Origin of the sequence: Klebsiella sp. KPN54798 (assembly GCF_021184225.1) — a bacterium.
Lineage (GTDB): Bacteria > Pseudomonadota > Gammaproteobacteria > Enterobacterales > Enterobacteriaceae > Klebsiella > Klebsiella pneumoniae.
The window spans coordinates 3,251,587-3,306,896 of record NZ_CP089234.1 but is presented as its reverse complement, the minus strand read 5'-3'; the positions used below and the strand labels follow the sequence as shown (position 1 = coordinate 3,306,896).

General features: G+C 52.6%; 64 protein-coding genes and 1 pseudogene (2 of these 65 only partly in view). 44 read left to right on the top strand and 21 right to left on the bottom strand.

Annotated features, from left to right (window positions below; translation table 11 throughout):
- Both potB and potA read right to left on the bottom strand, forming a co-directional pair.
- Positions 1-574, bottom strand: the 5' portion of a protein-coding gene (gene potB, locus LPQ25_RS16055; protein WP_004150812.1) for a spermidine/putrescine ABC transporter permease PotB. It extends 284 nt beyond the left edge of the window; only the first 574 of its 858 coding nucleotides appear in the window; it begins with the start codon at positions 572-574; its stop codon lies beyond the left edge, outside the window.
- Positions 558-1,688 carry a spermidine/putrescine ABC transporter ATP-binding protein PotA gene (gene potA, locus LPQ25_RS16050; protein WP_114505237.1) on the bottom strand — a complete coding sequence of 377 codons (1,131 nt, stop codon included), beginning with the start codon at positions 1,686-1,688 and terminating at the stop codon, positions 558-560. Before potA ends, potB begins: the two co-directional genes overlap by 17 nt.
- A gap of 258 nt (positions 1,689-1,946) precedes the next feature.
- Here potA and pepT point away from each other — a divergent pair, with 258 nt between their 5' ends.
- Together pepT and LPQ25_RS16040 are read left to right on the top strand one after the other, a co-directional pair.
- Positions 1,947-3,179 carry a peptidase T gene (pepT, locus tag LPQ25_RS16045; protein WP_004150810.1) on the top strand — a complete coding sequence of 411 codons (1,233 nt, stop codon included), beginning with the start codon at positions 1,947-1,949 and terminating at the stop codon, positions 3,177-3,179.
- Positions 3,180-3,461: 282 nt separating this feature from the next.
- The gene (locus tag LPQ25_RS16040; protein WP_004190938.1) at positions 3,462-3,953 is read left to right on the top strand and encodes an REP-associated tyrosine transposase; all 492 of its coding nucleotides are present in this window, start codon (positions 3,462-3,464) and stop codon (positions 3,951-3,953) included.
- Positions 3,954-4,090: 137 nt separating this feature from the next.
- On the opposite strand, the gene LPQ25_RS16035 is transcribed toward LPQ25_RS16040, so the two are convergent.
- From LPQ25_RS16035 to phoP, 3 genes are all read right to left on the bottom strand, one after another.
- Positions 4,091-5,212 (bottom strand): ribosomal protein uL16 3-hydroxylase, encoded by a 1,122-nt coding sequence (locus LPQ25_RS16035; RefSeq protein WP_004176560.1) that lies wholly within the window; start codon positions 5,210-5,212, stop codon positions 4,091-4,093.
- An 85-nt stretch (positions 5,213-5,297) separates the two neighbouring features.
- Positions 5,298-6,764: a two-component system sensor histidine kinase PhoQ gene (gene phoQ / locus LPQ25_RS16030; RefSeq protein ID WP_015874641.1), complete on the bottom strand. Its 1,467-nt coding sequence runs from the start codon at positions 6,762-6,764 to the stop codon at positions 5,298-5,300.
- A complete protein-coding gene (gene phoP, locus LPQ25_RS16025; protein ID WP_004150807.1) occupies positions 6,764-7,435 on the bottom strand; it encodes a two-component system response regulator PhoP in 672 nt (223 codons plus the stop codon). The genes phoQ and phoP overlap by 1 nt, the downstream gene beginning before the upstream one ends.
- A gap of 282 nt (positions 7,436-7,717) precedes the next feature.
- Here phoP and LPQ25_RS16020 point away from each other — a divergent pair, with 282 nt between their 5' ends.
- Both LPQ25_RS16020 and LPQ25_RS16015 read left to right on the top strand, forming a co-directional pair.
- The gene (locus tag LPQ25_RS16020; protein WP_004179353.1) at positions 7,718-8,524 is read left to right on the top strand and encodes an AraC family transcriptional regulator; all 807 of its coding nucleotides are present in this window, start codon (positions 7,718-7,720) and stop codon (positions 8,522-8,524) included.
- An 83-nt stretch (positions 8,525-8,607) separates the two neighbouring features.
- A complete protein-coding gene (locus LPQ25_RS16015) occupies positions 8,608-8,970 on the top strand; it encodes a cupin domain-containing protein (protein ID WP_004213084.1) in 363 nt (120 codons plus the stop codon).
- A gap of 54 nt (positions 8,971-9,024) precedes the next feature.
- Here LPQ25_RS16015 and purB read toward each other — a convergent pair whose 3' ends face one another.
- Genes purB through rluE form a run of 5 tightly spaced genes read right to left on the bottom strand, consistent with a single transcriptional unit; the run spans position 9,025 to position 13,383 of the window.
- Positions 9,025-10,395, bottom strand: a complete 1,371-nt coding sequence (purB, locus tag LPQ25_RS16010; protein ID WP_004176557.1) for an adenylosuccinate lyase — start codon at positions 10,393-10,395, stop codon at positions 9,025-9,027.
- 3 nt (positions 10,396-10,398) lie between these two features.
- Complete coding sequence (gene hflD, locus LPQ25_RS16005; protein ID WP_004140557.1) at positions 10,399-11,040, bottom strand: high frequency lysogenization protein HflD; 642 nt, start codon at positions 11,038-11,040, stop codon at positions 10,399-10,401.
- Positions 11,041-11,094: 54 nt separating this feature from the next.
- On the bottom strand, positions 11,095-12,201 hold the full coding sequence (gene mnmA, locus LPQ25_RS16000) for a tRNA 2-thiouridine(34) synthase MnmA (protein ID WP_234599475.1): 1,107 nt from the start codon (positions 12,199-12,201) through the stop codon (positions 11,095-11,097).
- A gap of 56 nt (positions 12,202-12,257) precedes the next feature.
- Positions 12,258-12,716: an NUDIX hydrolase gene (locus LPQ25_RS15995; RefSeq protein ID WP_004150802.1), complete on the bottom strand. Its 459-nt coding sequence runs from the start codon at positions 12,714-12,716 to the stop codon at positions 12,258-12,260.
- Positions 12,717-12,732: 16 nt separating this feature from the next.
- Positions 12,733-13,383, bottom strand: a complete 651-nt coding sequence (rluE, locus tag LPQ25_RS15990) for a 23S rRNA pseudouridine(2457) synthase RluE (protein WP_004150801.1) — start codon at positions 13,381-13,383, stop codon at positions 12,733-12,735.
- A 240-nt stretch (positions 13,384-13,623) separates the two neighbouring features.
- Between rluE and icd the strand changes: the two genes are divergently transcribed.
- Positions 13,624-14,874, top strand: coding sequence for an NADP-dependent isocitrate dehydrogenase (gene icd, locus LPQ25_RS15985; protein ID WP_004150800.1), 1,251 nt, complete (start codon positions 13,624-13,626; stop codon positions 14,872-14,874).
- A 116-nt stretch (positions 14,875-14,990) separates the two neighbouring features.
- On the opposite strand, the gene LPQ25_RS15980 is transcribed toward icd, so the two are convergent.
- The 7 genes from LPQ25_RS15980 to LPQ25_RS15955 all read right to left on the bottom strand — a co-directional run bounded on the left by LPQ25_RS15980 (position 14,991) and on the right by LPQ25_RS15955 (position 20,490).
- Positions 14,991-16,118, bottom strand: coding sequence for a site-specific integrase (locus tag LPQ25_RS15980; RefSeq protein ID WP_014228877.1), 1,128 nt, complete (start codon positions 16,116-16,118; stop codon positions 14,991-14,993).
- The gene (locus tag LPQ25_RS15975) at positions 16,099-16,344 is read right to left on the bottom strand and encodes an excisionase (RefSeq protein WP_012542206.1); all 246 of its coding nucleotides are present in this window, start codon (positions 16,342-16,344) and stop codon (positions 16,099-16,101) included. Before LPQ25_RS15975 ends, LPQ25_RS15980 begins: the two co-directional genes overlap by 20 nt.
- Positions 16,345-16,396: 52 nt before the next feature.
- Positions 16,397-18,535 (bottom strand): 3'-5' exonuclease, encoded by a 2,139-nt coding sequence (locus LPQ25_RS15970; protein ID WP_234599474.1) that lies wholly within the window; start codon positions 18,533-18,535, stop codon positions 16,397-16,399.
- Between the two features lie 141 nt (positions 18,536-18,676).
- On the bottom strand, positions 18,677-19,021 hold the full coding sequence (locus tag LPQ25_RS15965) for an Rrf2 family transcriptional regulator (protein WP_021462580.1): 345 nt from the start codon (positions 19,019-19,021) through the stop codon (positions 18,677-18,679).
- A gap of 42 nt (positions 19,022-19,063) precedes the next feature.
- Complete coding sequence (locus tag LPQ25_RS15960) at positions 19,064-19,258, bottom strand: DUF1482 family protein (protein WP_021462581.1); 195 nt, start codon at positions 19,256-19,258, stop codon at positions 19,064-19,066.
- A gap of 420 nt (positions 19,259-19,678) precedes the next feature.
- On the bottom strand, positions 19,679-19,801 hold the full coding sequence (locus tag LPQ25_RS27230) for a hypothetical protein (RefSeq protein WP_014228882.1): 123 nt from the start codon (positions 19,799-19,801) through the stop codon (positions 19,679-19,681).
- A 299-nt stretch (positions 19,802-20,100) separates the two neighbouring features.
- A complete protein-coding gene (locus LPQ25_RS15955; protein WP_012542200.1) occupies positions 20,101-20,490 on the bottom strand; it encodes a helix-turn-helix domain-containing protein in 390 nt (129 codons plus the stop codon).
- 101 nt (positions 20,491-20,591) lie between these two features.
- Between LPQ25_RS15955 and LPQ25_RS15950 the strand changes: the two genes are divergently transcribed.
- From LPQ25_RS15950 to LPQ25_RS15925, 6 genes are all read left to right on the top strand, one after another.
- Positions 20,592-20,807, top strand: coding sequence for a transcriptional regulator (locus tag LPQ25_RS15950; protein ID WP_012542199.1), 216 nt, complete (start codon positions 20,592-20,594; stop codon positions 20,805-20,807).
- 2 nt (positions 20,808-20,809) lie between these two features.
- Positions 20,810-21,364, top strand: a complete 555-nt coding sequence (locus LPQ25_RS15945; RefSeq protein ID WP_014907826.1) for a toxin YdaT family protein — start codon at positions 20,810-20,812, stop codon at positions 21,362-21,364.
- Between the two features lie 51 nt (positions 21,365-21,415).
- Positions 21,416-22,399 carry a DnaT-like ssDNA-binding domain-containing protein gene (locus LPQ25_RS15940; protein WP_021462582.1) on the top strand — a complete coding sequence of 328 codons (984 nt, stop codon included), beginning with the start codon at positions 21,416-21,418 and terminating at the stop codon, positions 22,397-22,399.
- Positions 22,311-22,856 (top strand): replication protein P, encoded by a 546-nt coding sequence (locus LPQ25_RS15935; RefSeq protein WP_223274238.1) that lies wholly within the window; start codon positions 22,311-22,313, stop codon positions 22,854-22,856. The genes LPQ25_RS15940 and LPQ25_RS15935 overlap by 89 nt, the downstream gene beginning before the upstream one ends.
- A gap of 13 nt (positions 22,857-22,869) precedes the next feature.
- The gene (locus tag LPQ25_RS15930) at positions 22,870-23,310 is read left to right on the top strand and encodes a PerC family transcriptional regulator (protein WP_021462584.1); all 441 of its coding nucleotides are present in this window, start codon (positions 22,870-22,872) and stop codon (positions 23,308-23,310) included.
- Positions 23,311-23,622: 312 nt separating this feature from the next.
- On the top strand, positions 23,623-25,386 hold the full coding sequence (locus LPQ25_RS15925; protein ID WP_014907823.1) for a sensor domain-containing phosphodiesterase: 1,764 nt from the start codon (positions 23,623-23,625) through the stop codon (positions 25,384-25,386).
- Positions 25,387-25,729: 343 nt separating this feature from the next.
- Here the strand turns inward: LPQ25_RS15925 and LPQ25_RS15920 are convergent, their stop codons facing one another.
- Positions 25,730-27,091 carry a YncE family protein gene (locus LPQ25_RS15920; protein WP_048333319.1) on the bottom strand — a complete coding sequence of 454 codons (1,362 nt, stop codon included), beginning with the start codon at positions 27,089-27,091 and terminating at the stop codon, positions 25,730-25,732.
- Between the two features lie 654 nt (positions 27,092-27,745).
- On the opposite strand from LPQ25_RS15920, the gene LPQ25_RS15915 reads away from it, so the two are divergent.
- The 5 genes from LPQ25_RS15915 (at position 27,746) to LPQ25_RS15890 (ending at position 30,302) form a co-directional block, all read left to right on the top strand.
- Positions 27,746-27,979: a DinI family protein gene (locus tag LPQ25_RS15915; protein WP_012542186.1), complete on the top strand. Its 234-nt coding sequence runs from the start codon at positions 27,746-27,748 to the stop codon at positions 27,977-27,979.
- Between the two features lie 11 nt (positions 27,980-27,990).
- Complete coding sequence (locus LPQ25_RS15910; protein ID WP_077260856.1) at positions 27,991-28,281, top strand: hypothetical protein; 291 nt, start codon at positions 27,991-27,993, stop codon at positions 28,279-28,281.
- A 40-nt stretch (positions 28,282-28,321) separates the two neighbouring features.
- Positions 28,322-28,714 (top strand): LexA family protein, encoded by a 393-nt coding sequence (locus LPQ25_RS15905; RefSeq protein WP_051017642.1) that lies wholly within the window; start codon positions 28,322-28,324, stop codon positions 28,712-28,714.
- Positions 28,715-28,913: 199 nt separating this feature from the next.
- Positions 28,914-29,945, top strand: coding sequence for a DUF968 domain-containing protein (locus LPQ25_RS15895; protein ID WP_014907821.1), 1,032 nt, complete (start codon positions 28,914-28,916; stop codon positions 29,943-29,945).
- Positions 29,946-29,957: 12 nt separating this feature from the next.
- Complete coding sequence (locus tag LPQ25_RS15890; protein WP_014228895.1) at positions 29,958-30,302, top strand: antiterminator Q family protein; 345 nt, start codon at positions 29,958-29,960, stop codon at positions 30,300-30,302.
- Positions 30,303-30,330: 28 nt separating this feature from the next.
- Here LPQ25_RS15890 and LPQ25_RS15885 read toward each other — a convergent pair whose 3' ends face one another.
- Both LPQ25_RS15885 and LPQ25_RS15880 read right to left on the bottom strand, forming a co-directional pair.
- On the bottom strand, positions 30,331-31,200 hold the full coding sequence (locus tag LPQ25_RS15885; protein WP_234599473.1) for a Kiwa anti-phage protein KwaB-like domain-containing protein: 870 nt from the start codon (positions 31,198-31,200) through the stop codon (positions 30,331-30,333).
- Positions 31,201-31,204: 4 nt separating this feature from the next.
- Entirely contained in the window at positions 31,205-31,723 is a 519-nt protein-coding gene (locus LPQ25_RS15880) for a hypothetical protein (protein ID WP_048333320.1), read from the bottom strand.
- A 933-nt stretch (positions 31,724-32,656) separates the two neighbouring features.
- Between LPQ25_RS15880 and LPQ25_RS15875 the strand changes: the two genes are divergently transcribed.
- From LPQ25_RS15875 to LPQ25_RS15860, 4 genes are all read left to right on the top strand, one after another.
- Positions 32,657-32,872, top strand: coding sequence for a class II holin family protein (locus LPQ25_RS15875; RefSeq protein ID WP_021462597.1), 216 nt, complete (start codon positions 32,657-32,659; stop codon positions 32,870-32,872).
- The gene (locus LPQ25_RS15870; RefSeq protein ID WP_023159886.1) at positions 32,872-33,369 is read left to right on the top strand and encodes a lysozyme; all 498 of its coding nucleotides are present in this window, start codon (positions 32,872-32,874) and stop codon (positions 33,367-33,369) included. The genes LPQ25_RS15875 and LPQ25_RS15870 overlap by 1 nt, the downstream gene beginning before the upstream one ends.
- The gene (locus LPQ25_RS15865) at positions 33,366-33,716 is read left to right on the top strand and encodes a hypothetical protein (protein ID WP_041168977.1); all 351 of its coding nucleotides are present in this window, start codon (positions 33,366-33,368) and stop codon (positions 33,714-33,716) included. Before LPQ25_RS15870 ends, LPQ25_RS15865 begins: the two co-directional genes overlap by 4 nt.
- A gap of 948 nt (positions 33,717-34,664) precedes the next feature.
- On the top strand, positions 34,665-35,102 hold the full coding sequence (locus LPQ25_RS15860; RefSeq protein WP_065888617.1) for a hypothetical protein: 438 nt from the start codon (positions 34,665-34,667) through the stop codon (positions 35,100-35,102).
- A 38-nt stretch (positions 35,103-35,140) separates the two neighbouring features.
- Here LPQ25_RS15860 and LPQ25_RS15855 read toward each other — a convergent pair whose 3' ends face one another.
- Positions 35,141-35,365 (bottom strand): hypothetical protein, encoded by a 225-nt coding sequence (locus LPQ25_RS15855; RefSeq protein WP_032749552.1) that lies wholly within the window; start codon positions 35,363-35,365, stop codon positions 35,141-35,143.
- Between the two features lie 178 nt (positions 35,366-35,543).
- Here LPQ25_RS15855 and LPQ25_RS15850 point away from each other — a divergent pair, with 178 nt between their 5' ends.
- From LPQ25_RS15850 to gpJ, 24 genes and pseudogenes are all read left to right on the top strand, one after another.
- On the top strand, positions 35,544-35,708 hold the full coding sequence (locus LPQ25_RS15850) for a hypothetical protein (protein ID WP_162838183.1): 165 nt from the start codon (positions 35,544-35,546) through the stop codon (positions 35,706-35,708).
- Positions 35,692-36,054: an HNH endonuclease gene (locus LPQ25_RS15845; protein WP_041168976.1), complete on the top strand. Its 363-nt coding sequence runs from the start codon at positions 35,692-35,694 to the stop codon at positions 36,052-36,054. The genes LPQ25_RS15850 and LPQ25_RS15845 overlap by 17 nt, the downstream gene beginning before the upstream one ends.
- Positions 36,006-36,329 (top strand): hypothetical protein, encoded by a 324-nt coding sequence (locus LPQ25_RS15840; RefSeq protein ID WP_014907819.1) that lies wholly within the window; start codon positions 36,006-36,008, stop codon positions 36,327-36,329. The genes LPQ25_RS15845 and LPQ25_RS15840 overlap by 49 nt, the downstream gene beginning before the upstream one ends.
- Positions 36,326-36,757: a hypothetical protein gene (locus tag LPQ25_RS15835; protein WP_014907818.1), complete on the top strand. Its 432-nt coding sequence runs from the start codon at positions 36,326-36,328 to the stop codon at positions 36,755-36,757. Before LPQ25_RS15840 ends, LPQ25_RS15835 begins: the two co-directional genes overlap by 4 nt.
- A gap of 246 nt (positions 36,758-37,003) precedes the next feature.
- Positions 37,004-37,436, top strand: a pseudogene (locus tag LPQ25_RS15830) (phage terminase small subunit P27 family).
- The gene (locus LPQ25_RS15825; protein ID WP_012542167.1) at positions 37,436-39,157 is read left to right on the top strand and encodes a terminase large subunit; all 1,722 of its coding nucleotides are present in this window, start codon (positions 37,436-37,438) and stop codon (positions 39,155-39,157) included. Before LPQ25_RS15830 ends, LPQ25_RS15825 begins: the two are co-directional and overlap by 1 nt.
- Complete coding sequence (locus LPQ25_RS15820; RefSeq protein WP_032418045.1) at positions 39,151-39,330, top strand: hypothetical protein; 180 nt, start codon at positions 39,151-39,153, stop codon at positions 39,328-39,330. Before LPQ25_RS15825 ends, LPQ25_RS15820 begins: the two co-directional genes overlap by 7 nt.
- On the top strand, positions 39,330-40,589 hold the full coding sequence (locus LPQ25_RS15815; protein WP_012542166.1) for a phage portal protein: 1,260 nt from the start codon (positions 39,330-39,332) through the stop codon (positions 40,587-40,589). Before LPQ25_RS15820 ends, LPQ25_RS15815 begins: the two co-directional genes overlap by 1 nt.
- Before the next feature lie 36 nt (positions 40,590-40,625).
- Positions 40,626-41,546 (top strand): S49 family peptidase, encoded by a 921-nt coding sequence (locus LPQ25_RS15810; protein ID WP_014907815.1) that lies wholly within the window; start codon positions 40,626-40,628, stop codon positions 41,544-41,546.
- A 77-nt stretch (positions 41,547-41,623) separates the two neighbouring features.
- Positions 41,624-42,910 (top strand): phage major capsid protein, encoded by a 1,287-nt coding sequence (locus tag LPQ25_RS15805; protein ID WP_014228907.1) that lies wholly within the window; start codon positions 41,624-41,626, stop codon positions 42,908-42,910.
- Between the two features lie 58 nt (positions 42,911-42,968).
- The gene (locus tag LPQ25_RS15800) at positions 42,969-43,229 is read left to right on the top strand and encodes a hypothetical protein (protein ID WP_014907814.1); all 261 of its coding nucleotides are present in this window, start codon (positions 42,969-42,971) and stop codon (positions 43,227-43,229) included.
- A complete protein-coding gene (locus tag LPQ25_RS15795; RefSeq protein WP_041168975.1) occupies positions 43,210-43,527 on the top strand; it encodes a head-tail connector protein in 318 nt (105 codons plus the stop codon). Before LPQ25_RS15800 ends, LPQ25_RS15795 begins: the two co-directional genes overlap by 20 nt.
- Positions 43,524-43,862: a phage head completion protein gene (locus LPQ25_RS15790; protein WP_014228910.1), complete on the top strand. Its 339-nt coding sequence runs from the start codon at positions 43,524-43,526 to the stop codon at positions 43,860-43,862. The genes LPQ25_RS15795 and LPQ25_RS15790 overlap by 4 nt, the downstream gene beginning before the upstream one ends.
- The gene (locus LPQ25_RS15785) at positions 43,843-44,232 is read left to right on the top strand and encodes a hypothetical protein (RefSeq protein WP_014907812.1); all 390 of its coding nucleotides are present in this window, start codon (positions 43,843-43,845) and stop codon (positions 44,230-44,232) included. Before LPQ25_RS15790 ends, LPQ25_RS15785 begins: the two co-directional genes overlap by 20 nt.
- A gap of 5 nt (positions 44,233-44,237) precedes the next feature.
- Positions 44,238-44,630, top strand: a complete 393-nt coding sequence (locus LPQ25_RS15780; RefSeq protein WP_014907811.1) for an HK97-gp10 family putative phage morphogenesis protein — start codon at positions 44,238-44,240, stop codon at positions 44,628-44,630.
- A gap of 31 nt (positions 44,631-44,661) precedes the next feature.
- Complete coding sequence (locus tag LPQ25_RS15775) at positions 44,662-45,123, top strand: major tail shaft subunit (protein WP_014228913.1); 462 nt, start codon at positions 44,662-44,664, stop codon at positions 45,121-45,123.
- Positions 45,124-45,180: 57 nt separating this feature from the next.
- Complete coding sequence (locus LPQ25_RS15770) at positions 45,181-45,546, top strand: phage tail protein (protein WP_014228914.1); 366 nt, start codon at positions 45,181-45,183, stop codon at positions 45,544-45,546.
- A gap of 232 nt (positions 45,547-45,778) precedes the next feature.
- Positions 45,779-49,114 (top strand): phage tail tape measure protein, encoded by a 3,336-nt coding sequence (locus tag LPQ25_RS15765; RefSeq protein ID WP_041169041.1) that lies wholly within the window; start codon positions 45,779-45,781, stop codon positions 49,112-49,114.
- Positions 49,114-49,452, top strand: a complete 339-nt coding sequence (locus tag LPQ25_RS15760) for a phage tail protein (RefSeq protein WP_014228916.1) — start codon at positions 49,114-49,116, stop codon at positions 49,450-49,452. The genes LPQ25_RS15765 and LPQ25_RS15760 overlap by 1 nt, the downstream gene beginning before the upstream one ends.
- Positions 49,449-50,204: a phage minor tail protein L gene (locus LPQ25_RS15755; protein WP_014907809.1), complete on the top strand. Its 756-nt coding sequence runs from the start codon at positions 49,449-49,451 to the stop codon at positions 50,202-50,204. Before LPQ25_RS15760 ends, LPQ25_RS15755 begins: the two co-directional genes overlap by 4 nt.
- A gap of 1 nt (position 50,205) precedes the next feature.
- Positions 50,206-50,916 (top strand): C40 family peptidase, encoded by a 711-nt coding sequence (locus tag LPQ25_RS15750; protein ID WP_014228918.1) that lies wholly within the window; start codon positions 50,206-50,208, stop codon positions 50,914-50,916.
- A 31-nt stretch (positions 50,917-50,947) separates the two neighbouring features.
- A complete protein-coding gene (locus LPQ25_RS15745) occupies positions 50,948-51,298 on the top strand; it encodes a hypothetical protein (RefSeq protein ID WP_021462612.1) in 351 nt (116 codons plus the stop codon).
- Positions 51,299-51,313: 15 nt separating this feature from the next.
- A complete protein-coding gene (locus LPQ25_RS15740; protein ID WP_014228919.1) occupies positions 51,314-51,925 on the top strand; it encodes a tail assembly protein in 612 nt (203 codons plus the stop codon).
- 62 nt (positions 51,926-51,987) lie between these two features.
- Positions 51,988-55,310, top strand: the start of a protein-coding gene (gpJ, locus tag LPQ25_RS15735; protein ID WP_060184316.1) for a TipJ family phage tail tip protein. Its footprint extends 9,382 nt past the window's final position; only the first 3,323 of its 12,705 coding nucleotides appear in the window; it begins with the start codon at positions 51,988-51,990; its stop codon lies beyond the right edge, outside the window.

Sequence of the window (55,310 nt, the reverse complement as noted above, 5' to 3'; positions counted from 1 at the left end):
GCTTGCTGGCGCCGAGATCTTTCGCTGCTTCCAGCAGCGGGCGATCCAGTTTCTCAATGCTGGAGTAGAGCGGCATCACCATAAACGGCAGCAGGATGTACACCAGGCCGATGATCACCGCCGAGGGGGTGAACATAATGCGTATCGGGGTGTCGATCACCCCCAGCCACAGCAGAAACTCGTTCAGGTAACCTTTAGTGCTGAGGAAAATCTTCAGCCCGTAGATGCGGATCAACGAGTTGGTCCAAAAAGGGACGATCAGCAGGAACAGCAGCAGGGGCCGTACCTTCTGCGGCAGCCGGGCGAGGAACCACGCAAACGGATAGCCCAGCGCCAGGCAGGCGAGGGTCGCCAGCAGCGCCATGTTTAGCGAATGCAGCAGAACGTCATAATAGAGCGGATCCAGTAGCCGCGAATAGTTATCCAGCGTGAAGACCAGTTTGACGAAGTTGGCATCGTCGCGGGTCAAAAAGCTGGTGGCGATGATCATCAGGTTGGGCAGGAAGACAAACAGCACCAGCCAACCGACGATAGTGGCGATCACCACATTCTGGAATTTACTGGTGTTCTTCATCGGCCAGCACCACCTCCCAGCTTTCCACCCAATTGATAGACATTTTCTGGTCAAGAGAGTGGTCGAAATCCGGGTCGTCTTCGTTAAAGAACTCGCTGACCATCACCATTTTGCCGTTCTCCAGTTCCACCACCGACTCCAGAGTCATGCCTTTATAGTTGCGCTCGCGGACATAGCCGATCAGGCCGTCGGCGTCGCTGTTATGGTGGATCTCGTCGACGCGCAGATCTTCCGGGCGCAGCAGGACATGCAGACGCTGGCCGGCCTCCACGGCAAAATTGACGGTGATGTTGCATTCTCGTCCTTCAACGCGGGCGCGCACGCGCTGTTCGTCGAGACGTTCAATTACCGTGGCGTCAAAGATATTGATCTCGCCGATAAAGCTGGCGACAAACAGGTTCTTCGGCTCTTCGTAGATCTCTCGCGGGGTGCCGTCCTGTTCGATTTTGCCATCACGCATCACCACGATGCGATCGGACATGGTCAGAGCCTCTTCCTGATCGTGGGTGACGAAGACGAAGGTGATCCCGAGCTTACGCTGCAGCGCTTTCAGTTCGTTCTGCATCTGCTTGCGCAGCTTGTAATCCAGTGCCGAAAGAGACTCATCGAGCAGCAGCAGACGCGGTTTGTTGACCACCGCGCGGGCGATGGCCACGCGCTGCTGCTGGCCGCCGGAGAGCTGGTGCGGTTTGCGCTGGGCAAACGCCTCCAACTGCACCATCTTTAAGGCATCCATCACCCGTGGGGTGATTTCCGCCGCCGGTGTTTTCTGCATCCGCAGGCCAAAGGCGACGTTCTCGAACACCGTCATATGCGGAAACAGGGCGTAGCTTTGGAATACGGTATTGACGTGGCGGTTTTCCGCCGGAACATGAGTGATATCGTGATCTTCGAGATGGATCCGTCCGCTGTCGACGTTTTCCAGGCCGGCAATAAGGCGCAGAACGGTGGTTTTACCGCAGCCAGAGGGGCCAAGCAGAGTGAGAAACTCACCATTGTTGATGGTCAGGTTAAGGTTGTCGATGACCGTTTTACCATCAAAGCTCTTGCGAATTCCCGCCAGATGCACCAGCGGCGAACGCGGTTGTATATTCAATTTTTGACTCTGTCCCATGTAGACGCAACGGCAAATTTCCGGCCGCTGCGGGGTTTGTGATTAACCACCTTTGGGGTTGCACGTTTTTAATAAGGGCCAGCATTCTACGGCAAACGAGGGTAATCGCCAATCCTTGATACGCCCGCATAGTCTACCTTTACACCATAACGTCGGTTCCGTTATTAAATTTCGCTTTACGGGCTAAAAATGACCTGACGCAATATTTGTCTTTTCTGGCTTATGAATAATGTTGTCACAAAAGAAGAGGGTGGCTACATGGATAAATTGCTTGAGCGTTTTTTGCAGTACGTTTCTTTGGACACGCAGTCAAAGCCTGGCGTTCGTCAGGTCCCCAGCACGGAAGGGCAGTGGAAGCTGTTACGCCTGTTGCAGGCGCAGCTGGAAGAAATGGGACTGGTCAAGGTAACGCTGAGTGAAAAAGGGACGGTAATGGGAACTTTGCCCGCTAACGTTGAGGGCGATATCCCGGCCATCGGTTTTATCTCCCACGTCGACACCTCCCCGGATTTCAGTGGTAAAAACGTTAATCCGCAGATTGTTGAAAACTATCGCGGCGGCGATATCGCGCTGGGTATCGGCGATGAGGTGCTCTCCCCGGTGATGTTCCCGGTTCTGCATCAGCTTTTGGGACAGACGCTGATCACCACCGACGGGAAAACGCTGCTCGGGGCGGACGACAAAGCCGGCATTGCCGAAATTATGACCGCGCTGGCGACCCTGCAGGCGAAAAATATTCCTCATGGCGATATCCGCGTGGCCTTCACCCCTGATGAAGAGGTGGGTAAAGGGGCGAAGCATTTCGACGTCGAAGCCTTTGACGCCCGCTGGGCCTATACCGTCGACGGCGGCGGGGTCGGCGAACTGGAGTTTGAAAACTTCAACGCCGCCTCGGTGACGATAAAAATTGTCGGTAATAACGTGCACCCCGGCACCGCGAAAGGGGTGATGGTCAACGCGCTGTCGCTGGCCGCGCGCATTCATGCCGAAGTACCGGCCGATGAAGCGCCGGAGACCACTGAAGGCTATGAAGGTTTTTATCACCTCACCAGCATGAAAGGCAGCGTCGATCGGGCCGAGATGCATTACATCATCCGCGATTTTGACCGTAAGCACTTCGAGGCGCGCAAGCGCAAGATGATGGAGATCGCCAAAAAGGTCGGCAAGGGACTGCACCCGGACTGTTATATTGAGCTGGTGATCGAGGACAGTTATTACAATATGCATGAGCAGGTGATCGCCCATCCGCACGTGGTCGATATTGCCCGCCAGGCGATGGTGGACTGCGATATTGAACCGCAGATGAAACCGATCCGCGGCGGCACCGACGGCGCGCAGCTCTCATTTATGGGACTGCCGTGCCCAAACCTGTTTACCGGTGGCTACAACTATCACGGCAAACATGAGTTTGTCACCCTGGAAGGAATGGAGAAAGCGGTGCAGGTGATCGTGCGTATCGCCGAGCTGACGGCGGCACGCAAAGGGCATTAATCTTCTCAGGCGGCCCGGTAAGGCCGCGTGTCGGACAAGATGCCGGATGGCGGCTTCGCCTTATCCGGCCTACGGTCCAGCCGGTGAGCGCGGAACCCGTAGGCCCGGCAAGCGCAGCGCCGCCGGGCGTTCAACATTAGAGCGGGTCCTGTCTTTATGCCGGATGGCGGCTTCGCCTTATCCGGCCAACGGTTCAGCCGGTGACCACAGAACCCGTAGGCCCGGCAAGCGCAGCGCCGCCGGGCAAAAGCGATAAGGCTAATACTGAGGAGGGAACCTCACATGTCTGATTATCGTCGCAGTTATATCCCTGGCGGCTGCTGGTTCTTCACCGTTAATCTGCAAAATCGGCGCAGCGATCTCCTGACGCGGCATATTGTTCATCTGCGTGCCGCTACAGCGTCTGTTAAAAGCAAAAAACCTTTTCTGATTAACGCCTGGGTGGTTTTACCAGAGCATATGCACTGCATCTGGACCCTACCTGAGGGGGATACCGATTATTCCGGTCGCTGGCGGGACATTAAAAAAATGTTTACCCGAGCGCTGGCGCAGCGCCATATCTGGCAGCCGCGATTCTGGGAACATGCCATCCGTAATGAAGAAGATTACCGGCGGCATATGGATTACGTTTATATCAATCCCGTTAAGCACGGTCATGTCCGTCGGGTGCAGGATTGGCCGTATTCGACCTTTCATCGCGATGTGCGCCGGGGATGGTATCCGTCGGATTGGGCGGGTGAGGTAAGCGAATTTGATGCAGGCGAGAGGCGATAATGCTCGGGTAAGACATTGCCGCCATCGAAACCACAAAGTGCCGGATGGCGGCTTCGCCTTATCCGACCTACGGTCCAGCCGATGAGCGCGGAACCCGTAGGCCCGGCAAGCGCAGCGCCGCCGGGCAGGATGATGGCTCAGTCGCCAAAGAACCAATAGCCGCTGTTGACCAGCGCTGCCAGCATGGCGAGGAAAGAAGGATCTTCCAGCGCATCGCCAAAATGGTCGGCGCGCAGCGTCAGATGGGTGGCTAAGGCGTCCAGCGCCGGACGGTGCGGGGAGTTGATCTTCTCGCCGTTAACGAATACCTCGCCGTCAATGCGCAGCACCCGCAGGCCGCCCAGGCGTTCCAGGGTATCGCCCTGCTGCAGGGCATCGTAAATCTCATCTGGCTGATACGGCGGCTCCGGCGGCGCGACGTCGAGCTCATGACGCGACTGGGTGATAAACTCGCCGAACCACTGCTTAAAGTGCTCCGGTTGGTTAATCAGACCCAGCATCATCTCGCGCAGGCGGTCGAGTTCGGTCGGTAAAATATCCGCCGGATGGTCGCGGGACGGCACGTCCGGATCGGCGTAGCGCTGGCTGCCCAGTTCGCGCTGGAGGACATAGTCGGCAAAGCCGCTAAACAGCTCGCGGGCATTCGGCGCGCGATAGCCGACCGAATAGTTAAGCGAGTTTTCCAGCGAATAACCCTCATGCGGGAATCCCGGCGGAATATAGAGAATATCGCCAGGCTCCATCTCTTCATCGATGATCGCCTCGAAGGGGTCAACCTGCAGCAGGTCCGGATGCGGGCAGTGCTGTTTCATCGGCACCTTTTCCCCAACGCGCCAGCGCCGACGGCCGGTGCCCTGAATGATAAACACATCATACTGATCCAGATGCGGGCCGACGCCGCCTCCCGGCACCGAGAAGGAGATCATCAGGTCGTCGATACGCCAGTCCGGCAGGGCACGGAACGGATGCATCAGCGCTGCGGACGGTTCATGCCAGTGGTTAACCGCCTGCACCAGCAGGGACCAGTTGTTTTCGCTCAGGTGATCGTAGCTTTCGAAAGGACCGTGACTGACCTGCCATTTTCCATCCTGATGGCTGACAAGGCGGCTATCGACCTCGCTCTCCATGGCCAGTCCTGCCAGTTCGTCCGGGCTTAGGGGGTCGATAAAATTGGCGAAGCCGCGCTTCAATACCACCGGCCGTTTTTGCCAGTAGCGTTCGATAAAGTCGGGCCAGTTAAGCGTTAATTGATAATCCATATTGATATTCCACTGCAGGTGTCTGACAGGGATTATAACGGATGCGGCGCCCTGGCGATGCAGGCGCCGTGAAAAATCTCAACGATTAACTCTGTTTATCTTCCATCTGCTGGCGGCCAAACACCACCTCCATGCAGGCGCCGCCGAGCAGGCTTTCCCCGGCGATGATCTCTCCATCATATTGTTCGACAATTTCACGCGCAACGGAGAGCCCTACCCCCTGGCCGGGACGCAGGGTATCAGCCCGCTGGCCGCGGTCGAAAACGGCCCGGCGCTGGCTCTGCGGGATCCCCGGCCCATCGTCTTCCACCAGGATGTGCAGATGGCTGTCGGTGGTCTGGCGCACGGAAACTTCCACGAACTCCAGACAATACTTACAGGCGTTATCAAGAACGTTACCCATCACTTCCATAAAATCGTTCTGCTCGCCGACAAAAGTGATCTCCGGCGAGATGTCGAGCGAGATATTGACCCCTTTGCGCTGATAGACCTTGTTGAGAGCGGAAGTCAGGCTGTCAAGCAGGGGGGCGATCGGGTGTAATTCCCGGCTCAAGAGGGTGCCGCCGCTGCGCATGCTGGCGCGATGCAGGTAATAACCAATCTGCTGCGAGATGCGGCTTATCTGCTCCAGCATCACCGGCTCCGCCTCGTCGACGCTGATCTTCTCGCCGCGCAGCGAGCGCAGTGTACTCTGCATCACCGCCAGCGGCGTTTTCAGACTGTGAGTGAGATCGGTGAGGGTAGTGCGGTATTTGTCATAGCGTTCGCGCTCGCTGCGAACCAGGCGGTTGAGGTTGCTGACCAGCCGGGTCAGCTCGCGAGTGGTGTTGGGATTGAGCTTTTCGCGGTGATGTTCCTCCAGTTCGCGCACCTCTTTGGCCAGCGACTCAATGGGCCGCAGGCTCCACCAGGCGGCGACCCACAGCAGGGGGATCACCAGCAGCAGGTTGGCGGCCAGCACATAGACAAACCAGCTCCACACCATATAGCTGCGCTTGAGCTCCACCGGAATGGTGTCGACCACCACAATGCTGAGCTGAGGCATTTTGCTGGTGGCCGGGTAGAGGTTGATCGCCACCGAGTGGGTCATCTCAGAGTCGTCGTCCTGTTCGCGGATAGCGTCCAGCTGTTCCTGAATCTCATGGTTATTGCGCAACAGCATACTGCTGCTGTCGACATCGGCTTCAATCTCATGGAAGCCATTGCGTTTCAGCCATTCCGGTTGAATGCGTTTCGCCAGCCATGGAACATCACGCTGCGCCCACAGCAGTTTGCCCTGCTCATCGTAGATAAGGGTCACCGTCGGGCTTTCCATATTCAGGTTTTCCGGGATGTCGACGTCAATAGCGCCGTTTTCCCATCTCGCCAGCATATAAAAGAGATTGCTCTCGCCGCGCAGCAGGCGAAAGGTGGTTTTATCGAAGCTAACGCTATAGCCCACCAGGGCCACCATGCCGTAGGCCAGGGAGAGCACCAGCACCACCCCGGCGGTCGCCAGCAGGAAGCGAACCCGTAATGACAGCGGGAAGATATGCCGCAACAGTCCCTTCATCAGCGCAGTTCGAACAGATAGCCCTGGCCGCGCACCGTGGTGATGACGTCCTGTGGGTATTCAGCCTGAATTTTCTTGCGCAGCCGACCCATCAGCACGTCGATGGTGTGGCTTTCTCGCAGTTCGGCATCCGGGTAAAGCTGGAGCATCAGCGAATCTTTGCTGACCACTTTGCCGCGGTTACGGATCAGGGTTTCCATAATGGTGTATTCAAAGGCGGTCAGCTTGATCGGCTGGTCATTCACCGACAGCTCGCGCCGGGAGAGGTCGACCTGGAACGGCGGCAGGGAGATCACCTGCGAGGCCAGGCCGCTGTTACGGCGCAGCAGCGCCTGCATGCGGGCGGCAACCTCTTCAATATGGAAAGGCTTGGTGACGTAATCATCCGCCCCGGCGCTCAGCACTTCCACTTTATCCTGCCATCCTTCGCGGGCGGTCAGCACCAGCACCGGCAGCGACACGTCGTGGCTGCGCCAGCGGCGGATCAGTGATAAACCGTCTTCATCCGGCAGGCCGAGATCGACGATGGCGATATCCGGGAGATGTTCGCCCAGATAGTAGTCCGCTTCCCTGGCATCTTCCGCCGCATCGACCTGATGGCCCAGCTCCTGCAGCTGAACTTTGAGGTGGTGACGCAGCAGGGCATTATCCTCAACCACGAGTACGCGCATGGCTGTTCTCCCTAGCATTTTCGATAGTAGTCTGACGCTCATTATATACGCAAAATATAAACGGCTGTTAAATAAAGCTTTTTATAAAAAGGGCCCCTGGTGCCCCGGGCTGGCCAGCATTCGGCGGCGCCCTTTGCGCATACTGCATGGAACTCCTTCATTCTATGCGTAATTTCAGTAAACGCCCAGCGGCAGGATGCGAACGGCGAGCGGGTTGGTGATGTTAATTTTTTGTGTAATAGTGCTGGAATCACCCCTCAAGAACGTCGCAGGTTATCCATTATGTCTCAGCAGCAGAGCGCGGACTGGGTCAGGCTGGCGCAATCGCCCAGCCGGACGGAACGCATCGAAGCCTTCTTCGGCGGCCACGGCTATGAGCCGCACCGGCATGATACCTACGCCATCGGCCAGACGATCGCCGGCGTGCAGAGCTTTCACTATCGCGGCGGACTCCAGCACAGCCTGCCCGGCGGAACGATGGTGCTTCATCCGGACGAAATACACGATGGCGAGGCGGGCACCGAGGCGGGGTTTCACTACCGCATGGTTTATATCGAACCGGCGCTGATCCAGAAGATACTCGGCGGCAGGCCACTACCGTTTATCCCCGACGGCTTGTCGGCGGATCCACGGCTACGTCGCGCCGCGCAGCCGCTGTTGAAAGCGGTCACGGATACCTTCGAGCCGCTGGAGGAAGAGGATGCTCTGTACGACCTGGCGCAGACCCTGGCCGTTGTCGGCGGCCAACGTTCCCGTCGCCAGGCGTTTGATTATCAGGCGGCGGAGAGGGCCCGGGAGTATATTCATGCCTGTTTTATGCAGGATATGACCCTCGACACCCTGTCGCAGGTCAGCGGCCGGGACCGCTGGAGCCTGAGCCGGGATTTCAGAACGCTGTACGGCACCAGCCCGTGGCGTTACGTCATGATGCGTCGGCTCGATTTTTGCCGCCAGCGGATGCGCGCCGGGGAACGTCTGGTGGATATTGCCGCCGACGCGGGCTTTGCCGACCAGAGCCACATGACGCGCCAGTTTATCAGCCGCTTTGGCCTCTCTCCGGGGCGCTGGCTGCGGGCTATCCGCGGATAAGGCGGCGCAGGTTGCACAATCGTTCAAGCGTCAACGCGGCGAGGCGAACTATGCTGACTGCCTTTATCATAAGGAGACAGCCCATGTTTCAACTCGTTAATCTTGCTCATAAATTTTCCCTGTTCAGCGAACAATGGCAGCCCAAAGTGGTGGCTGAAATGAACGACTATCAGTTCAAGGTCGTGCGCATCGCCGGCGACTTTATCTGGCACAGCCACCCGGAAACCGATGAGACATTGATGGTGGTGGAGGGGGTATTGCGCGTGGACTTCCGCGACGGGCATGTGCTGGTGAAGGCCGGGGAGATGATCGTCGTGCCGCGCGGGGTGGAACATAAGACCTCGGCGGAGACGGAAGCGAAGCTGATGCTGATTGAGCCGCGCGGGGTGTTGAATACCGGCCACGAGGGCGGCGAGCGGACGGCGGTGAACGACGTTTGGATCTGATCGCTTTCCGGCGATAAAACGCCCCTCTTTCCGGCGGAAAGAGGGGCAGGGCGATTACTTCAGCTCGTCAACCATGGTGGTTGCCCGACCGATATAGTTGGCCGGGGTCATCGCTTTGAGACGCACTTTTTCCTCTTCCGGCAGGGCGAGGCTGTCAATAAACTGCTTCATCCCTTCCGCGTCCACGCGTTTGCCGCGGGTCAGCTCTTTCAGCTTCTCGTACGGTTTTTCGATACCGTAACGACGCATCACGGTCTGGATCGGCTCAGCCAGTACTTCCCAGTTGTGATCCAGTTCGTCCAGCAGGCGATCCTGGTTCAGCTCCAGCTTGCTGATCCCTTTGAGGGTGGACTGATAGGCGATCAGCGCATAGCCGATGCCCACGCCGAGGTTACGCAGAACGGTGGAGTCGGTCAGGTCGCGCTGCCAGCGGGAAACCGGCAGTTTGCTGGCCAGGTGCTGCATGACCGCATTGGCCAGGCCGAGATTGCCTTCGGAGTTTTCGAAGTCAATCGGGTTCACCTTGTGCGGCATGGTGGAGGAGCCGATTTCCCCGGCGATGGTCTTCTGTTTGAAGTGGTTGAGCGCGATGTAGCCCCACACGTCGCGATCGAAGTCGATCAGAATGGTGTTGAAGCGCGCGATGCAGTCAAACAGCTCAGCGATATAGTCATGCGGCTCGATCTGCGTGGTGTACGGGTTCCACTGAATACCCAGCGAGGTAACGAACTCTTCGCTGAACTGATGCCAGTCGACTTCCGGGTAGGCGGCGATGTGGGCGTTGTAGTTACCCACCGCGCCGTTGATTTTACCGAGGATTTCCACCTGGTTCAGTTGACGATACTGGCGCTCCATACGGTAGGCGACGTTCGCCATCTCTTTACCCATGGTGGACGGCGTTGCCGGCTGGCCGTGGGTACGGGAGAGCAGCGGCACATCGCGATACTGGGTCGCCAGATCTTTTACCGCGTCAATCAGTTTGCGCCAGTAAGGCAGAACCACTTCGTCGCGGGCGGTTTTCAGCATCAGCGCGTGGGAGAGGTTATTGATGTCTTCAGACGTACAGGCGAAGTGAATAAACTCTGATACCGCGTGCAGCTCGGCGACGTCAGCGACTTTCTCTTTCAGGAAATACTCTACCGCTTTCACGTCGTGGTTAGTGGTGCGCTCGATGGTTTTGATGCGCTCCGCGTCTTCAACGCTGAAATCGGCGACGATTTTATCAAGGAAACCGTTTGCGTCGGCAGCAAAAGCAGGAACTTCCTTGATCGCTGCGTGGGCGGCCAGTTTTTGCAGCCAACGTACTTCCACCTGAACGCGGAATTTCAGCAAACCGAATTCGCTGAAGATACCGCGCAGCGCGCTGACTTTATCGCCGTAGCGGCCGTCTACAGGGGAAACGGCGGTCAGTGAGGATAATTCCATAGATCACAACTCCGGGGTTAAATGAGCAAGAATTTGCTTTGCCTGGTTAACCAGACGATTACGGGAAAACATAAGCTGCAGACGTCCGCCGCCCACCTGATGCCAGAGCACCGCGGCGCGAATACCCGCCAGCAGCGCTGAGCGTACTTTCGCCTGCACCTGCGGGCTTTGCAGCACGGCAGGGGAGCCGGTCACCTGAATACGCGGCCCCAGCGGGCTTATCACATCGACATAGATGCCCGCCATGGCGCTGAGCAGCGTTTCGGACTGCAGGTCAAAGTGTTCCAGCTGACGGTGCAGGCCGGCGATGCGGTTGCCGAGCGTGTCCATCGCCCCTTTACTGGCGGCGAGCTTGCGCTCCAGCACCATCAGGCTCAGGGTATAGCGGGTGAGTTCCGCATTGAGGCCCTGACGGCTGCTGGTATTGAGCACCCCGAGCAGCGTTTCAAGACCGAGGCGAAGATTGGCTTCACTGCCACCGAACACCGCCAGCGTCGACTCAGGATCGAGGTCGATGATGCTGTTCAGCGACACATGCAGGGCATCGCTGTCGCAATGTCCCTGATGCGCCAGTTGCTGAACCAGTCGCGCCGCCTGGCAAACGCCAGCCAGCGCCAGGGTGATGTCATAGTAATTCTTCGCCACACATACTCCTTGTCAGCCGCCAGGGCGGTTCGTCCCGGCGGAAATAACGCGCGTTCAGGACTGCAGAGGCAGTCGTTGTTCAATAATTCCGCCGCCGAGGCACACTTCCCCTAAATAGAACACTGCGGACTGGCCCGGGGTCACCGCCGCGACCGGCTCATCGAAGCGGACTTCGATACGGTCTTCATCCAGCGCGGTAACGGTGCAGGGGATATCGGTCTGGCGATAGCGGGTTTTCACCGTGCAGCACAGGGTGCCCTGCAGCGGTTCACGGTTTACCCAGTGCAGCTGTTGGGCAATCAGACCGACGGACATCAGGCGCGGGTGGTCATGGCCCTGGGCGACGATAAGAATATTATTCTCAACGTCTTTATCGACCACGTACCATGGATCTTCGCTACCCTCTTTGGTGCCGCCGATACCCAGCCCTTTACGCTGGCCCAGGGTGTGGTACATCAGCCCCTGATGGGTACCGATCTCCTCGCCGTCGACGGTGAGAATTTTGCCCGGCTGCGCCGGCAGATAGCGGCCAAGGAAATCGCGGAATTTACGCTCGCCGATAAAGCAGATGCCGGTGGAATCTTTTTTCTTCGCGGTGATCAGATCCAGCTCTTCGGCGATCTTACGCACCTGCGGTTTTTCCAGTTCACCCACCGGGAACAGGCTCTGGGCAATCTGTTCGTGGCTAAGGGTGTAGAGGAAGTAGCTCTGATCTTTATTGCCGTCGAGTCCGCGCAGCAGCTGGCTTTTACCGTCGACATCGGCGCGGCGCACATAGTGCCCGGTGGCGATGTAGTCGGCGCCGAGGTCTTCGGCAGCAAACTCGAGGAAGGCTTTAAATTTGATCTCTTTATTGCACAGAATATCCGGGTTCGGCGTGCGGCCGGCTTTGTACTCTTCCAGGAAGAGCTCAAAGACGTTATCCCAATATTCGGCGGCAAAGTTAACGGTGTGCAGTTCAATGCCCAGCTTATCGCAGACCGCTTGCGCATCGGCAAGGTCGGCGGCGGCGGTGCAGTATTCCTCGCCGTCGTCTTCCTCCCAGTTCTTCATGAACAGGCCTTCCACCTTATACCCTTGCTGCAGCAGCAGGTACGCGGAGACCGAGGAGTCGACGCCGCCGGACATGCCGACGATCACTTTTTTCTGGCTTTCTGACATGGAAATACTCGCTACATTGAACTTCGAGGCGGCGTATTCTAGCACGCGCTCACCGTTCATTCACCCCCTGTGAACGGCCAGTTAAATGCGCCAATCAGCGACAGCGGCTGCCGCGGGTCCTGCAGGTAGCAGCGAATGCTTTCGGCAACCAGCGGCGAGCGCAGGTTCGGCGCGTTAAGAATTTCCTCAGCACTGAGCCACAGGCAGCGATCGATATCGCTGTCGTGCGGTTCAGTGGCGCACAGATCGCTAAGTTCGATGGCGAACAGGAAGCGCAGAAACGGGGTGTTATCGGGAGCCAGCCACTGATGCATGCGGATGAAATGCTGCGGCGTGGCGCGAATGCCGGTCTCTTCCCACAGTTCACGTTCGGCGGCCTGCAGCAGCGTTTCATTGGCCTCGAGATGGCCCGCCGGCTGGTTCCACAGCGCTTTGCCGTTAATGGTTTCTTCGACGATGAGAAATTTATCCTGGGCGTGAACCACGCAGGCAACGGTGACATGAGGTTTAAACATCGCTTTTCCTTTTCAGTTATTCGGCTTTGCGCCAGTCGCCGTTGGCCAGTCCGTCGAGGGTATAGCCGCCCATGGCGTAGCGGATCAGCCGCAGGGTGGGGAAGCCGACGTGGGCGGTCATCCGGCGCACCTGGCGGTTGCGTCCCTCGTAGAGCGTGATTTTCAACCAGCGGGTGGGAATCGATTTGCGCTCACGAATCGGCGGGTTGCGCGGCCACAGCCAGACGGGTTCCTCGACAAGTTCTACGCCGGCAGGCAGGGTGGGGCCGTCGTTAAGGGTGACGCCGTCGCGCAAGGCGGTCAGCGCCTCGGGCGTGGGTTCGCCTTCCACCTGAACATAGTAGATCTTGCCGGTGCGCTTACCCGGCTGGGTCAGCTTCGCCTGCAGCGCGCCGTCGTTGGTCAGCACCAGCAGGCCTTCGCTGTCGCGATCGAGCCGACCTGCGGCGTAGACGCCCGCCACCGGAATAAAATCTTTTAGCGTGCTGCGCCCGGCTTCATCGGTAAATTGCGGCAACACATCATAGGGTTTATTGAACAAGATCACAGTTTTTGGCTGGCGTTCTTTACGTTGTCTGGTGACTTGTTGTGTGCTGAATCGCTCAACGCGATGTTTTCTAAATGAAGTTTTCTGCATGGTATTTTCAGGCTTTATCAATTGCCGCATTATAGCCTAATTACGAATGCCTTTCATGGACGCAAACATTCAGGTAGTATTGACATGCTCATTACAAATTATTAACAAAAAATTGCTCAAACCGATTCGCACTACAGGCAGGAAGGCGACACGGACGCGATAGCTCCGGTTAGCGGGAAGACCCGGTACGCCGAAGCTGGCCGACTCAGCCAACACCAGGCTCGCGTGAAGAGGGAAGAGCAGAACCAGAAGCGCTCGAAGGAGAGGTTAATGGAAAGCAAAGTAGTAGTTCCGGCGGAAGGTCAAAAAATCACCCTGCAAAACGGCAAACTGAACGTCCCTCACAATCCGATTATCCCGTTCATTGAAGGTGACGGTATCGGCGTTGACGTTACCCCAGCGATGCTGAAAGTGGTTGATGCCGCCGTTGAGAAAGCCTATAAGGGCGAGCGTAAAATTTCCTGGATGGAAGTTTACACCGGTGAGAAATCAACCCACGTCTATGGCCAGGACGTCTGGCTGCCAGCTGAAACCCTCGATCTGATTCGTGACTACCGCGTTGCTATCAAAGGTCCTCTGACCACCCCAGTCGGCGGCGGCATTCGTTCTCTGAACGTGGCGCTGCGCCAGGAGCTGGATCTTTACGTCTGCCTGCGTCCGGTACGTTACTACCAGGGCACCCCGAGCCCGGTTAAACACCCGGAACTGACCGACATGGTTATCTTCCGTGAAAACTCAGAAGATATCTATGCGGGTATCGAGTGGAAAGCCGACTCTGCGGAAGCAGACAAAGTGATCAAATTCCTGCGCGATGAGATGGGTGTGAAGAAAATTCGCTTCCCGGAACATTGCGGTATCGGCATCAAGCCGTGCTCTGAAGAAGGCACCAAACGCCTGGTTCGCGCCGCGATTGAATACGCGATCACTAACGATCGTGATTCCGTCACTCTGGTGCACAAAGGCAACATCATGAAGTTCACCGAAGGCGCCTTCAAAGACTGGGGCTACCAGCTGGCTCGCGAAGAGTTCGGCGGCGAGCTGATCGACGGCGGCCCGTGGGTGAAAATCAAGAACCCGAACACCGGCAAAGAGATCGTGGTGAAAGACGTGATCGCCGATGCGTTCCTGCAGCAGATCCTGCTGCGTCCGGCGGAATACGACGTTATCGCCTGTATGAACCTGAACGGCGACTACATCTCTGACGCCCTGGCGGCGCAGGTTGGCGGTATCGGTATCGCCCCGGGCGCCAACATCGGCGACGAGTGCGCGCTGTTCGAAGCGACTCACGGTACTGCGCCGAAGTATGCCGGCCAGGACAAAGTGAACCCGGGCTCCATCATCCTGTCCGCAGAGATGATGCTGCGCCACATGCAGTGGTTCGAAGCCGCAGACCTGATCGTCAAAGGCATGGAAGGTGCTATCGCCGCCAAGACCGTGACCTATGACTTTGAACGTCTGATGGAAGGCGCTAAACTGCTGAAATGTTCAGAGTTTGGCGACGCGATTATCGCGAACATGTAATCTGGCCCCAGATTATGTCAGAACGGGAACCTGGTGGTTCCCGTTTTTATTATTAGTTTTCGAACGGTTATCAAAATTTTATCAAAACAAGTTATCAAAACCCCTCCCGAAAAACCTCATAAGGCCACCGTTGTCCACCCCTTCCCACGATCATCATGGTACCTATCCGTTTGTTGTTGAGTTTTATGTCCAAGTAAATCTTTCGTGTTTATACCTTGGGCTTTATATAACCGCTCGGAAAGCGATCTTTGTTCATGGAAAGTTGCCGGTGTACCTTGTCCCCAGTCAATATCTGCACTGTCTCTTGCCTTGCTGAAATTCATGGTCAGTGTTCTGGGTTTCACCTGTGCTCCTCGCTCAGCCTGTGAGGTGGTTCTAAAGAAATGAACCAAATAAGGGCTTACTGCATAATCCCGGCAACGACTGATTACATCTCGGAGGCTCCAGTTGATTGCGTTGCAACGCAGAGCTAATGGTATAGCGATTTTGCTTCCGGTTTTCTCTTGCTCAACGTGTAGATGATCGTCCCAGATGTCCGAGAATTTCATACGGGATATATCACCTAGTCGCTGTCCTGTTACTATGGCTAAAAGCATGGCGTTCCCCATGTATTTGTGATTTTCATCGGCTATATCAAAAATCTTTTGCCATTCCTCAAGAGTGAGGCGCTGGCGAGTGATCTTTCTACGAGGTTGTTTAGTTGCTAGTGCAGGGTTATAACCAGGAGGTACTTCTCCCGCATGCTGAGCTTCTTTAAAAACATCTATTAGGACAGAGCGAATGACCTGAGCCATTCTGGGTTGTCCCTCTGCTAAATATTCATCAAGAATTTGCGCAACATCTCGAACATTGACAGCGGATATTAATTTCATTCCTACCCGTTCCTTAAGCAGAGATACTGGTTTTGCTTTTTGTTTGATAGTGTTTTCTTTAATATCTCCGGACTTCAATCTTTCCTGCTGAATCTTCCAGTAACGTTCAAGCCAGGTGTTAGTTGATATTGATTTTCCTGAGCTGGTGGAAATTCTGTCAGTGATTGCCATTATCTGGCGGGTTTGTTGTTCCGCCAGTCTTTTATTTGCTTCAATAGCTATTGCCGTGGCCTCTGCTTCGTCTGTTCCTAGACTATGAAACTTACCAGTTATCGGGTGCTTATAACGCCAATATACTTTATTAACCTTTCTGCTGAAGAGCGGGTATAAATTTGGAATAGATATATTATTTTTACGTGGTCTGGCAGCCATCGTTCAAAATCCTCTGCAAAAGAACAGGGTCGCTTTTCTTTACTACAGGAGTGGTCAATGTACCGACCAACTCAGCATCCTCCCTGACGCGCCAGAATCGACCTTCTTTTTTGGCTGGGGGAGAAAACATATTCTGTTTAGCATAATTCCTGAGAGTGGAAACACTTGGAGGATTGCTTCTGTATTTCTCGTTTGCCCACTCTTCAAGGGTTAACATCTGGAGCATATGTTTTACCTCATCATGGCCCATTGCTGGGCCAGTATCTGAAAATACAAAATCAGTTTTGCATCAATTTTTGCAGCACCTGATTGCCGGCAATTATTCGCTGCCAGATCGCTGATACATAGCGGGCCTGATGAATAGCATCAGCGAGGGCATTGTGACGAGACCCTTCAAACGGGATCGTTGTTTTGGGGTCGAAGCTAATGGCTTGGCCGAGCTCTACCATTGTTCGTACGTCCCGATCGTTCCAGTATTCCCACGGATAATCTTCAGCAATGCAATCGTAAGAAGAACGCAGAATAGAGTTGTCGAATGACGCACCGTTACCCCATACCTGCGCCTTTTTGCTCCCACCAGCGACATTATCAGAAACAAATTCTCTGAACTGGAGTAATGCATCCTGCAACGGGATAGCATCATCATTTACGATCGCAGAGCGTGCTTCGGAGGACTGCTTAAGCCACCAGATAACAGTAGATGGATCGATTACGGCGCCCCAGTTCACGGAGGATTCAAGGCATACGACTTTATAGAAACTTTCTCCAATAGAGCCGGTTGCCGGGTCAAAAACAACCGCACCAATAGCGACGATAGGGGCGTTATGTTTTTTACCCATGGTTTCCAGATCAACCATAACGTGAACATAATCAATTGGCTGATCTTCCTCCTTATTATGATGACCGGATTCAATATCTACAGAATCCGTTTGATGAACAACTTCATCTGTTTTTTCTTTTTGGTTAACCTTGCCCGTAACGTCAACAAGACCTTCAATGGAAAATACTCCGTCCCCAATTTTTGAAACTTCAGGCTGCCTGGTCTTGGTAAGGTCTTCGGTTACCCACTTCGGATCCGTAGGGTCGCTAACCCCTTCAACATATTCGCCGCGCTCGGCGGCCAGAACCTGATTAGCGTCCGGACGTTGCTTTTGAGCCTCTTTTACCAGTTCGGCACCAACTGCTTTAATGTCGGAGGAGAGTGTTTCCAGTTTTGCGCTGCTATCCTCTCCGGCGATTACTTGGTTTGTTGCATCCAGTGTGACTGCAGCAGATGGAATATGTCCCGCCTTGGTAAGCGTCTCAGCGCTCGGGGTATCATGCTTATGTCCAGTCAGATTCGCGTTGATGTAGCCACGCAACCGATCTGGAAAAGGAGTTATTCCACTGGATGCTTCCCTGATCAGTGCAAAAATCGCTGCACGGGAATAATCAAGGATGCCTGGTGTGCTCCGTAATGCTGCAGACCATTCTTTAAATGGACTTTCTTTCTTCTGTACTATTTCCTTCGCGCGGCGGTGGACTGATGCCGGAAAATTATAGATGTCAAAATCCATAGGCATCGTTGCAAGAGCGATCTCTATATCCAGAGTATCCAGCGAATGCTGATAATCCGGATTGCGGTCAGTTTTGTTACCGCCGCCAGCATTGGCGCCGGCATCGGTTTTGTTTATTGAGGTGATATAGTTTCCAGCAGCCCATTCCTTTGTAAGGATCCCGCGGTCAATGTGCGACGTTTCAAGCCACAATTTGGCGAACTGAATTTGCTTGCCGAGCTCATGGCGTTTCCCCACAGGAAATACGCTCTTAAATGCACTGGTAAATTTCCACAGGCCAGGCATATCATATTTTTTAAGCTCCGGAATATTTTCTGCCGTCAGCAGCAGATTCTGCACACCGTGATTATCCGTATCCATTTCCATCGCTGAAAGGCGGTTACGATGAGGAATGCTAATGTGATACACGTGACGCTCGTCGGCCATATACTGGGCAAGCAGCTGCGTGCGGAATGACATTTCCGCCAGGTTGAAGAGTGCTTCTTCATTGTTCGAATAGTCCTCTTCATCGCTATTTGCAGGAGAGATATCGTTTTCTGGTTTACTGGAGGGCTGTGGTTCAGCAGCCGCTGGCGCAACGATTTTTTGCCATGTCAGCCCGTCTTCACCACCAAGCTCGTAGCGATCGGACCAGGTGTCATCCAGTACACCTTCTTCCGGTAAGTCATCAACGATGAGCCAGTTGGTGCGGATCGGCAGCTGATGGCTGGCGCCGCGGCCAACGTTAATTTCAGCGTCTTCCAGGATGTCCAGGATTTTGCGCTCGGCGCGAGAATCGGATTTAGCAGAGAACCAGCAGAAGAGACTTTTCGCTTCGTTTGCTTTTGCCTTCGCTTTAATGAGATACGGGTAGTTGTTCATTGCGTTTGGGCTCCTTTGGATTGTAAGATACCCGGCAGCTGATGGCAGCCGCCCTGGTGGTGGTCATTGGTCAAAACTCGATTCCGGAAAGCTTTGGTCGGCTGACCGGGTACTTAACCCGCCTTGCGCGGGTTTTGTGCTTTATGGGGCTGGCGAATCGGCCCGCAGCAGCTGTGATACGCGAACGTCGTCAAGCGCTCGCAGGATAGGCTCAAAAGTTTTATGGGCTGGCAGTTTAGATACCGCAGTGATCACTTCTGTAACGGTGATGTCATCGCCGCGGGGGCTATAACCACCACCTGGGCCACGCTGTGAAATTACCAGGTTACCCGCCCGCAGCTTTTTGAAGATCTGCTCAAGGTATGAAGTAGACAGCTTTGACTCTTTACTGATGGCCGTCAGTGAAACGGGCGAGCCGTCATAGAGCTTATTCAAAGTGGCGGCGGCCTGGACAGATGCCAGAACGCGTTTCATTCCAAATTCCATAATCACTTCTCCGGCCGTAACGGCCATTGGTCAAAACTCGATTCAAAAACTCGCTGCAGGCTGTTGGTCGTCAGCCATGTTTTGTGCATTTCGGTAGGGGAGGCACTGGCCCTGTACTTTTTGTTCATCGGCGTTGCTGTTGCAACTGGCCTCTGATGGATAAACACCGATCAGAACATCAGAGCATTCACCAGTGAGAGCACAAACGCTGATGACAAGGGCAAACAGGGTATTCATGCCTCAGCCTCAGGGTTTCCTTTCTGCGCCAGCAAGTAACACAGCTGGCGTAGTCTCACCTCGAACCAGTTCAGGCGGGTCGCCTGGTTCCCGGTAGGTACTCGGGCAAAATCCTTCATAGTTATCTCCAGTTAACTCAGTATTAGGATGTGGTTTTGCAATGCGGCGCCGGGTGCCTCCCGGTGACGGCAGCCAGTTAACAACTACCGACGACAACTTTTTCCCCACAACGTGTGAATAACCGCCATGTTTACTTTTTTAACTGTGTCGCGTGCGCATAGCCGCATTCACCGCATTGCAAACCCTGATTTTTTATTTTCACTACTTCGACGCGCTTCGTCGGTGGTGTCGTGACGCTGATCTTCACGATTGAGCTTTTTCACCCTGCAATTCACCACCACGAAGCGCGCAGGATTTCCATTACATTTCAGAAGAGGCGCAGTCTGCCGGCTTACCTGAAAGCGCCGCGGTAAACTCGCTGAAACTCAGCGCCTCCTCACCTTCAGAGAGGCTTTCAAAATAGTCTTCATATGCTTTATCCATACTCATTTCTTTCCCTTAAGGCCGGGCAGCCGAACGTTGAACCTGCTGCGATTGATATTGCTGTCATCTCATCCGGTGTTTCGTATGCCGCCGGCAGCTACTTCGTGGGCTTCCTGCCTCGATGACTTGCTGCGATGGAATGATTAAAGCATTGGTTTATGTTTGATGTCAACATTGGATTTATACAGATGCAAACTTTTGCTTTAATCGAGACAGGGGAGCTGTTGGAGTGATTGAGGCTGCGCGGCAGGCAAAAAAAAACCGGCATTTGCCGGTTTCATGGGGTGAGATCAGAGATGTTAGTTAGTGTCGCTAGCCTTAAATCGACCACGGAGATATTTCTCAACATAATCATCGATTTCTTTTAGGCGGACTTCAAACGTATCAATCATTCTCTCTTGTTCAGCCTCAGGTAACTGCCTAAACAGACGTAACATTTTGCTCTCATTTGGCTTGAGGCCTGAATCTTCAGATACTTTCTCTCCAAGCAACCAAGTTACAGACACATTGGCAGCTTCCGCGAGGGCAATTGCGGACTTTTTACTGATTACTCCTTTCTTAAACCACCCATTCACCGCTTGAGGTGTAACTCCAGCAATGCGAGCCATATCCGCCTTGCTGATCCCTCTTTGAGTAATTTCTTCCAAACGAGCAATCAGTTGGTTGTTGAGTTCTTCAGTGTTTTTCATAAGCCCATTGTAAAGGTTTAGTTTATAGTCACAATAAATTAAAAATTTGCATTGAATATAAACCTATGCTTTATTATGCCTAACTTAACGAGGAGATAGATATGACAGCCCTTGATAACGCAATTCGAGTAGCTGGCTCAGCCAATAAATTAGCATCAACGCTTGGAGTAAGCGGCATGGCAGTAAGTCAGTGGAAAACAAAAGGTATTGTGCCTTCATCGCGAGTTTTACAGGTTTTTAATGCAACGGGCGTTACGCCTCATGAATTACGTCCTGATCTATATCCGAATCCGACGGATGGAATACCTAAGGAGTGACCATGCAAACCACCTCTTTTGAAAATCATACTCCGGTGATGAGTATGCAACTGAAAACGGAAAATCAGTATTTGCCCCGTCGGCGTGACGGCAAGAAATGCCGAGCCATTTTGGCCGCCGTTCAGGAATGGGAGTCCTCATTACCTGGGCGTGCGCAAGACCACGTCGCGCAGCTGGTGGCCGAACAGTGGGAGAAACAAAACGGGCGCGGTATCAGCGTCAATAAACAAAATCTGTATCGCTACCTGAAAAACGAGGGCGGTTCAGAGAAGTACACCAGTTATGTCATCCAGCTTTCGGCGGCGATCGCTGATGCAATGCCGATAGAGATCGCGCGCAAACATGGCCTAAAACATGGCTTAACTGAAACTGAGCTGGTGGCCAATGCAATCAAAGAATGCAGCGAAGCGCACCAGGCCAAGTTACTTGGCGCACCTCTGCAGAAACTAGAGCGTGAAATACGGGAAGCTGCAATTGCACTTTTTAACATGCTCCCTGCAGATGCGGCGGGACCACTACTGGCGAGCATCAGCGCCGTAGCGCCGCAATTTTTTTAATCGAGTTTTGACAATGACCACCAGCACCAGCTGGTTAATAAGAGGTTTCAGATGGCCCGCATCAGAACAGTTAAACCTGAATTCTGGACAGATGAGAAGGTGGTGGAATGTTCAATTCCAGCGCGTCTCCTGTTTATCGGGTTGTTCAACTTCGCCAACGATATGGGATGCCTTGAGCGTTCGCCAAAACGGTTGAAGATGCAAATCTTCCCTGCGGACGCGCTCGATTGCGAACCACTAATACAGGAACTGATTACTCATGGATTACTCACTGAGTATTCAGTGAATGATGTCTGCTATTTGCAGATTAAAGGTTTCCTTAAGCATCAAAAAATAAACAGGCCTTCGGCCTCAAAAATACCTCTTCCGCCAGAATTCACTGAGTCTAAGGCAGGAAAGGAAGAAAAGAGAGTCCCTAATCAAGGAGGGCTCAGTGAGGACTCAGTGAATCCTCATGGAGGACTCACTGACGGAAAAGGAAGGGAAGGGAAAGGAAAAGGATCAAACCCCACTCTCTATGCGCAGGAGAGAAATTTTCCCCAGCAACCTCAGTATCTGCCTGGAGTGGATATTCCGATCGGGAAATTCGCCATGCACGACCTTTGGCTGCCGTCACAGGACTGGCCGCGACTGGCTGCTACCTGGGGTATAGCGCTTCCCGAACCGGCATACCTGCCGACAGAGCTGGCAGAGTTCACCGCGTACTGGAAATCCGAGGGGAAAGTGTTCACTCAGATTCAGTGGGAGCAGAAATTTGCCCGCAGCGTGATAAGTGCCAGAGCCAAATCTAAACCACAACCAGCAACCGGAGGAAAAGACCATGCAGGAATTCAACCAGTTAACACCGCATCCCGGGCAGTTCAGGAAATTCAGGCAGCCAGAGAACGCTGGGAAAAGCAAAACGGACTTGCTGGCGGCGGATACGGCATGGCGGCTTTGGACAGTCATGGGGGAAATATTTTCGAACCGGTGGACCCAGAAGAACGGGGCGGCGCCCTCGGATATGTGGATTGCCCAGATTGGATCGATGAGTGAAGCCCAGATTACTCTGGTCTGCAGTCAGTGCATGGAGCGCTGCGCCGCGGGTAACACATGGCCACCGGATCTGGCTGAATTCGTTGCTCTGGTATCTGCCAGCGGTGCTAACCCGTTCAATCTGACATCCGAATCTGTAATGGCGGAATACAAGCGCTGGAGGAATGAGTCTTACCGATACTCGGGCAGCGACAAATACTCATGGAAACAGGATGTTCTCTATCACATTTGCATTGAGATGCGCAGAACCGGAGTTGAGAGGAACCTGACGGAGGGAGAGCTGAAAAAACTGGCAGAAAACTTACTTACGAAATGGACCAAACACCTGGCTAACGGGTTTTCGATTCCGCCAATTCGTCAGCAGTTGGCAGCACCGAGACATCCAGCGGGACCGACGCCAGCACAGATTCTGATGGAAGAGTACAAACGCCGCAAGGCGGCAGGTTTAACCAAGTAAACGAGTTTTGACCATGGCCAAACAATCAAAAACCAAAGTAACCAAAGCACAGATGGTGCTTGCCATCGTTAGCCGGACGCCAGAATGCGTCCTGCAGGATGTCTGCGATGCGCTCGACTTGCAAGCCAGTACAGCAGGTAACTTGCTGCGGCAACTCCATGCCGCGGGAAAACTCCATCGTACCCATAACGGTTGCCAGTATGTCTACCGGGTTGTTGCAGGCGTTGAGGTTCCCGATGTTGCCCTGCCGCAGACTGCAACACCATTATCTGAAGAGGATGTGAAAAAAGTCCAAAACGCACTGTCCCTGGCGAAGACGCTGGAAGACAAAAAGCTGTGGCGCCGGGCTGCGACTGTTTACACATCGATGCTTGGGATGACTACAACAGCAAACGAACTCTGGTTGCTTGCCAAAATGCGTAACCGCTGCCTGCGCAATGCGACGAGGTGCTGATTATGCCTAAAATGGAATCAACAGCATCTGGTACGGGATGTTAAAGTTAAGTTCAAATATTCCGGGATGAGGCAAAGCTGAGATGTCCGCTGAGTGCCAGGAGCGGACATTACTGACACAAACACAACCAGCAAATGGATTACTGGGCAGCCGGGGGCGACATTTCCGGGAGACAATCAACTGGAAACATTTTAATGTGAAAGTTTATGCAGGTCACAGCGTATGTATTACCATATGCCATTGGAAGAATGATGCATGCTACCTTTGAGTGTGGAATAACCAGAAGCCTATTGCGCCGGAGGATGTCTTGCCATGTTGACCGATCTCAGCAGAGATGAAAGTAAAAGACTTGCGGCAATCGACTTGTTGAAAAATCCTGACAAGGGCCGGGATGATGCGTTAAAAAAATATACTCATCTAATATGCCAATTGCTGAACATGCCGATGGGCTTTGTTTCTGTTCTCGATGAAGAAAAGCAATACATCAAATCAGCCCAAAATGTTGCCGTCACGGAAATCAGCCTGAGCGAGGCATTTTGCGTACAGACCCAGGAACAGAGTAAGACATTCATTTGTCATGACACTCATCAGCACCCTACCTTTCGTGACTATCACGCGGTGAAAGAGGCTCCATTCATTCGCTTTTATGCAGGCTGCCCACTTAAAACCCAGGATGGAGTACCCATAGGTACCTTGTGTATCCTCGATACTCAGCCCAGGGAACTTTCAGACGAGCAGCTCGATCTTTTTGAAAAGATTGCAGGACTTATATCGGATTTTCTGGCCTCGTGGCACTCCGTCGGCTACCTCGATATAGTCACGCTATTACCAAACCGGCAGCGACTGCTGAAGGATATAGAGGTTTCAACTGAAGGCGCATTCAGGCTCGTCATTATTGATTGTATTGATATGCCATTAGCCTACGAAATGGCTCGCTCCCTCGGTATGACAGCCGTAGAAAATCTACTTCGTAATATGGTCGCAGAGCTGCAGATCCGCCTGCCTTTAGAAGGGCCGCTCTACGCCGTGGCAGTTGGACGATTTGCCTTTTTTACCCATAAGGAAAAAATTCGGACATTAGAAGATATCTCTCAAAGCCTTCAGGGGATCCAGGCCAGGTTTACCCCTGAAGTTCCCCTTGATCTGGATATTCACATGGGTGACTCCGGGCTTTGCGATAAATCCCTGACATCGAATGAAATACTGCGCCGTGCAGTCAGCGCATTGCATGAAGGGATAAGTCAGGGGCGCCGGTTTACAGTTTATGATGACGCACTGGATAGCCGTAAGAAGACTGATTTCAGCCTTCTTACTGAAGTTAGGCAAGCGCTACATGAAAACCAGGGCTTATATCTGGTTTATCAGCCGAAAATCTCACTGGTGACAGGGCGTGTGACGGGAGCCGAAGCTTTGCTTAGATGGCAACATCCTAAAAACGGCGAAGTGTTGCCGGGTGTGTTTATTCCTCTGGTCGAAAAGACCAGCCTGATGCGTGAACTCACAGCATGGGTTATCGATCACACGATTGTGCAACTGAGTGCCTGGCAAAGCCGTGGAGTTTCTTTACCTGTGTCGATTAATCTGGCTGCCAGTGATTTTTCAAGACCAGATTTCTGCGATGAGCTGGAACAGAAAATGCTGGACGCACGTCTGGATCCCGCCCTGCTGGGGGTGGAGTGTCTGGAAACCGAGAAGATGCTGGAAAGCCCCGCTGCACTTATCGGCCTGGACATGCTCAAACAACGCGGATTTAAAATATCTCTGGATGATTTTGGTTCCGGATACAGCAACATTAATTACCTGCGACAAATCCCGATGGACATCATCAAGCTTGACCGCTCTATTGTGAGTAAGGTTGCTGGCGACAATGCCAGCCGCATCATTGTTCGCAACGTTATCACACTCCTCAAGCAGCTCGACTATATCGTTCTGGCCGAAGGAGTCGAGGACGCCAGGACCGTTGATATTTTAAGAAGGCTGGGCTGCGATGAAGTTCAGGGCTATTTTTTTGCCAAACCGATGACCCCTGATGCTTTTGAAACCTGGTATCACGGCAGAGACGAAGCCTTAAAGTGAACGAGTATTAAGTAAATACGTATGGTCGCCTGCCCGTAATATACAAATAAGAAGGGAACTGGTCATCCTGACCTGCTCTCCATTGATTATCAGAGGCCGATGCTCGTCCTGCATCCGGGTAATCATGACATATTCTCGCTTCCGCTTCTCGCTCAAAGCAGCCTCTTAGAGACTTGCGTGCGGAAAGATTCGGGTTGCATTTAGGGATCGCAATGGACATCAATCAGCATCGAAGATGAATACGTGAATACTGGGCAGGTATGCCGGATACCCCCTCCCGCTCCACGGGCGGAAGGGGGTAAATAATAATGTCAGGCCGGTCTGCCCGCGAATAAAGAAGTCGCTATTTTTTTTGGGTGATTTTCGTCACTGAACCTGTTTGAGTTTTGTCCCCGACAGCGCCATACATCGAGACCACATAAACGGCGCCATCAGGCGCGGCAGTCAGGTGGTTTGGTGTTTCATCCATCGGAATATTAGCGACCAGTTTACCGTCCTTGTTCAGAACAGCAACGGTTCCACCTGCACGCGTGGCGGCGAAAACCTGAGACGTCACTGGATCCCAGACGACAGATACGCCTCCGGCACCAATATAAGTATCTGCGAGAACCTTACCGTCCGCATCAAGAACCACGACATTGTTCGTTTCCTGGGAAGCAACGTAAAGACGGCCAGTCGCCGGATCGCGAGTGATGTCTGTTGCCCCCTGCGCCTCAGGCACTTTCACCGTCGTGCTCTTACCCGTTTTGAGATCAATCCAACCTACCCATGGCGTATCACGGCTGACGCCGAAAAGTTTCCCTCCTGCACTGTCAAGGGCAAGATCGGTATTGTTAAACATGTTTTTGCCATGTTCCACTACGAACTCAAGTTGACCGATGTGTTCAAGTGATTTTGTGTCATATACCTCGATAAATCCGGTCAGCGCTGCACTGACATAGGCACGATTGTGGGCTTCATCAATAATCACATCGCGTGGATGTACAACAGACCCTTCGGGAAAGACTTTCACCACAGAAAGGGTCTTTGCGTCATAGACGGTCACCGTCTCGGCAAGCGTGTTCGTCGTCCATACATGGTTATGGGCATTATCAACACCGACTCCGAATACTCCAATCTGCTCTCCCTTTTTGTCTTTAGGCAGCGTCGCCTCCGCTTCGACAGCCAGCGTTCCTGCGTTCAGTCTCATCAGCCGGCTACCATCCTTCGGGCCGCGTGCAGAAGTCACGAAGAGCTTCCCATCGGCCGACACTGCCGACTGGTAAGCCCGCTCACCGACGGGAATTGTTTGCAGCCTGAAAGCCTCAGTGTTTTTCGGGGGAACAACCTTGGACAATTTCAACATAACCTGCGAAACGCTCGCGGGATTTTGCGTGATAACAGTGAGTGGATGAAGGCCTGTAGCAGCGTCGGCCGGAACATTTAGTGGAATAGTGAGATTTCCCTTCTCATCGGCAGCCAATGGCTTCGGCGTAAGGACTTCAGCACCATTCAGCATGGTGACAGTCGCACCTGTTGGCAGGTTCTTAATCGTGATCACCGTGTGATCTCCGGGCTTAACAGGAACTTCCCGAGATCCGGCACGAATACTACCTGGAAAGGTCGTGGTGGCTGCTGCCCATTGACTATCGGCGTATGCCGTTACGACGGTTGATATTGTAATAGTGGAGGCCAACAGCACTGAACGGACTGAAATTGTTCTCATCTTATCTCCATAAACTGTATTGATGCTGCATCTCAATGCAGCCACAGATTATTCCTCACGTACTGAGTATTACCTTCTGCTATGAGAAATATGTCTTGTTATGAGCATACTCAATATATCACGTTGATGTAAATGATTATCATTACTATTTTAGTGGTATATGAATGCCAGGAGTTTGATGTTCAGCGAGCTGAGTTTAGGGGGATCGCATTGTGCCAAGTGCGGACGCTCAGGAATATAGTTTCAGCCACTTTAAAAGCGAGGTAAGCGACTCGACAGGTCCAGCATGACTACCAGGTGAGCGGGTTTCATCCCATGGCATTGCATCATCAGTGCAGAAGTCTCCTGCACATTCCATTTCAAGACGTTCGTCAATTAAACCAACATTACAGAAGCATGTGACCGGGTGTTGCCACTTGTGTACTGACCATCTTAATAAATTCGAGTGTACGCCAGAGGTAGCAACGTTTCTTATCAACGGTGTTGATCACCACAAAAATGACTGTATCCCTGTGATAGCGGATTTCGTCCTTTGTGGAGAAAAGATCAATCTAAACATGAGCATGGGTTAGCGAAAAGTGGCATTAAACGCTTGAACATTTCACCTAACAAGTATACTGTTTATTTATACAGTATTTGCATGAGGAGCTAGTTATGAAAGTGGAAATCACAATTGATCGCCAAAAAAAATTGCCGGATGGCGCTGTGCCTGCTCTGGAGAAGGAGCTACTGCGGCGATTGGATCAAAACTTTAATAACTGCAGTCTTGTGATTCGTCGGGCCAGCTCCGATGGGTTGACCGTGCTTGGTGGAATGGACGGAGATAAAAAACGTGTAGAGGAAATCCTGCAGGACACCTGGGAAAGTGCTGATGACTGGTTCTGTTAAGTTGAGGTCCAGTGGCTTACCTGGTTTATTTTGAGGATTTTGCTGTGGGTAAAAAACAAGAAATGCCGAACACCGGCTATGCAATTATCAGATGCGACGATGGTGTGATCGTTGCCCGTCTGACATCCTTTCCTGTATGTGAGCGCGCTTTGATGTACCGGCGCGGCGATACTGTTTCGTTTATGCCTCTGCAGCCGGATGAGATCGTGGGGACTCTCTCTCTCTTTTCACAGATGATTGAAAAGGCTAGGTCTGGAGTTGGTTACCAGGTTCCGCCTGGTTCTGTTACAATCCCGTCATAGGCCTGAACAACCTATACCTGCTGCGTCGCGGAGAGAAACCATGACGCAAACCCCCGAAGTATCAAAATCCCATCAGACTGGTGCTCCTTCAGCGAGCGCCGGTTTGCTTTCGTCTTCAAAACTAACTTTTCGACAGCAGGAAGTTTTCGATCTGCTGGTGGCCTACATCAATCAGCATGGCTACCCACCTACGCTATCTGAGCTGGCCGATATGCTCGGCGTTAGCTCGTCTAATGCTGTCCTGTTGCATCTGCGTGCGTTAGAGAGAAAAAATTTCATAAAACTCTCTCGCCGTGTCTCCAGAGGAATTTCCATCGTCGGGCGAAAGGAGCCTATGCTCGCCGTGCAGCTGCTGCAGGAAATGATCGCTGAAGAACCCGGGGCGCGTGAAAGAGCGATTGAGTTTTTGCGACTGTTCGGTGATCAGCCATGAAGAAAAGTTGGTTTTTACACGAGCAGCTTTCAGAGGCTGAGGCTACAGAGCTGGTGGAGCGATACCGTAAAAAGAACTGTGTGGTTGAGAAGAGCTTATCCAGAGACTTTGCATCGTGGGAGATCCGCGTGTTGTTGCCGGAATCGAAGAAGCCGCCACGGATTGACAGGACCTACATACAGAAGATGTGGAGGGACTGATGCGAGCTTTGCTTAATGTGGATATTGCACGCCATCTTGGAATTGTGCTGCTTAAGCCGGGTAGTGAATTAATGCCGTTATTCGGTGCCGGCCGAGTTCTTGTTGAAATGCCGCCGGCAAGCATGAAAAAGATACCCAGTGGACGTCTTCCTGATGCCCGGCAGCCGTTGCGGGATGATATGGGGATCAGACCTTTTTTCATGAAGAAGGCAGTTATCACTGCAGCTGGTGGGGTTAGTGCCCTCGAGTCATGGTTGCGTAGGCAGGTTAAAAACTGTCAGTGGACACATTCCGATTACCATCACCATGAGCTCGTCCCGTTTCGCCATGCGACGGGTGTAATAATCGCATGCTGGCACTGTGATAATGAGCTGAAAAACCAAACGGAACAAACCCTCGATCAACTGGTAGGTGTTAACAACGCTGACTGGGTAATCGACACTGCCCGCATCGCGCTTGGTCTGGACGCTCAGCGCTCATTGTCACTGGCGGAGCTATGCTGGTGGGCGGTAGGCGCCGGTATTGGCGATGAAATTACAGAAGAAATGGCGCGCCGATCCCTGCGTATTAAAGACGATGGCATTAAATCGGTTTACAGGGAGAGTGAGATTATTCCGTCGGTACCGGCCACCAGTATTCTTTCTCCCCGTCTCGAAAAAACAATCAAGCCAACGGCAATAATAACGCCGGGCAAGCCTCTGGTTCCTGTGAACGTCGCTCCTGTTGCTCCGGCGACACTATTCGCGAGACCTAAGCGGAGCCGATGGTTATCAGCTGACTTTATCTCATGGGTTAAAAAACAGCCGTGTATGTGCTGCGGGCAGCCTGCAGATGATGCACACCATCTTATTGGCTGGGGGCAGGGCGGCGTAGGCACCAAGGCCCACGATGTTTTTACGATCCCATTATGCCGCAAGCACCACCGTGCTTTGCACCATGACCCTGCCGCTTTTGAGCGTGAATACGGCACCCAGCCGGTATTGATTATTAAATTGCTGGACCGGGCATACGCGCTCGGCGTTCTTTCCTGAGGAGCTTTAAAAATGAGAGATATGTACGAAATATTGGACCGTTGGGGAGCTTGGGCGGCTTCTGACAATAGTGGTGTTGACTGGCAACCCATTGCTGCTGGGTTTAAAGGTTTGCTACCTCATGGAAAGAAAACACGCCAGCAATGCGATGATGATGAAGGTATCATGATTGACGGTTGTGTAGCGCGATTGCGGAAATATAAGCCAGAAGAGTATGAGTTAATTATTGCTCATTTTATTATCGGAATCTCCTTACGTAGCATCGCTAAGAAACGTAAATGCTCTGATGGTACCATCAGGAAAGAATTGCATAAGGCCATGGGGTTCATTGATGGTATCATTTCTATGATACTATAGTTTAAATGGCCGCATCGGCGGCCATTTTTTATGCTTTACGTTTTGAATTTGATCGAAACCTTTGCTTAGTTATTTCAGAGTTGAAATAGTCTTCATCCAAGAAGTTAAGTAACTCTTTTATTTCTTTTTTATTTGTTGGTATTTCTATTTTCTCGGAGCTTCCTGAGCCGGTCGTTTTTATAGGGAAGTTCAAAGTTAGCGCTGCGTTTTTTATTTCGGTTACAGTATGATTTACCAATATTTTAGATTTGTTTATTAATGTGACTTTTTTTCTTATGACGTTATCTGCAAGGGCTGGAAGATCAAACCCCACTGGTATATTAAAAACTGGTTGGTTTACAAAGTCAGAAATCTCTTGCTTTGTTGCTTCAGCAAAATAAGAACTCATGTCAAATATGCTTCTCAGGTTGTTGAAGTTCCTGAACTTTATTTTATCTCCTTCAAGGATTGCAACTAATTTATCGTCTAGATTGAAACCCAAAAGATCTGACATCGTAAATGAATTTTTACTGAGCCATAAGTATCTTGACTCGTTAAGTATCTGTTTTTTTGAAAAGGTTTGGATTGCTATTTTGTCTTTCACTTGAGGATACGCAGGAGCCATAAAAAAAGCTGTTATATCATTAAGCCCAACATTTTTTGTCCACAAAGGCATTGCGGTGCTACGCTGAACTGCATCAAGAAGTATTTTTCCTTCATCAAAGTTATCTATATAACTACATTCATTATAGCTAGGGGTATATCCGGCTTCGAAAACAAGTTCCGTATTGTGATGACTTTCAAAAAGAGATAATTGGTCATCAAATATTTTTTTGATTTTGATGTCTGTTTGTCTGTCGGTATCAATACGATACACTTTCACAGCAGAGTTTTTATTCATCATTGCAAAAAGGCTCATATTATTACCTTGTTACATGCATAAATGTGTAGTCTGTAAGTTGAATAACTTCAAAATCTCTGTTTTTTAAATTTGTAATAACTTCTTTGGATATCAACACAAATCCAACGCCAGTATCGTCTTCTGCTTCATAAAATTTAAATCCTAAAGCGGAGATAAGAGGGTTGAAATTATAGTTCTCAGAGAAACATATATAAACGATAAGAGATATATAGAAAAATACTGCATATTGCCATTTATCGGCGATTGAATCTGTCCCTAATAAAGGGAATAGATAACTCAAGAAATAATTGGTAACCTCTTTATTTGCAGGAGATATGGTCTCAACATTCTTATAAAGAGAAGGGAGGTTTTTATTTGCATAGTGTAGGAAAAAAATAACTGATATAAAACTAGCAAGACAGATCCCTAACGACCACCAAATAAGCCATGGCTTGTTTTTCATATATCCTATAAATATCAGCGTGATACCTACAGGAGCTATCGAACTTGCTGTTAAAAGAAACCTTGCAATTTTGTTCATTGAACACTCCCATGATACTGTTTTTTTGTACAGTATAAATCATGTGGATGTCTAATACATCATCCTTGTGAAAAAACACTATACACAAATGAGTAACGCGTACGCAAAAACTATCGTAATCTGTTAAGAGTGGTCACTTAGACACACAGCTTAAACATCAAACCTCGCCAAATGGCGGGGTTTTTGCTTTTCAGGCCTAGGCTAGAACCTACTGATTAGGCTGATTAGCTGGAGCCTGAGACCTATCCCTTATCTTTCCGCGTCCTTACTTACCTGGAAGTAGATACAATGAAAACGTTCAACAACTGGTTTGAGATACTGAGTTGAAGAGTTAGTAGTATGGAGACCCCCCTCTGTGCACCTTGCTGGGTTCTACTGTTAAGGCTTGGCGTTTATCAAACACAGGCAGTTATACATCTGACATTGACGCTTCGAATGTTTGGATCATAAATTATTGATGTGGTGAATCCCCCTATGCGGAGGGGCGACCAGTCAGTTACAGAAACCTGTAAATGCAGCGCGGGTCATGCCGACTGGGGCATGCTCACCGGGAGGCACCCGGCACCACACTGCCACTAAACATATTTAAGATTTATGGCAGGTTTACTTTTGCGGTTGCCCTTCTATGTTTATAGAACGTAACGGCAAAAGTGAATGCTTCCTGGTAAATCGGTAGCTCGGACTATTAGGAGTGCCTTCGTTTCGTTACTACCTAGAATGCCTACTTTCTGCCCGCCTTCAGGCGGGCTTTTTTACGCCATCAATAGTGCGCTTCAGAAAGAAAAGGTAAACATCATTTGAAGGCTGCGCTTTGCGTGGCCTTTCTTATTTCAGGCTCACGGGAATCATCATCGATACGGCTCGTTGTTAAATCAGCCCGATGGGCCTGACCCCCTACACGCACAAAGCACCCCGTTAACCCGGAGGTGGAGTATGTATCGAATGGACAAGCTAACAACAGGTATTGCCTACGGAACTTCCGCAGGTAACGCGGGGTTCTGGATGTTGCAATTGCTCGACAAAGTATCCCCATCCCAGTGGGCCGCTATCGGTGTTCTGGGAAGTCTGGTATTCGGCTTGCTGACATACCTGACGAATCTGTTTTTCAAAATTAAAGAAGACCGGCGAAAAGCTGCTCGAGGTGAATAATGTCTCCGACACTACGTAAAAGCGTTCTTGCGGCGGTCGGCGGCGGGGCCTTGGCGATTGCCTCTGCACTCATCACTGGCCCGACGGGTAATGATGGGCTTGAGGGAGTGCGATACGACCCTTATCAGGATGTGGTAGGTGTCTGGACGGTTTGTTACGGCCACACAGGGAAAGATATCATGCTCGGCAAAACCTATACCGAGGCAGAGTGTCGGGCCCTACTAAATAAAGACCTGAACACCGTCGCCTGGCAGATCAACCCTTACATCAAAAAACCGATCCCAGAAACAATGCGTGGGGCTCTGTACTCATTCGCCTATAACGTCGGAGCCAGGAACTTCCAGAACTCTACTCTGCTTCACAAAATCAACCAGGGGGACCAGAAAGGTGCGTGTGATCAGCTGCGCCGCTGGACCTATGCCAAAGGTAAGCAGTGGAAAGGACTTATTACCCGGAGGGAAATTGAGCGTGAAGTGTGTTTATGGGAGCAAAGATGAGTCGCTTAACCGCCGTTATCATCGCAATAGCAATCCTGCTAATGTCCTGTGCCATTTCATGGCGTATGGGATGGAGTTCCCACGCTGATCACATCAATGCTCAGGCTGCGAAGAAGAGAGAGAAGGCCGAGAATGCCATTAAGCCTGTAGAGGAAAAGGCCGCTACTGCTAACGAAGCGGGTAAGGTCATCTACAAAACAATAACCCGCGACGTGGTGAAATATGTTCAGTCTCCGAATCGTACTGTGTGTAGGTTTGATGCTGCTGCTGTGCAGTTGCGTCAGCGCGCCATCGATGCTGCCAACTCCATCCCCGGATTTGATGAGCCCGCCGTGCAAAGCAAGTGACGCAGGAAATGACAGCGATGAAGATTTACAGTCTGATATAGAAACCGCTCAGTGCCTGCGCCAGCTCCGTTTGGATAAGTATCGCTGGCAGGCGTACTATCGGGCGGTGAGTAAGTAACAGGCATAGCACATGAAATAAGTGGCCTTAAGTGAACAAAAAATCTGAAAACAAGACATTCAAGCTTTCAGCATCGAAATGTTTGTATCTAATTCAGGGGGTGTCATGCACTATAGGATCTCAAACCACTCTTAACTAAGTAGCCACTCATGACAGTAAACTTACTACCACAACTACCATGCGGTTATCGTTACGGCATTGAGCGCTCGATCCGGCCCCAGACTGGTGCGGAATTTTTTCCGCCACAAGGGTGTGTTATCAAATCTGTTAACTTTGGGGATGGTGTGGTTATTTGTGTGCCCATCCAATGGTACATTAAACAATTAGATTTATGGGTCACTGTCTAAGGAACCATCGAATAATATGTTAGTTACCAGCCTCGTTAGGGCGAACTGATAATTGCTCTCAAAAGACCAGCATAGAAGCCTGTTGCTCTGGTTGAATGTTCCGGCAAGTTGAAAATGATTGGATCAATGAGCTCTTTCGATATTTAAATGCTATCGATAACTTAAATGAAGCTATCATCACGTTATCACTGCCAGCCAACACCGAAACGGCAGTGGTCAGTTAAAAAGCAGAAAAGCCTCTCTTGGGTGGCTCCTGAGAGATTTTAGTTTTCTAACTGGTACTAACCAAAGGTCGCATATCTATGCGGCCTTTTTTTTAGCCGGTTTCATGACTTGAGGACATCCTGGACGAGAATATGTGACAAAACCAATCAGGGGAAACAGGAATGCCCTGTGAGCGGATTTACGAATCGGTGCGAAAGTCTATCCCCTCTAAGGGATAAAAAACGATATCCCTTTTAAGAGATAATGAGGAGAAGCAACTTGAAAACGTTGAAAGTCACTATTACAAACCTTCAACAGATTAATGATGGCATTGTCTGTGGGGTCAAAGTCAGATTTAAAGTCATTCAGTCTGGTTGCGTGCTGGTCGAGAAGGTTATATCAGGCAAGGCTACCGCTCCGTTTACCTTATCTTATGATGTCAATGCGAATGATGAATCTCTGGTGGTGGAACATGATCGCCCAGACCTGCAGGAGCTTGTAGTCTCAGCGGCAATTTCCTCTGCAGAGTGTTATAAACCGGATAATACCCTGACCTCTGTCAGTGCTTGGAGCATTCAAACGCAGGGTAAGATATACGCTTCAGGTATGCAGCCAAACATTGATGAGGTATTCAAACGGTTAGATGCTGCTGAGGCACTACTACACTTTATGGACTGTAAGATTGCGGAACTACAATTAAGATATCGAAATAAATAATAGATCGGCAGACAGCCTGTAACCGTCTGCCATAGCTATTAAGGTCGGTTATGGATATGTTGGATTTGCTTTAGCATCTCCAAGTTTTTCTGGTTGTATTCATCATCAATCTGCGAAAGTTGATGTATTACGACACCCTTCATATCCTGATCAAGGCAAACAAACATAGTTGCCAGAAGACCTTTGAGAGCTCTTATTTCTTTTGCTGCAGACTCCAGAGTTGAGCAATCCACCTCGATGTTATATTTAATTTCTTCTTCCATTTTAAAGTTCCTTAAGCAGAGCTAATCAGCCATTCCTCTGCAAGTACAATATTTAACTGTGTCCCACCACAGATAGGCTGAGCCGCAACCTTACACTCTGAGCTTTCACAGTAACACCCTGATATTTAACCAGTAGCCTCGCATCTGCGGGGCTTTTTTATTCGCAAAAGGTAACGCGATGAAGAACTTAAAAATTGCATACGTAGACGAGAAGCTGGTGGCGATTGAGTGTGACGGATTGTCATGCTCATCGCTGCCCGTTTCAGAGTTTCCCATCGACAGTGCCGCTTTAACTCTTCTCCCTCAACTCATGCTCGAGGATGTTTATGCCGCCACGAGCTAAACGACCATGCCGGCACAGAGGATGCACGGCTGTGACCAATGATGTCGGAGGATACTGTGAGATGCATAGGCAGCAACACGCTGGTGATGGCTGGCGTAACTATCAGCCCGGAAAAACTCGGCAGGAACGTGGTTATGGTCGAACGTGGGAAATTAAACGGGCCCGTATCATGAAGAGGGATAAATACCTTTGTCAGAACTGCAGGCGAGACGGTATTGCCACGAAAGCCTCAAGTGTCGACCACATCATTCCTAAAGCTCATGGCGGTACCGATGATGACTTTAATCTGGAGTCATTGTGCTGGACCTGCCACAGCAAGAAAACAGCAACAGAGAGAACCCGATGAAGAGTTTCAAAATTGAATACGTTGATGGTGTTTTGACCGTTCTGGAGACGGATGGTCAGTCACGAATGAATGAAGCCGTACATGGCATCCATTTTGAGCATGTCCAGGGCGGCCGCCCACTGCTGAAACTGACGATTGCACATGATATTGCTCCGGCCCCTGTTTCATCACCTGTACTGGATCAGGAGCCTTTAGAGGGGGAGTTGGTGCAGGAACAACAGACAATGGTTTCCGGTGGTCGCCGTTCACGTCATCGTCGTGGAGGTAAGCAATGATGTATCAACGCACGGATCTGACGCTTTCCATGTTCTATGCATCCAGCGCTGATGCAGACGGGAACAAAGTGGCTACGTTGACGATGCAGGTCATCGCTGCAGAGGCTGGGGCCGTCCAGACCAGCCAGCTGCGATGTATCACCGATAGCGCGAAGAAAAAAACGTATAGCGTAGGTGAACAATCTGTCAGTAATGGTTCCGATCCGTTGCTGGTCGCGATTGAGAATTACTGGCGTCAGAGTACGGATGTCGTCGTTAAAGGATTGATCGCCGAGGTGACCGACTTCATCGCAGGGAACATCAACTCAGTCAGCACCTGGATCGGTCAGTTTGGCATGAAGGTGTTCGAGAACCAGCCATTAGATGAACGGCTACCAGAAAGCGTACTGCAGGCCGATGGAGGCTCCGCTACCGAGACAGGATCCTGATCGCCGGTATAACAACTGGTGTTCATTGAACGTCTGAGATACGCCGGCCCACGCAATGCGAACCGTATTCGCCGCCGGCGCAGCCGGAATGACGACCTCCACCTCGACAGAGGCAGCTGCAGCCAGGGGAGGGGGAGCAAATCCCTGACCCCTTTCGCTCTTCGGGACTGCCCGTTGAAGTCTATTTTTACACGCCAGAAATAAGAAACTTTTTTCCGGAAGGTTTCATCTATCAAAGGAACGTTTATGGCCGGAGGAATTCGATCGTCCGGTGGTGGCCGAAAACCCACTTTACCCACCGGGCAAAAAAGCAAATTAACACGTATTGCGCCTCCCGCTGAGTTAATGGGGGAGGCGGCAATAAGAATGTGGAAGACGCAAAGCAAAATACTCATCGACCGAGGGTGTTTGAGCTGGAGGACGCACCTTTGTTGCTGGCTTACTGCAATGCTTTTCATCTGATGCTCGAAGCCGAAAAAATGCTGGCCAGCGGACTGACCTCAGAAAGTGAAATGGGGGCTTGAAAAAACACCCTGCAGTTAATGTCCGGAATGACTCGGTTTCCCAGCTTGCCCGCCTCGGCTCTCTGTTGGGGTTAGATCCGCTCAGTCGTCTTCGCATGACCAGCGGACAAAAGGATCCGGACGATGACGGGAATGAATTCGATGAGTTTGACTGATGGCTACCTATCCGAACGTCAATGCGGCGAACCAGTATGCGCGGGATATCGTTGGCGGGAAGATTCTGGCGTGTCAGTTAACGGTACTTGCCTGTCAGCGACATCTGGACGACCTCGAACGAGCAAAGGATCCCCACTGGCCCTACCGCTTCGATAAAAACAAAGCAGAACGATTTCTTCGTTTTGCCCAGAAAATGCCTCATACCTCAGGGGAATGGGCCCGGCGTAAACTCCGGATTGAATTTGAAGCCTGGCAGAAGTTCGCTCTTGGCGTACCGTTTGGATGGGTACACAAGAAGACAGGCCTGCGTCGTTTCTCTGAAATCTATATCGAGGTGCCCAGGAAGAACGGGAAATCCGCTATTGCCGCTGCTGTAGGAAATTATATGTTTTGTGCAGATGGCGAGCATGGTGCAGAAGTCTATTGCGGCGCCACGACTGAAAAACAGGCATGGAAGGTATTTTCTCCGGCGCTGCAAATGGTGAAAAAGCTGCCGGCATTGCGGCAAAAATTCTCGATAAAACCTTGGGCAAAAAAAATGACGCGCCCTGACGGTTCGGTTTTTGCGCCTGTGATCGGTGACCCGGGGGATGGTGATTCGCCATCATGCGCCATCATTGATGAATATCACGAACATACTACTGATGCGCTTTACACTACCATGACCACCGGTATGGGGGCTCGTGAACAACCGATGACACTGATCATCACCACCGCCGGCTATGACATTACATCCCCTTGCTATGAAAAGCGTACTCAGGTTGTCGAGATCCTGCGGAGAACCCGTAATGGCGAGGAAAATGAAACCATATTTGGGCTGATTTATGGCCTTGATGACGATGATGACTGGACGACTCCTGAGGCATTAATCAAGGCAAACCCCAACTATGGCATTTCGGTAAAAGCAGATTTTCTCCGGGCTAAACAATTATTGGGTATGTCGACGCCCGGGCAGACAAACAAGATTCTGACCAAGCATTTCAATCGCTGGGTAAGCGCAAAATCAGCTTATTACGACCTGAGAAAATGGATGGATGCAGCCGATAAAAACCTTAAGTTGTCAGATTTTGAAGGGGAAGAATGCTGGCTGGGTATAGATCTGGCCTCGAAAGTTGACCTCAATGCCGTGGTTCCAGTTTTTCGTCGTGAAATAGACGGAATAACACATTTTTACTGTGTTTCTCCTCTGTTCTGGGCACCAGAAGAAACCATTTACTCGCAGGAGACCGCGCTGAAAAGTACCGCAGAACGTTATCAGTCCTTTGTCCGGCAGGGTAAGTTGATCCCGACCGATGGTGGCGAAGTTGATTACAGGCTGATATTTGAAACGATCCTGAAGCTGCGGAATACCGTAAAAATTGCCCAATGCCCCATTGATCCTTATGGCGCGACTTCATTACGTCACATGCTTGAGGAAGAGGGGCTTGAGCCTGTCGAGATAAGACAAAATTTTACCCATATGAGTGATCCTATGAGAGAGATTGAGGCTGCGCTCATCTCGGGGAGATTCCATCATGACGGACACCCTGTCATGAACTGGTGTATTTCCAATATCGTCGGCCAGTACCTTCCCGGAAGTGACGATATTGTGCGTCCCGGGAAAGAAGGGCGGCAGAACAAGATAGATGGTGCGGTTGGTTTAATGATGGGGCTGGGGCGCGCCATGCTCAACAGTTCAGTGATGACATCCGTATACGATGAGGAAGATATAGCATGCTAATTTCAGTTCTGAGTTTTATTGTCGGCCTCACTGGTGCTGGATTGTTATCCGCAGGTGCCTGGCTTATTTCTCCATCAGTGGGATTGATAACAGGAGGGATTATTTGTCTGGGCTGGTCATATATGACAACCCGGGCCTTTTCCTCCGGCATCAGCAATGGCGGAGGTAAATAATGTTCCTACCCCAGATGTTCAGGGGCCGACAATACTCGGGTAATAGCTTCTGGGAAGCCATGCTGGGCGGGGTTCGTTCAAGCCAGAGCAAAACTGGCATCATAATCACGCCGGAAACCGCTCTTGGACTTTCAGCGGTCCGGGCCTGTGTCACCCTCCTGGCGGAGTCAGTCGCGCAGCTGCCGTGCGAACTCTACCGGCGGGATAAAAATGGCGGGCGCCAGCGTGCGACGGACCACCCGGTTTATGACCTGATTCACTCCCAGCCCAACAGGAAAGACACCTCATTCGAGTATTTCGAGCAGCAGCAGGGGTTGCTGGGGCTTGAGGGAAATTGCTACTCGATCATCGAACGGGACGGAAAAGGCTACCCGAAAGAGCTGATCCCCATTAACCCGAAAAAGGTCATTGTGCTGAAAGGGCCGGACGGTATGCCGTATTACGAACTCCCGGAAGTCGGCGAAATTCTGCCGATGCGCATGATGCACCATGTGAAGGTCTTTTCTCTGGATGGCTATATCGGCAGTTCCCCAATTCAGACGAACGCCGATGTTCTGGGGCTGAATCTGGCGGTTGAGGAGCATGCGGCCGCGACATTCCGGCGCGGGACAACGATGAGCGGGGTGATAGAGCGTCCGAAAGAGGCTGCGACCATTAAAAGCCAGGATGCTATTGATCGCCTGCTGGCGAAATGGACCGAGCGCCATTCCGGTATTCACAATATGTTCTCTGTGGCATTGCTGCAGGAGGGCATGAGCTACAAACAACTGTCGCAGGATAACGAAAAGGCGCAGCTGCTACAGTCGCGGCAGTGGGGCGTGGAAGAGGTCTGCCGGCTCTATAAAATCCCGCCACATATGGTGCAGATGCTGGCGAAAGCAACCAACAACAACATCGAGCACCAGGGCCTGCAGTTCGTGATGTATACGCTGCTGGCCTGGCTGAAACGCCATGAGGGTGCGCTGCAGCGCGATCTGCTTCTGCCCAGCGAACGCCGCGATTTGTACATCGAGTTCAATGTTTCCGGGCTGCTGCGAGGCGATCAGAAATCACGCTATGAATCTTATGCGCTGGGCCGCCAGTGGGGATGGCTATCCACTAACGATATCCGGCGTATGGAGAATCTGCCGCCAATTGCCGGCGGGGATAAATACCTGACGCCGCTCAATATGGTCGACAGCGCGAAGATCCTTCCTGGCGATAAATCGCCGACAGCAAAACAGCTGGCCGAAATCGAAACCCTTCTGGCCAGAGCCTGATTATTTCCCGCCGCGCGGGATGACCTGGAAGACAACATGACAACGAAATTAATTAACCTGCCGCACCTGGCAGATATGGTCTTTGGCGTGCCGCATTACGTGACGCGGCAAACAATGGACTCCGTGAAAGCGGTGCTCATCCCCCGTATTCAGGGAATCACCGAAGATGCCGTCATTCAGATGGCGCTGAATCCGGGTAAATCACCTGCAGCTGAGCAGGTTCAGCCCACCGGCGGGGTGGCAGTGATCCCCGTTCACGGCATTCTTGTTCCACGCCGGGGGCAGATTACGGCGATGTGCTCCGAGCTGACCAGCTATGAGCGGATCCGCGGGCAGCTGCAGGCGGCATTAAACGACCCCTCAATCAGCGAAATCGTTCTGGATATTAACTCCGGCGGCGGCGCAGCGGTGGGGTGCAAGGAGCTGGCCGATTACATTTATCAGTCTCGCGACACGAAACCCATCACGGCGATTGTGAACTACAGCGCGTATTCCGCCGCGTATTTCATCGCATCGGCCTGCAGCAAAATCATCGTCAGCCAGACCAGTGGCGTGGGGTCGATTGGTGTGATCATGGAGCACCTCGATACGTCGAAGATGGAAGAAAAAATGGGGCTGACGTTCACCACCATTTACCGGGGAGATAACAAAAATAACGGCACCCAACATGAACCACTGAGTGAAGAGTCGCTGGGTATGTTCCAGGGCATGATCGACGAAATGTACGAGACGTTTACGGGGTCGGTGGCCGAATATCGCGGCCTGAATCAGCAGGCCGTCATTGATACGCAGGCGGGGCTGTATTTTGGCCCTGGCGCTGTGTCCGCCGGCCTGGCGGATGAAGTCTCTGACCCCCAGGCGGCGATCAATGCTATCGCGGCAAAGTATCAGCAACCCCGTCAAAAAACCTCCATTCAGATGCAGGCAGCCGCGATGGATCTGCAAACCAAAATGTAACCCGGCGCAAACATAAACCGCGTCACCTTAAGCAGCCAGCAGGCTGCTTTTTTTATGTCTAAAAAGAGAGAAATAAAATGCCACATATTGAAGAATTGCGTCGTCAGCGTGCGGGTATCAACGAACAGGTTCAGGCCCTGGCAACCATTGACGCCAGCGGCAGCACGCTGACTGCGGAGCAGCTGACGGAGTTTGCGAACCTGCAGCAGCAGTTCACTGATATCAGCGCCAAAATTGAACGCCTGGAAGCCGCCGAACGTGCTGCGGCGCTGGTCGCAAAACCCGTGAAAGCGACTCAGCAGGCCCCCGGCATTATTGTTAAGCAGGAGCCTAAACAGTACACCGGTGCTGGCATGACCCGACTGGTTATGTCTGTCGCCGCAGGCGCAGGGAATCTGCAGGACGCGGCAAAATTCGCTTCAGAAGAGCTGAATGACCAGTCCGTATCGATGGCCATTTCCACCGCAGCGGCGTCCGGTGGTGTGCTTATTCCGCAGAACCTCCACAGTGAGGTGATCGAGCTACTGAGCGACCGAACCATCGTCCGCAAGCTGGGCGCCCGTCCCGTTCCGCTGCCTAACGGTAATATGACGCTACCACGCGTGGCCGGTGGAGCAACGGCAAGCTACACAGGAGAAAACAAAGACGCCAAGACATCAGAAACACGCTTTGATGATGTAAAACTTACGGCGAAAACTCTGATTGCGATGGTGCCTATTTCCAATGCACTGATTGGCCGCGCCGGATTCAACGTCGAGCAGCTGGTCCTGCAGGATATTCTGACCGCCATCTCAGTGCGTGAGGATAAAGCCTTTATGCGCGATGACGGTACCGGCGATACACCGATTGGTATGAAGGCGCGCGCGACGCAGTGGAACCGCCTGCTGCCGTGGGAAGCTGATGCAGCGATCAACCTGAACACAGTTGACGAGTACCTGGACAAGATCATTTTGATGGCGATGGACGGCAACAGCAATATGATCAGCAGCGGCTGGGGCATGTCGAACCGTACCTATATGAAGTTGTTTGGGCTGCGTGACGGCAACGGCAACAAAGTCTATCCGGAAATGGCTCAGGGATTACTTAAAGGATATCCGGTTCAGCGTACCAGCGCGATCCCTGCGAATCTGGGGACCGGGGGTAAGGAGACTGAGATTTACTTTGCTGACTTCAATGATGTGGTTATCGCTGAAGACGGCAATATGAAAGTCGACTTCTCGAAGGAAGCCTCTTACATCGATGCCGATGGCACCCTGGTATCTGCGTTTTCCCGTAACCAGTCGCTAATCCGCGTTGTTACTGAGCATGATATTGGCTTCCGTCATCCGGAAGGCCTGGTGCTGGGTACCGGCGTCCTGTTCTAACCCATCCCTCAGTAAATATGGCCCGCATATGCGGGCTTTTCCCTTTCAGGAGAATGTTATGGCTGCGAAAAATAAAGCAGTGGAGCCGGAAGAAACAGGCACACAGGACAACCATGCGACCGTGGTCGCACAGGCAGAGCGTAAATCCGTTGTGTTCCTTGGGCCGCACCACCGTTATTCCCGTGGAGATATCGCGTGCTTTGAAGGATCGCGCGCCGAAGAACTGGTTAAGCGGCGTATCGCGGTATGGCCGGAGGATGCCGAACGTGCGCTGAAACCGAAGCCGGGAGACAGCGATTTTGATACTGACATTGGATGATGTGAAAACCCAGCTACGCCTGGAACTGGACTTCACGGAGCATGATGCCATGCTCACGCAAATGGTGAACGCCGCGCAGCGGAGCATCGAGCGTGATTACTACTGCAAGCTGGTCACCAGTGATGAAGAGCTGCAGGCGCTCCCGGAGACCATCCGCGGATTTATCGCGGATGAAGATATCCGGCTGGCTATTCAGTTTCTGGTCAGCGATGCGTATCTGAATGGCCATACCGGACAGTGGCTGGAAACCACTGCGGTGAGGCATCTTCTTTTCCCCCTGCAGGAGCATACGCTATGAGCCTGAAACCGGGTGATATGAACTGTCGCATTGCAATTAGCTACGTTCAGTCCGGTCGTGGGCCGCTGGGCGAACCGCTACCGGAAAAGCAGGTTGAATCGGGAAAAGCGTGGGCAAAACGGGAGCTGGTATCGGGGCGAAAAGTCCGCACGCTGGATCAGCAGCAGGTGGTGGAAACCTGCCTGTTCACGGTCTATCCGGGCGTGCTGGTTGATATTGACTGGAAAATCACGACGAAAAATCTGGTTTATACCGTCCGGAATATCGACCGCAAAACAGACCGGATCATTATCACGGGGGAGGCTGACGGGCGGCATGATAGAGCTGGCGATTAAGGGTGCGCTGGAGCGCATCACTGGCATGAATGCGTATCCGCTTTTACTGCCGGACACGGTCCAGGAAGGTGCGACCTTTCAGCGTATCTCTGACCCGGAAATGGTCTCGGGAATGTTGCGAACGGGGATCGTATCTGCCCGTATCCAGGTGAATCTGTGCCGTCTCGATGATTACACCTCACTGCTGCAGCTGGATAAAAAAATCTGGACGGAACTGAAGTCCGTCGTTCATGGCCAACTGGAGGGTATCCCGGTTCAGTATGTGGAGCGAGGCGGTATCCATCAGGATAAAAACCAGCTGACGAATCGTCGCATTCAGTATCGCCTGACCCGCGATTTCATCATTCACTACGTGGAGGACTCCTCGTGATCCGAATGGAAGTTAAAGGGCTGGATGAGCTGGAGCGGCAGTTAATGGCCCTGGGCGAAAAAGTGGCGACGAAGGTATTGCGGGATGCCGGGCGCGAAGCGCTAAAGGTCGTCGAGGAAGATATGAAGCAGCATGCCGGCTTTGACGAAACGTCTGCCGGGCCGCACATGCGGGACTCAATCAAAATCCGCTCTTCCACCCGCAAGGGTAAAGGGAACGCGGTTGTAACGCTCCGTGTTGGCCCCAGCAAGCAGCACCATATGAAGGCGCTGGCGCAGGAGTTTGGCACGGTTAAACAGGTTGCAGACCCCTTTATCCGACCCGCCCTGGATTACAACCTCCAGACCGTTTTGCGCGTGTTAACCGTGGAAATCCGAAACGGCATTGAAAACAGGTAGCATCCGCTGCCGTATAAAAAGAGAGAGAAACATGGCTGATAAAACTTCGCCTGAATATGCGATGTTGCCGGCGGGCACCATTGTGAAATACGGGGAGCCTGGCGCTGCCACGTCAGCGCTGAAACCGCTGATTAACTGTAAAGCGCTGGGTGCAATGGGGCAGACGGGGGGCTTTGTCGACTGCACCACGTTACTGGATAAGCAGAAACAGTCCATCAGCGATCTGCCTGACGGGCCTGAAAAGTCGCTGGGCTTCATTGATGATCCGGGCAATACCGATTTTGCCGCGCTGCTGAACGCAGCAGAGGCCCGCAAGACCATCCAGTTATACGTCGAATTACCCAACAAGCGAACAGCGACGATGCTCCTGGCGCTGTCCGGGTGGCAGATGAATGAAATCGCCGCTCCGGCGAATGAGGTCATCCAGATCACTGTTCAGGGTAAACAGAACAAGATCACCTGGGGAACCGTCGCTGTCTCCGGCGGCGCCTGATTAACTTAACCTTTAAACAGCCACCTTAGGGTGGCTTTTTATTTTTAAGGACTATCTGTGAAAGATAAAGATTACCTGTCCACGCTGAAATCCGCGTTGCTTAAATCGGAGCCAACCGTCATTAAAACCGAGTTATTTGGCGCCACCGTATTCATCCGCCGCCTGACCGGGGATTACCTCATCAGCTACGAAGAGAAAATGGCTGAAACCGCAAAAGCTGGCGCAGCGCGCGAGGCATCGGAGCAAGTCATTCAGATCGTCATCGATGCACTGGTTCAGCCGGATGGAACGGCCATTCCGGATGAATTTAAACCCACGGCAGCCGAGCTGCTGAAGGCCCATGAAAACCCCGAACTGCTGGCCGCTGTGGAAAAAGTGAAGCAACACGCAATCGGCAAGCTGGAGGAAGCGGAAAAAAACTGAGTGACTCGCCCTGGCTGGAGCTGATCTTCTGGCTGGCCGACCGCTGGGGCGAGCCTGACCCATCCAAAATTGCCGCATTGCCGGCCAACACTCTGTACCACTGGCGAGCCTACTTCCTGAAACAAGGCACTTTCCGCCGTCCTGTCGATGAAAACGCGCCACCTACCGAAACCACACCTGCGCCATCCCGGGTCGATGATGAATGCGCGGCAGTCATGAGGGCATTAATGTAATGGCAGACGTCGCATCTTTAGCGGTCGGGCTGCACCTGAACGCAGCCAGTTTTAAATCCCAGCTGCTGGGAGCGTATGGCGATGCGGAGAACCAGTCACGACGGTTCAACCGTAATGCCCAGGCGGACGCGAAAAAGACGGAGGACGCCTATAAAAAGGTCGGTCTGTCGATATCCGGGATGGCCAGCCGGCTGGCGGGGCTGGCAGGAGCCGGCCTTTCCATCGGTACGATCGTCACCACGTCCAGACAATATGGACAGGCATTATCAGACCTGCAGGCCATCACCGGTGCGACTGCTGCTGAAATGAAAGCGCTGGATCTGGCTGCGCAGGAAATGGGACGCACGACAGAGTACAGCGCCAGCCAGGCCGCCGAGGCGCTAAAGCTGATGGCGTCGGCTAAACCGGAGCTTTTAAAAACGTCCGATGGACTGCAGAAGGCTACGAACAGCGCGCTTATCCTGGCGCAGGCCGCCGGCACAACGCTGCCCGATGCGACCAGAACGCTGGCGCTCTCCTTAAACCAGTACGGGGCGAGCGCGCAGGAGGCGGATCGTTATATCAACGTGCTGGCCGCCGGCGCGAAGTACGGGTCGTCGGAGATTGTGGATACAGCGGCCGCCATTAAAAATGGTGGCGTCGCAGCCGCACAGGCCGGCGTTGGTTTTGAGCAGCTGAATGCCGCGATTCAGGTGCTGGCAGAGCGTGAAATTAAAGGCGGTGAAGCCGGCACGGCGCTGCGTAACGTCATCCTGAATCTGGAAAAGGGCACGGACAAGAGCCTCAAGCCGTCCGTGGTTGGTCTCAGCCAGGCGCTGACCAATCTTTCCGGGAAAAATCTCTCCACGGCCCAGGCCGTAAAACTGTTTGGCGTGGAGAACCTGAATGCGGCGTCTATCCTGGTCCAGAACCGTTCAAAGCTTGATGAGCTAACCGCTTCCCTGACCGGTACCAAAACGGCGCATGAGCAGGCATCCATCAGGGTTAACAACCTGAACGGCGATTTGCTGGGGCTGAGCAGTGCGTTTGAAGGGATGGTCATTAAGATCGGCCAGAGCAGTAACGGGCCACTCCGCAGCGGGATTCAGGTTGCCACGGAGGCACTGAACAGCCTGGCAGACAATTTCAACACCGTCTCCAGCGTGGCGCTTTACAGCCTGATCCCCGTGTTATCCACGAAACTGACTGCAGGGCTGCGGGAGAATATCGCGGCCTGGCGGGAAAGCCAGGCGGCGGTAAAAGCGCGGGCGCAGGCTGATGCGGATATTGCCCGCAAAACTCTGGATTCGACAGCTGCCATCCTGAAACAGAACGACGCTGAGTTTGGCCACTACCGGCAGATGGAGCGGACGGCTAAACAGTACGGGATGAATATCAGTTACCAGGATGAGTTTACCCGCCTCATCCGACAGGAAACTGAACAAACCAATCTGGCCAGCCAGGCGAAACTGAAACTGGCGGCGGCAAACCGGCAATTGTCGATATCAGCCCGCGCGGCCTCCGTTGCGGTGGGGCTGGCAAGAGGTGCATTAAATTTAATCGGTGGTCCGTTCGGCGCCGCGATGCTGGCCGGTTCGGGCCTCCTTTACTTTCATGAGAAAGCAAAGGAGGCCAGGCAGTCAGCCATTGATTTAAAAGATGCCGTAGTCGAAACCAGTGAAGCGCTGATGCGCCTCTCGCTTAACCAGCTAAATGTGAAGCAGTTCGACCTGGAGGATCAGTACGAAAACCAGGTCGTGCAGCGTAACCAGCTGATGAAAGAGATTCAGGATGCCGACAGTCGTATCGACAGCCTGAAAGGGTTTGACCCCTTCGGCCAGCTGGAAGGGGTAACAAAAGGCCAGGCGCGTGCACGGGCGGATCTCGATAGCGTTAACGAGGGACTCCGCAAAACCGAGGAAAACATTAAGCGTGTCAGTGATGCAAAAACACTGGCTCAGCTGGGTTTATCGGGAAAAATAACCTCCCTTACGGACGATCTGAAAGGGGCGTTAAGCACGCCCCCCAAAGAGACCGGAGATGGAAATCCTTGGGGCGGCGATGGCGGTACCGGCACGGGGAAAGGCAGTAAGTCCAAGGTCGACCAGTTCAAAACGCTGCGGCAGCAAATTGAAGAAGCCCATGCGTCCAGCCTGGCCAGAATTAACCTGCAGGAAAAGGACAGTAACAGGGAGCTGCAGGAAGCGGCGAAGAAAAATGGCGCCAGTGATGCTGACCTGCAGCGCGCGCTGTTAATGAACGCAGAGAATTACCAGAAACAGCGACTGGATCTGGCCGCGCAGTATTCCCCCGCCCAGGAAACTCTGCGAAAAGAGCAGGAAGCCAGCCGGGACCTGGCTGAGCTTTTCAAAGCCCGCCTTCTTGATGAAAAAGAGTACCAGGCCGCACGAATAACGCTGGCCAGAGATACTGCGAAAGAGCTGCTGCAGGCGCATGCCGATGAAATCGCTGCGCCGGCACTGGATATCGCCGGCGAAGTTGATCCACTGGTCTCGCTGCGCAATCAGCTTGCGCAGCGGCAGGCATTGCTGCAGGCGTACTACCAGGGCAGCGCGATCAGCAAAGAACAGTACGAAATGCTGATGCAGAAGGCGACGAAAGAATCCGCCGATGCGCAGTATCAGACGTCACTGGAGTTATACCGATCACAGGGAGAATTCCAGAGCCTGGCCGTCGGGTTATTTGAAACGGCCCATGAGCGCTCAAGCAACTTCCTGACGAGCATGCTGACGCGGACGAGAAGCTTTAAGGAGAACATGGCTGACCTGTTTTCCTCGCTCACGCAGTCGATCATAAAAAACCTCGTTGATATGGCCGCTCAGGCGCTGGTCACCAGTTCCGTCATGCAAACCATTATGGGCGTGGTGGGCGTCGGGACCAGCGTTGTCACGGGCGCTGCGGGCGCAGGCTCGGGGACGGCGATCCAGAATGCCGCCAGTAACTTCCAGTTCAACGCCAAAGGCGGCGTTTACGACTCGCCGTCGCTGAGCGCATACAGCAACCAGGTCTACGACTCTCCGCAGTTCTTCGCTTTCGCAAAAGGGGCCGGCGTATTTGGCGAGGCCGGGCCGGAGGCCATCATGCCACTGACGCGTGCCGGCGATGGTTCGCTGGGTGTACGCGCTGTCGGTGGTGGTCAGAACGCCGGCGCGTCGGAAGGGCCAAAAGTCTATATCACGATTGAAGGCGGAAACACCTCAACGCAGGCGCCGTCTGGTTTTGAGCAGTTTGGCCAGCAGATCGGCTCGTTTGTGGAGAAAAAATACAGGGAGCTGATGGCGCAGGATATGCGCCCTGGCGGGATGGTCTGGAATGCAGTTAAAGGGCAACGCTAATGGCTATTGAGATATTCACCTGGAGTCCGCGGGTTAATCCCCAGCAGACCGTTAACTTTCGTGTCCGGAAGGCGCAGTTCGGTGACGGGTATACGCAGGTATCCGGCGATGGTATTAACACCCGATCACAGGATTGGGAGCTGAGTTTTGTCGGTACGGAGGACTATATCCGTCCGATTAAGCAGTTCTTCGACCGTCATGCAGGCACCCGCGCGTTTCAGTGGACCCCGCCTCTGGAAGAGGTGGGGCTTTTCCGCTGCGAACAATATAAACCGGTGCCTCTGGGCGGCGGAAATTACTCACTTTCAGCCACTTTTATTCAGGCATTTAAACCATGAGCCTTAACGCGAATTATCAGAAGTTAGAGCCAGGCGATGAGGTTCGTCTCCTGGAGATCGATGGCCAGGCGTTTGGCCTGGATGAGGTTTTGTATTTCCACGGCTATAACGTTCCCCATACTGCAGCCGAAATCCTCGCCGCTGGCGGCGACCTGGATAAGCTGCCGGCGAAAAGCATCTGGTGGCAGGGGCGGGAGTATAAAGCCTGGCCATGTGAAATCGAAGGGATCGAGTCATCCACCACGGGCAGCGACGCGCAGCCAACGCTGCGGGTAGGGAATATCGACGGAAAGATATCCGCGCTCTGTCTTCATTACGACGATCTGGCTCTGGCGCGGGTTGTCATCCACGACACGCAAAAACAGTATCTCGATGCGAAGAACTTTCCGGAAGGGAATGCCTCAGCCGATCCGACGCAGGAGAAACGGCGCCTTTTCTTCATCGACGTAAAGCATTATGAAGACGATGAGAAGGTGGAATTTACTCTCTCCAGCCCGTTTGCCCTGCAGGGGATGATGATCCCCACTCGCCAGCTGCATGCGATTTGCACCTGGTGTATCCGCAATCAATACCGCAGCGGTAACGGGTGCGACTATGCCGGCACCCGATATTTTGACAGGAACAATCAGCCAGTTGATGACCCGTCGCAGGATGTCTGCAACGGAACGCTCACGGCCTGCAAATTACGTCATGGTGAGAATAGCGAACTGCCGTTTGGCGGGTTCCCCGGCACTTCATTAATCAGGAGCTGATATGCGTCAGAAAACGATTAAGTCCATCCAGGAACATGCGGCCGCAGAATATCCGCGCGAGGCCTGCGGCCTCGTCGCCCAGAGGGGCCGAGCGGAGCGTTATTTCCCCTGCCGGAACCTGGCCACAGAGTCGAAAGATAATTTTGTGCTGGCGCCGGAGGATTATGCGGAGGTTGAAGAATGGGGAACGATCACCGGTATTGTTCACAGCCATCCTGATGCCACCACCCAGCCGAGCGAACTGGATAAAGCGCAATGCGACGCGACCCTTCTCCCCTGGCATATTATCAGCTGGCCAGAAGGCGATCTCCGTACCATCCACCCGCGTGGTGAGTTGCCGCTCCTCGAGCGACCATTCGTGCTGGGCCACTACGATTGCTGGGGCCTGGTGATGAGCTATTTTCGGCAAACCCACGGCATCGAGCTGCACGATTACCGCGTCGATTATCCGTGGTGGGAAAAGGAGTATCCGGACAATTTTTATCAGGACTGCTGGTATGAATGCGGGTTCCGTGAGTTTGATGGTCCACCGCAACCGGGTGATATGGTGATCATGCAGGTGCAGGCGGATAAGTGGAACCACGCCGGGATTCTGCTGGAAGGGAACCTGCTGCTGCATCACCTGTATGGCCATCTCAGCAAGCGCGTGCCGTATGGTGGGTACTGGATGGAAAGGACGATGAAGGTCGTTCGGTATAAGTCTCTATGTTAATATTTCGTCTTCTTTAAAAGGAGATGAATTAGTGAAAATTATTTTAGCATTGCCGATTATTATCGGGGCATTCATTCTTACTGGTTGTAAGTCACCTTCGGAAGTCCGTCAGAGTGGTCCGGAAGAAATATTTCATTCGAATAAGAATGTGAATGATGTTTCTGAGTGCATTTTATCAGGCTGGCAGGAAAAAAGTTTTCTAACAGGACCTGTCCCGGTATATATTCAGCCTTATAAAAACGGTAAGACTGTCTATATAGACGTATATACTTGGGTTGCAGATGTGATTCCTGACCAAGATGGGAAAAGTAAAGTTATTTACTTCTCTCAAAATGCCAGAAGAAGCGCTGAAATGAAATCGGTGATCAAATCATGCATATAAAAAAGGTGTGGTTTTATGATTACAGTTCAGGAGTCAATGGTTAATATTGAGCTGAGCGGTGAATTAGGAAAGCGATTTGGTAAAAAACATAAGCGCCTAGTAGCCACTACAAATGAAGCTATTCAGGCGCTTTGCTGTACGATCAGTGGCTTTGAAATGTTCATGAATAAAGCGAAAGAACGAGGATTGACTTTTGCGATATTCAAGAACGGGAAAAACATAGGGCTAAATGATTTTTCTTATCCTGTTAATGATGAAACTATAAAAATAGTCCCTGTTGTTATTGGCAGTAAAAAAGCAGGGGTATTGCAGACTATCCTTGGCGCAGTAATCATAGCTGCTGCCGTTATGCTTGGACCTGCCGGCGCCGGTGCTTTAGCCGCAGGTACTGCGTGGAATGTCGGGTTGGCTGGCGGCGCCATGATGCTCGGCGGCGTCGTTCAGATGCTTTCCCCACAGCCAGCTGGCCTGGCACGAAAAGAATCCGCTGACAATAAAGCGTCCTACGCCTTTGGGGGCGTGACGAACACTGCCTCTCAGGGGTACCCGGTCCCTTTGCTTTATGGCAAACGCCGAATTGGCGGCGCCATTATATCTGCCGGTATTTACGTAGAAGACCAGCAATAAGTTTTATTCAGTAAACCATCTAATTCAGGCCACCTTGCGGTGGCTTTTTTTATGGGCGTAATATGGCAAATAACATAATTAAAGGGCGCAAGGGTGGCGGCTCAAAGCAGCGTACACCGACGGAACAGCCGGATGATTTACAGTCCGTTGCGAAAGCCAAAATTCTGCTCGCATTAGGTGAGGGTGAATTTGCAGGTGGTTTAACCGGTAAAGATATTTATCTTGATGGCACCCCGCTTGAAAATGCTGATGGTTCGCAAAACTTCAGTGGCGTGTCCTGGGAATTTCGACCCGGCACGCAGGCTCAGACTTATATTCAGGGTATTCCCGGCACTGAAAATGAAATCAGTGTGGGAACGGAAGTTTCCAGCAAGACAGCCTGGACCCATACCTTTACTAATACCCAGCTTTCTGCCGTTCGTGTCCGCCTGAAATGGCCGTCCCTGATGAAACAGGAAGATGACGGCGACGTGGTGGGCAATACCGTCGAGTATGCGATTGACCTGCAGACCGATGGCGGCGCCTGGCAGACGGTACTGGAAACCGCTGTCACGGGTAAAGCCACCTCCGGCTATGAGCGGAGCCATCGTATCGATCTGCCCCAGGCCGGCAGTACCTGGACGCTACGCCTGCGTAAAATCACTCCGGATGCGAACAGTGTCAAAGTCGGCGACGTGATGACGCTGCAGAGCTACACCGAAGTGATTGATGCCAAACTGCGTTATCCCAACACCGCGTTGCTTTATATCGAGTTCGATGCCAGCCAGTTGAATGGCAGCATTCCGCAAATTTCCTGTGAGCCGCGTGGGCGCGTGATTCGTGTGCCGGATAACTACAATCCGGAAACTCGTGAATATACCGGGGTCTGGACCGGCGGGTTTAAATGGGCCTGGACGGATAACCCGGCCTGGATCTATTACGACATTGTTACAGCTGACCGTTTTGGTCTCGGTAATCGTCTGAGCAGCGCCAATATTTCGAAATGGACGCTGTACCAGATTGCACAGTACTGCGATCAGCTGGTTCCTGACGGGCGTGGTGGTGACGGCATGGAGCCGCGCTATACCTGTAACGTCTATGTTCAGGAACGCAACGATGCTTACACCGTGCTGCGAGACTTTGCCGCCATTTTCCGGGGCATGACCTGCTGGAACGGTGAGCAGATTGTTGTGCAGGCTGATATGCCGCGTGATGTCGATTTTACCTATACGCGCGCCAATATTATCGGCAAACCCCGTTATTCGAGCAGCAGCAGCCAGGTTCGGTACACCAACGCCCTGGTTTCCTGGTCTGATCCGGATAATGCTTATGCTGATGCGATGGAGCGGGCGTTTATCCCGGAACTGGTTTCCCGCTACAGTTTTAACCAGCTCGAACTGACCGCGATTGGCTGTACGCGCCAGAGCGAAGCCCACCGTAAGGGGTTGTGGGGCATACTGACCAACAACAAAGACCGGATCGTTGAGTTTGATGTGGGGCTGGACGGTCGCATTCCTCAACCCGGTTATATCATTGCCCTGGCGGATGAGTTGCTGGCCGGACGGGTCAACGGCGGGCGAATCAGCGCGGTGAATGGCCGGGTGATTACTCTGGATCGTGATGTGGATGCCAAACCTGGCGACCGTCTCCAGCTAAACCTGCCATCCGGTATCTCACAGAGCCGGACCATTCAGGCTGTTAACGGACGCCGGCAGATTACGGTCACAACGGCGTACAGTGAGACACCAGAACGGGAATGCGTCTGGGCCGTTGAATCCGATGACCTCTTCCTGCAGCAGTACCGGGTTACAGGGGTAAAAGAGAACAGCGATGCCACCCTCACGATCACCGGCGTGGCACATGACCCGGATAAATTCGCCCGCATCGATACCGGCGCTATTATCGACCAGCGCCCGGTTAGCGTATTGCCGGCGGGCAACCAGTCACCTCCTGACGATATTGTCATCACATCCCGCTCGGTCGTGAATCAGGGGATCAGCGTCGAAACGATGCAGGTTAACTGGTCAGCTGTCAGCGGCGCTATTGCCTACGAGGCACAGTGGCGCCGTAACGACGGGAACTGGATTAATGTGCCGCGCAGCTCGACCACCTCGTTTGAGGTCAGCGGCATTTATGCCGGTCGTTATCTGGTTCGCGTCCGCGCGATCAATGCGGCGGAGATCTCGAGCGGCTGGGCGTATTCCGAAGAGAAAACCCTGACCGGCAAGGTCGGCGAGCCGCTGGCACCGCTGGCGCTGGCAACCCGTTCTCTGGTTCATGGGGTCCAGGTTAGCTGGGAGTTCCCGACCGGCTCCGGGGATACGCTGCGCACGGAACTACAGTACAGCAAAAATCAGGACGGCAGTGCGCCGATGCCGTTATCAGACGTGGCCTATCCGGGGAAAAGCTATCAGCAGATGGGCCTCAGTATGGGCGCAGAATTCTGGTATCGGGCGCGTCTTGTGGATCGTCTTGGCAATGAAAGCCCGTGGACCGGCTGGGTCCAGGGGATGGCCAGCGATAACTTTGATGACTACTACGAAAACCTGACCGACGCGATCAAGGATACGGCTGCCTGGGAGGAAACGCAGCGCACCATTAGCGAAACACAGGAAGGTATCCGCAATACGCAGCAGGAACTGGAGCAGACCGCTGAAGCTCTGCGTAAGGAAGCCGAAGACCAGGCGAAGCAGGTCAGCCAGGATATTGATGCATCGGCGAAAAGCATCACGGCTGATGTTGACGGGAAGATCTCCGCCGTGAATAAAACCATCACGGATGAGATCACCTCGGTCAATGAGGCTCTCGATTCTGGTCTGGCTCAGGCAAACAAAGGCGTTCAGGAGGCAAAATCCGCCGTCGCAGATGCGAACAAGCAGATCGCAACTGTGAACAAGTCGCTGACCGACAGCATCACCCAGGTAAGACAGTCAGTCACCGATACGGCTGCGGAAATCAACGCCACCATCGACCTGGAGATTGCCAGGGTCAGCAAAACGCTGGCCGACGGCGATGCCGCATTGAATGCGCAGATAAAGACTGCCGAAAATGGCCTGAAGCAGTCGCTGTCTCAGGTCAACACCACGCTGACCAATGCGGTGAAGCAGGAGACCGCGGATCGTATCGCCGATGTTAACGCGAAGGCGTCACAGGCCGCTGATGAACTGCTGGCGGCAACGCAGGGGATTGAGGCGAGTATCGAGAGCCTGACTCAGGTGATGAAGACCGCCGATGAAAATCTGGCGCGGGAAATGTCCAGCCTCGCTGCCGGCGCTAATATCCAGTTCGATTCGCAGGTTATCTGGCATTTCAACAATCAGACGACCGAGGGCTGGACCGGCAGCGCCGGCGTACCGGGTGTGTCACAGGATGGCTGGTTACGCCCGGCGGACAGCGCCACCGATCC

Coding starts and splice junctions, on each gene's coding strand:
- LPQ25_RS15895 (WP_014907821.1), top strand. CDS start 28,914: ATGCGAGCTTTGCTTAATGTGGATATTGCACGCCATCTTGGAATTGTG.
- LPQ25_RS15850 (WP_162838183.1), top strand. CDS start 35,544: ATGAAGAACTTAAAAATTGCATACGTAGACGAGAAGCTGGTGGCGATT.
- LPQ25_RS15785 (WP_014907812.1), top strand. CDS start 43,843: ATGATAGAGCTGGCGATTAAGGGTGCGCTGGAGCGCATCACTGGCATG.
- LPQ25_RS15955 (WP_012542200.1), bottom strand. CDS start 20,490: ATGAAAAACACTGAAGAACTCAACAACCAACTGATTGCTCGTTTGGAA.
- LPQ25_RS15995 (WP_004150802.1), bottom strand. CDS start 12,716: ATGTTTAAACCTCATGTCACCGTTGCCTGCGTGGTTCACGCCCAGGAT.
- LPQ25_RS15920 (WP_048333319.1), bottom strand. CDS start 27,091: ATGAGAACAATTTCAGTCCGTTCAGTGCTGTTGGCCTCCACTATTACA.
- LPQ25_RS15975 (WP_012542206.1), bottom strand. CDS start 16,344: ATGCTCCAGATGTTAACCCTTGAAGAGTGGGCAAACGAGAAATACAGA.
- LPQ25_RS15935 (WP_223274238.1), top strand. CDS start 22,311: ATGGGGGAAATATTTTCGAACCGGTGGACCCAGAAGAACGGGGCGGCG.
- LPQ25_RS15930 (WP_021462584.1), top strand. CDS start 22,870: ATGGCCAAACAATCAAAAACCAAAGTAACCAAAGCACAGATGGTGCTT.
- LPQ25_RS15750 (WP_014228918.1), top strand. CDS start 50,206: ATGCGTCAGAAAACGATTAAGTCCATCCAGGAACATGCGGCCGCAGAA.
- LPQ25_RS15780 (WP_014907811.1), top strand. CDS start 44,238: ATGGAAGTTAAAGGGCTGGATGAGCTGGAGCGGCAGTTAATGGCCCTG.
- icd (WP_004150800.1), top strand. CDS start 13,624: ATGGAAAGCAAAGTAGTAGTTCCGGCGGAAGGTCAAAAAATCACCCTG.
- LPQ25_RS15855 (WP_032749552.1), bottom strand. CDS start 35,365: ATGGAAGAAGAAATTAAATATAACATCGAGGTGGATTGCTCAACTCTG.
- LPQ25_RS15865 (WP_041168977.1), top strand. CDS start 33,366: ATGAGTCGCTTAACCGCCGTTATCATCGCAATAGCAATCCTGCTAATG.
- purB (WP_004176557.1), bottom strand. CDS start 10,395: ATGGAATTATCCTCACTGACCGCCGTTTCCCCTGTAGACGGCCGCTAC.
- phoQ (WP_015874641.1), bottom strand. CDS start 6,764: ATGAAGGGACTGTTGCGGCATATCTTCCCGCTGTCATTACGGGTTCGC.
- potA (WP_114505237.1), bottom strand. CDS start 1,688: ATGGGACAGAGTCAAAAATTGAATATACAACCGCGTTCGCCGCTGGTG.
- LPQ25_RS15870 (WP_023159886.1), top strand. CDS start 32,872: ATGTCTCCGACACTACGTAAAAGCGTTCTTGCGGCGGTCGGCGGCGGG.
- LPQ25_RS15775 (WP_014228913.1), top strand. CDS start 44,662: ATGGCTGATAAAACTTCGCCTGAATATGCGATGTTGCCGGCGGGCACC.
- LPQ25_RS15965 (WP_021462580.1), bottom strand. CDS start 19,021: ATGGAATTTGGAATGAAACGCGTTCTGGCATCTGTCCAGGCCGCCGCC.
- LPQ25_RS15740 (WP_014228919.1), top strand. CDS start 51,314: ATGATTACAGTTCAGGAGTCAATGGTTAATATTGAGCTGAGCGGTGAA.
- LPQ25_RS16040 (WP_004190938.1), top strand. CDS start 3,462: ATGTCTGATTATCGTCGCAGTTATATCCCTGGCGGCTGCTGGTTCTTC.
- LPQ25_RS15835 (WP_014907818.1), top strand. CDS start 36,326: ATGATGTATCAACGCACGGATCTGACGCTTTCCATGTTCTATGCATCC.
- LPQ25_RS15945 (WP_014907826.1), top strand. CDS start 20,810: ATGCAAACCACCTCTTTTGAAAATCATACTCCGGTGATGAGTATGCAA.
- mnmA (WP_234599475.1), bottom strand. CDS start 12,201: ATGTCAGAAAGCCAGAAAAAAGTGATCGTCGGCATGTCCGGCGGCGTC.
- LPQ25_RS15815 (WP_012542166.1), top strand. CDS start 39,330: ATGTTCCTACCCCAGATGTTCAGGGGCCGACAATACTCGGGTAATAGC.
- LPQ25_RS15980 (WP_014228877.1), bottom strand. CDS start 16,118: ATGGCTGCCAGACCACGTAAAAATAATATATCTATTCCAAATTTATAC.
- LPQ25_RS15960 (WP_021462581.1), bottom strand. CDS start 19,258: ATGAATACCCTGTTTGCCCTTGTCATCAGCGTTTGTGCTCTCACTGGT.
- LPQ25_RS15875 (WP_021462597.1), top strand. CDS start 32,657: ATGTATCGAATGGACAAGCTAACAACAGGTATTGCCTACGGAACTTCC.
- LPQ25_RS15825 (WP_012542167.1), top strand. CDS start 37,436: ATGGCTACCTATCCGAACGTCAATGCGGCGAACCAGTATGCGCGGGAT.
- LPQ25_RS27230 (WP_014228882.1), bottom strand. CDS start 19,801: ATGGATAAAGCATATGAAGACTATTTTGAAAGCCTCTCTGAAGGTGAG.
- phoP (WP_004150807.1), bottom strand. CDS start 7,435: ATGCGCGTACTCGTGGTTGAGGATAATGCCCTGCTGCGTCACCACCTC.
- LPQ25_RS16035 (WP_004176560.1), bottom strand. CDS start 5,212: ATGGATTATCAATTAACGCTTAACTGGCCCGACTTTATCGAACGCTAC.
- LPQ25_RS15805 (WP_014228907.1), top strand. CDS start 41,624: ATGCCACATATTGAAGAATTGCGTCGTCAGCGTGCGGGTATCAACGAA.
- LPQ25_RS16020 (WP_004179353.1), top strand. CDS start 7,718: ATGTCTCAGCAGCAGAGCGCGGACTGGGTCAGGCTGGCGCAATCGCCC.
- LPQ25_RS15915 (WP_012542186.1), top strand. CDS start 27,746: ATGAAAGTGGAAATCACAATTGATCGCCAAAAAAAATTGCCGGATGGC.
- LPQ25_RS16015 (WP_004213084.1), top strand. CDS start 8,608: ATGTTTCAACTCGTTAATCTTGCTCATAAATTTTCCCTGTTCAGCGAA.
- LPQ25_RS15970 (WP_234599474.1), bottom strand. CDS start 18,535: ATGAACAACTACCCGTATCTCATTAAAGCGAAGGCAAAAGCAAACGAA.
- LPQ25_RS15880 (WP_048333320.1), bottom strand. CDS start 31,723: ATGAACAAAATTGCAAGGTTTCTTTTAACAGCAAGTTCGATAGCTCCT.
- LPQ25_RS15925 (WP_014907823.1), top strand. CDS start 23,623: ATGTTGACCGATCTCAGCAGAGATGAAAGTAAAAGACTTGCGGCAATC.
- LPQ25_RS15765 (WP_041169041.1), top strand. CDS start 45,779: ATGGCAGACGTCGCATCTTTAGCGGTCGGGCTGCACCTGAACGCAGCC.
- LPQ25_RS15820 (WP_032418045.1), top strand. CDS start 39,151: ATGCTAATTTCAGTTCTGAGTTTTATTGTCGGCCTCACTGGTGCTGGA.
- LPQ25_RS15800 (WP_014907814.1), top strand. CDS start 42,969: ATGGCTGCGAAAAATAAAGCAGTGGAGCCGGAAGAAACAGGCACACAG.
- LPQ25_RS15950 (WP_012542199.1), top strand. CDS start 20,592: ATGACAGCCCTTGATAACGCAATTCGAGTAGCTGGCTCAGCCAATAAA.
- LPQ25_RS15845 (WP_041168976.1), top strand. CDS start 35,692: ATGCCGCCACGAGCTAAACGACCATGCCGGCACAGAGGATGCACGGCT.
- LPQ25_RS15885 (WP_234599473.1), bottom strand. CDS start 31,200: ATGAGCCTTTTTGCAATGATGAATAAAAACTCTGCTGTGAAAGTGTAT.
- LPQ25_RS15890 (WP_014228895.1), top strand. CDS start 29,958: ATGAGAGATATGTACGAAATATTGGACCGTTGGGGAGCTTGGGCGGCT.
- rluE (WP_004150801.1), bottom strand. CDS start 13,383: ATGCGGCAATTGATAAAGCCTGAAAATACCATGCAGAAAACTTCATTT.
- LPQ25_RS15940 (WP_021462582.1), top strand. CDS start 21,416: ATGGCCCGCATCAGAACAGTTAAACCTGAATTCTGGACAGATGAGAAG.
- LPQ25_RS15755 (WP_014907809.1), top strand. CDS start 49,449: ATGAGCCTTAACGCGAATTATCAGAAGTTAGAGCCAGGCGATGAGGTT.
- LPQ25_RS15790 (WP_014228910.1), top strand. CDS start 43,524: ATGAGCCTGAAACCGGGTGATATGAACTGTCGCATTGCAATTAGCTAC.
- pepT (WP_004150810.1), top strand. CDS start 1,947: ATGGATAAATTGCTTGAGCGTTTTTTGCAGTACGTTTCTTTGGACACG.
- LPQ25_RS15905 (WP_051017642.1), top strand. CDS start 28,322: ATGACGCAAACCCCCGAAGTATCAAAATCCCATCAGACTGGTGCTCCT.
- LPQ25_RS15810 (WP_014907815.1), top strand. CDS start 40,626: ATGACAACGAAATTAATTAACCTGCCGCACCTGGCAGATATGGTCTTT.
- LPQ25_RS15760 (WP_014228916.1), top strand. CDS start 49,114: ATGGCTATTGAGATATTCACCTGGAGTCCGCGGGTTAATCCCCAGCAG.